Here is a 57,671-nt window from a genome sequence, read left to right on the forward strand (position 1 = left end):
TGGTTAGAAGCACAATCTCTTAATTATCTTAATGCCTTAATGGTTCAAAAAAAAAGACATACCCATACAATAATCAGTTAAAGAGCATTAAAAAATAAATTTGCCCCTTGAGCTTTCTAATTTCAATTTCAATTTCAACATCAATTTCAATTGGAAGCCTCTTACTTCAATATCAAAAACTCACAACGTCTGTTAATCGAATGTTCTACTTCGCTACAATTATCTTTACAATCCACTAACGGCACCCGTTCGCCATAACCTCTGGAACGAAGACGTTTTCTGTCAATCCCGTTTTCAACCATATACTCAAGGGTGGCGGCAGCGCGTTGGTGCGATAAATGAAGATTGTACAAATCAGAAGATCTATTGTCAGTATGTGCCCCCAACTGGATTTCCATGCGTGGATATTTGTTCAGTAAATCGACCAAAACATCCAAAGTGCTTGCAGCTTCTGGCTTGATGTCCCACTTGCCATAATCAAAATAAATGTTTTCCAATTCAATATAGGTATAGCCGTCATCCTTGGTTACCACAATGTCTTCGGCATCATCATAAGATTCAATGGAAAGCTCAATATTAAAGGTAATATTGCCATCATCATTGGTGGCGAAAATTTCTGTTGTGGGGATATAGAAATCGCGATGCCCTTCAATACTATAAACTTTATTAGGTTCAGTATTGAAGACATATTGCGCGTCTTCGCCTACAACCATCTGACCCACCAAAAAGTCGTTTTCGTCATATAAGGTGATGGTCGTTCCAGGAAGTAAATTCTTTGAATTTTTATCCCGAACATTCCCTTCAACGGTAAATTGACGTTCGTTTTCCTTACGGGTAAAGGCGTATAAGTTGTCATATCCGGTGCGGTTGGATGACAAGTAACCCGTGTCGTCATCTTCATTGACGATGAATCCAAAATCGTCCATTTCTGAATTGATGGTTTCTCCTAGATTAAGAGGTTTGGAATAGACACCATCATAAATTTTGCTCACGAAAATATCCAATCCACCCAGGCCTTGGTGTCCGTCAGAAGAAAAATAAAGCGTGCCTTCATAACCTACAAACGGGAACTGCTCTCGATGTATGGTATTAATGGTGCTGCCTAAATTTACTGGATCGCCATAGCTTTCTTCTACATAGCCTTCAAAATGATCATTAATATCAACATAATAAATATCGAAAGAACCTAAACTGCCTGGCATATCACTCGAAAAATAAAGGCGGCTGTTATCTTTGTTCAATACCGGATGTTGGGTAGAGTAGAGGTCACTGCTAAAGGGTAGTGCGGTAATATTAGTCCAGACGTTGTCAACTAATTTTGCTTTATAAATCTTGACCGTCGCCACCAATTCTTCGCCAATAGGCACGCGGTTTTCATTGGTTCTGGAAAAATACATCGTTAGGCCATCATTGGAAAAGGTGGCATTGCTTTCATGTGTTCTGGTATTGATTTCGTCGGAAAACGGCTGGATATTGACCAGTCTTTTGTCCTTGGAAACGTCCGCTTGATAGAGATCCAAATACGGTTGGTTATTCCAGCTGTAGATGGCGTTTTTATTATTTCTGAAAGATGAAAAAACGACTTTATCTCCAAAATAAGCGATGCCAAAATCGCCGGTGCGCGAGCTTTGGTTCATCTGTTTGATATCATAGGTAAAAGGCACGAGTCTGTTGAGGTTGGTACTGAACTTTTTGGTATCTACAACATAGCCAAGATATGCGCTCATTATTTTATCGGCGTTTTCATAATCTTTGACACCTTGTAGCACTTTAGCATATCTGAAATAAACCTCAGGTTTTAAACTGTCTTTATAATTGGTGAACAAGCCTGCGTAAGGGGTTCGCGCCAATTTCATTTGAGAATTGAAGTAATAGGAATCTCCCAGGTTTTGAAGAACTTCCTGGTTTTTATCTAGCGATTGGTAAATTTTTGCAGCCTCAACGTACGATTTTTGTGCGAAGAGTTGGTTGGCCTTTTTTAAGCTCGGTCGTTGCGCATGGACCGTCCATGAGGCAACAAGTAAAAATAGGAGTAGGCAAACGTTTTTCATGTGTTTATATTTATTGTTTTTCAATGGTCACATGCTGTTCGCAGATAATCTTTCCCTTGTATGTTAAAATCTTTAGCATGCTCTTGTCACATCTCTTTTTTTAGAAAAATCTTGGTGATTTATCATATCCTTTTGGCTTACCTAATTTATTGATATCAAATAAAATCATAATTTCATGGGTGCCAGAATTGAATCTGCCCAAATTGGACAAGGTATAATCATAGGCATAACCAATCCGCATGGATGGACTTATCCTGAAATTAGCCAATCCCGAGACCGCATCATCAAAGCGATAGCCTGCGCCAACTTCAAGCATATTATTGATCAGTAAATTGGCAGTTAAATCAAGCGATAATGGTGCTCCAGAAACTGCTTTGGTCATAAATGCAGGTTTTAATTTCAATTGTTCATTGAGTTCAAACACATAGCCACCCGTAAGAAAAAAGTGAATTTCTTCAACGCCATTTGCCACAATCCCACTTTCTCTCTCGAGGTGCTTTGAATTTAGCAGGTTAGGAGCAGAGAAGCCAACATAATAATTGGATCCAAAAAGATAGGCACCTGCACCAATATTTGGAAATGTTTTACTCAGGTTATTGGCAAATGCCGGATCTGGCAATACATCCGAATAGATAAAGCCATTGAAATTGGTGTTGAAAAAACTGGCTCCTGCTTTAACGCCGAGCGACAGTTTAGTTTCTGCTCCCAAAGATAAAATGTATGCAAAATCGGCATAGACATTGGTTTCGTTGACCACATTCCCAATTTGATCGTTAATGATGGATAGTCCAACCTGTATTTTTTCTTGTAAAGGTACATGCACAAAAAGCGACCCTGTATTTGGAGCGCCCACTGTGCCGACCCATTGGGTACGGTATAAGGCACCTATATTGATATCTTCACCTTCAGTGGCGTAGGCAGGATTGATGACCCTCATATTATACATGTATTGAGTGTATTGTGGATCCTGTTGCGCCACACTGAATAATCCCGTCAGAAGCAAGAAACCAAGAAATGTATATTTTAAATTTTTAATTATCATAGATAACTTTATTCAGATTACCTGTTAAGGTACACGCTACCTTGTATCGTTTTATTGTTAGTGTCCTTGAGTTCCAAAATATAATAGTAAACGCCTACAGGCAAAACGCCATTGCCGAGAGCTCTTCCATGGTTTGAAGTCCCATCCCAATTAGGGGTATTAATATCGCCTTTATAAAGAATGTTTCCGTATCGGTTATAAATTTGCAATTTGAAATTAGGGTATAATTCCCTAAGGTTTTTAATAAAGAAATCGTCATTGATATTATCGCCATTCGGACTAAAACCATCCGGAATGATAATTTCCAAAGGTTCGCATAAATCAATCGTAACCCTTACTGCCAATCGGACATCATTGCCACACCCGCTTAAAGTCATATTGGATGCAAAATAGGTGGTGCCATCTACTAAAGGCGTATCCCGAGTATATGCTGTACCATTTTCTATAGCATCATACCAAGTAATGATATCAGCGCCAATAAGCTGGCTTGTTAAGTCGGCAATGGTTGCGGATTCATCTTCACAAAAGATGTTACCTTCATTTACCAATTCTGGTGTTCCTGCATGTTCAATATTGAAATCTACCGTTGGAAGGGTGCCGGATGCAGTACCACAATTTGTGATAGGATTCAAAAGGTTTAAAATCGTAAAAGTCGTGGTTCCAATGGTTGTCAATTGAGAAGCGGGGATGTAAATATTACTGCTGCCATTGGTGATGTTGACCGTAATGGTTTGTTCAGTACTATTGGCTCCTGCAAGCGAATAGGTTAGATTATAGTTGCCGTCAGAAAGTTGTGTTGCTCCAGATAAATTAATAGTTATGTCATCGTCCAAACAGATGGCATTGGCGCTCAATGTGAGCCCCGTAAGATCTGGTTGTGGAATAAGCGCAACCGTAACGATTGCCGAATCCGTGCCGCAAGCATTAGTAACAGTATAGGTATAAGACCCACCATTATCTTGTGCAGGGTCAAAAATACCCGAGCCACTTGCTAAAGCAGGGGACCAGGTGCCTCCAGTTTCAGGTGTGCCGCCAAGACTGTCAAAAAGATCTTGTGGTGCATCATTAGTACAAATCGCAAATCGGCCATTTAAACCTGCCTGAGGCGCGGTATCAACGGTCACGGTTACTGTTGCTGTCGCCGTTCCACAAGGTGTTATTCCAGAAACCGTATAGGTATAAGTTCCAGCAGCATCTTGTTTAGGGTCAAACAGTCCAGTGCCACTTGCCAAAGCAGGCAACCAGATGCCTCCCGATTGAGGCGTGCCGCCTAAACGATTATATAAATCTTCTGGATTGCCATCAATACAAAGTGCGAGGTTCCCATTGATTCCTGGATCAGCTTGAGGATTCACGGTGACTTCAACGGTTGCCGAAGCTTGTTCACAATCTGTAGTAATGGTATAGGTATAAGTTCCTGCAGCATCTTGTGATGGATCAAAAACACCTGTGCCACTTGCCAAAGCAGGGAACCAAGTACCTCCAGCATCTGGAGTACCACCTAAACTATTAAATAAATCCTGTGATGGATCACTGCTACATAAAATCAGACTTCCGTTTGTACCAGCGTTAGCTAATGGATTAACGGTTACGGTTACTGTTGAGAAGGCATCCCCACAAGGTGCAATTCCAGAAATGGTATAGGTATAAGTACCAGGAGCGTCCTGTGACGGATCAAAAACGCCCGTACCGCTTACCAAGATAGGAGACCATGTGCCACCTGATTGTGGTGAACCGCCTAAGCTGTCAAATAAATTTACTGCGGCGCTATCCGAACAGAGGCTTATACTTCCGTTGGTTCCTGGTTGGGCCTTAGGGTTAACAGTGACGTTAACTATTGCCGAAGCCGCTCCACAAGGTGATACGCCGCTAATGGTATAAGTGTAAATACCAGGAGTATCCTTTGATGGATCAAAAAAACCTGTGCCACTTGCTAAGGCGGGTGACCAAGTTCCTCCAGTTTCTGGCGTACCGCCTAAACTATCATATAAATCCTCTAAACCATCAGTAATACATAAAGCCAAACTTCCGTTGGTTCCAGGATTAGGTAACTGGGTAATATTTACGGTTACTGTTGCCGAAGCGTCTCCACAAGGTGCGGTTCCAAAAACCGTATAGGTGTAAATTCCTGCAGCATCCTGAGAGGGATCAAAAACCCCAGTGCCACTTGCTAGTGCAGGGGTCCATGTGCCGCCCGATTGTGGTGAGCCACCCAAGCTGTTAAATAAATTTTCTGGAGCGCTATTAGAACACAGTGTCAAGTTGCCATTGGTGCCCGGTAGAGGCTCTGCACTGATAGTCACGGTAACTGTTGCTGAAGCTGGGCCACAAGGAGGAACGCCATAAACGGTATAGGTGTAAACGCCAGCAGAATCCTTTGAAACATCAAAAATTCCCGTGCCACTTGCTAAAGCAGGAGACCAAGTACCTCCAGGTTCTGGATTGCCTTGCAAACTGGCAAAAAGATCCTGTGCAGGACTATTAACACATAAGCTCAATGTGCCATCGGTACCTGGATTGCCACTTTCAGTAACCATAATACTTACGGTTGCTGTGGCGGTGGGACAAGAGGCAGAGCTGACAGCATAGGTAAACACATAAGGACTTCCCGCGACTGTCATGGTCGATACATCTACAGTGCCTATATTTCCGTGGGAAGTTGCTCTCGGCCCCGTCCAAGTTCCTGAAGTATCTGGTGAGCCTAAAAGGGCCTCAAATAAATTTACCGTGTTGGTGCTTGCAACGCCAGTTTCGCAAATCTCGATTTCCCCATTGTTGCCCGCATTGTTCAGCGGTACAATCTCAACTTTAACTTGAAAACGTTCAACGCTTTCACAAGGTGAATCAAAAGTGGTGGCATAATAAGTTTCGCCATGGACTAACGGTGTTGATAATGGTAAAATGGTACCTGATGAAATCGTGCCATACCATTTGTTTGTTCCCGATGCCACTAAATCGGCCACAGTGGGATTGGAGCCCTCACAAAATAACTGAACCGGATCGCCGGTGGGAACAGGAACCACACCAACCTTCACTAAAACGGAGAGTCGTGAAGTTCTACATCCTGTATCTGGATTGGATTGGTTCACATAATAAGTGGTCTCATTCGTTAAAACTGTTGAAACCAGTAAAGGGCTTCCTCCCGTGGCTACATCATACCATTGCACATCATTTCCAAAAGCAATTAAGTCAGAAATCGTCGCTTCTTCCGGATAATCCACGCAAACCCCTTGAAAAGGTAAGCTAAGTGGTACACCATATATAGTAACTAATACACTCTGCCGCGTACCACAAGTACCAGAGTTGTTGTCGGCGAAATATCTTTTACCATTTTCAAGACCTTGGGTAAGAGAGAGAGCAATTGTAGAATTGGCCGTTGCATACCATTTGATTCCACCGCCATTATTTGTTGCCGCAATGGAAAGGGTTGCCAGAGTAGGCGTTTCAACATCACAAAAACTTAGTGTCGGAATGGTCACGGTTGGACATTGAGCAAAACTATTCACGGTTGCACCCATCACAAATAGTAAGGCAACAATAAATTGATTATAAAAATGCGGTATAGTAGTTTTCTTCATAAATACAAAAGACGATTCATTAGGTGAAATCGTTTCTTTAAATTAGTTGGCGTCGCGTATCTGGGCATCAGGATCATATTGTAAGATGTAAATGCCTTCATTACTATAACCTCCTAGAGTGTTCTTTTCATAATCAAATTTCAGTTGGGTGTATTCCGTAATATAATTTATGGCTGAATTTTCAAAGCCTTGTTGTTGCATAAGCCTTAATAAGCTGTCAATTGTAATATCAAATCCTAACATAATATTTGTGGATGGTAGTATTTTGTGTTTTTTTTGATAGGCACTTAAAAATTGCTTTGAACTTTCGGTTGACTTAGCAGGAATTAAAGAAGGGAAAATCATCTTTAAAATTTGATATCTTTTTTGGGACACATTGCTATCATCAGGAATTAAAGACGCGTCCAAAACCGCTAATTGCAATTTGTAATTCGATAGTTCACTCAAAAGCGCGTTGGTAGTGTTTAAAAAAGTACTGTTTCGTTCGCTATCGATAATCACATAGTTGATTTGTCCTTTTTTTAGTTTAGACTTCAATTCCGCCTCACTAAAGGATCCATTTTTTTTGATGGTCACAAAGTCTGCATTTGGTACCTGGCCTGTAATAAAAGCTTTGCTTTCTATGCGATCGACATCATTAAGCACAATAATATGGCCTTGTTTTGCCATCATATAATTAAGCACCTTTAGCCTTTGTTGATTTATGGAAGGCAGCGCACTATATAAGTTGTTGGTGTTTTTTTTATTGTCAATTGTAGTAGTTGTTATCACCGGTGTATTGTTGTCCGCCGTAAACGCTGCAATTTCTTCCTCAATGGATTTGTAAAACGGTAAGATGATGGCGTCATAGTCTTTAATATTATGATCTTGCATTAAAGACATGGTTTTCGAGGTTTGGTTGACGCTTTGCGCTTCAACAATAGTCACATCTACATTGAGATTCATTTTTCTGATGGAATCGATAGCTATATTGGCGCCTTTGTAAAACTCCAAATGGCTGCGTTTAAAATCGTCAGACAGGTTTTTGAAGTTGGCGTCTATTCTTGCGTAATTTTGATAATCAGCTTCCGAAAAGGGCAGAAAAAACAATAGTTTTTTTGAAGTTGAGGTGTGTGCTGAAGTTCTTAAGTCGGCAAAGCCCGCAGTGATTTTCGGCAACATTAAAACTTCAGTGTTTAAAGCTATATTTGATACTGGGTTTGAAGCCGTGTTATCATTTGGCATTTTGATAAAAGTGCCTATTTGAACAGATTTATTTAACAGTGGATTAAGTTCTAAAAATTCAGGAACGGTCATCCCTGCCTTTTTAGCTAATCCATAAACGGTCTCGTTGGGTTGAATTTTATAAAGGTTATAATCACGGTCAGAACTATTTGTCGCATCGGCTATAGAAGATTCCTCGATTGCTTCTTCAGGATGTGTGTCGGTTGCTGCCAGTTCTTCATGCTTCTCTTTTTGAGTAATCGCTTTAGTTGGAACTACATTAGAAATAATCGTTTTTACTTCTTTTTCTTTTTGAACAATTTCTTTAGAAGGGAGGTCATGTTTAACAATTTTTTTCTCTTGTTTTTCTAAGACTTGAGCAGGTGCTTTGGATGGAGTTTGGTCAGAAGTCACGACTTTTTCTGCTTCTTTGACCTCTATTGTTGGCATTACTACAGCTAGAGTGGGTTTGGTTTCATTTTGAGCAATTGGTGTATTGGTAGGATTGGATTCAGTAGATGGCATGTTGATGGTCTGACCTACGATAAGCATCTTGGCTATATGTGGGTTTTTACGTTCCAATTCAAGTACGGAGGTGTTGAAACGTCTGGAGAGACTGAATTTAGTATCTCCATATTTTACGACATAATCCCCATTATGGCTGGCGTTGTCATCATCACTACCCGGAATCCATAAGATTTGTCCTATTTTTAAATCCCCGGAAATCGTTTTGGAATTCGCCTTGACCAATTCGTCAACGGTCAATCCGTTGGCACTCGAGATTGCAAAAAGGGTTTCGCCAGAGACCACCTGATGGGTTTTCCCTTTCTTGTTCATGGGTTTGGAAGGGGTTTCTTCACTGACGTAGGTTGGGGATGGAAATATTTCCAATACCTGACCTACATTCAACCCAGAGAGGATTTGTGGGTTTTGAGATTCAAGATCACTAACCGTCAGGCCAAATCGTTTTGAAATGCTGTATTTTGATTCGCCAGCCTTGACCGTATGACTTATGGAAGAGCTCACTTCAGAAGCTTTTAGGGGGTCGGATCCACTTTCGAGAGTTGGAGTTTTAATAGTGCTTTCAGGGATGACCAAAACGTCATCTATTTTAACGCCGTCAACGGCACTTGGGTTGGCTTTCTGAAGATCGAAAAGTGTAACATTGTATGTTTTAGAAATAGACAATAGCGTTTCTCCACTGCTAACGGTATGTTTTTTAACGCTTTCCTGGGCATTACCTATATAAAAGCTTAAGAATAATAGCGCTATAAACGTATAAAGTCTCTTCATTTTAATCACTGAGGGTTGGAATTTTTACTAAACATCAAAAAATAATCTGATAAAAATACCAAAAAATCAGTCAAGAGCGCTATTTACGTGCTTAATTAAATTCTTTTTTTAAACAATTATCTTAAACTGTGAAGTGCGACCTACGGCGTGTAACTGTCAAAAAATGAATAACTTAATAAAGGGTAAAGCAAGAAGAGTGGCGTATGAAGGTTTGTAGTTGATGTTTGTGTGGTGATTTACAAGTCTTTACGAGATAGCTACTTGTGATTTGATAAGAAATATCTGATTAATTTAAGGGTTTTTGAGCTTGATAAAACAGTTTTATTTAGACCCGACGTTATTATTAATTTATTTTCAAGGGGCAGCATAAGATTAAAAATCAGGTGTGTTTTCTGTTAAAACACCAAAAATCGTAATTAGTTTCTCTTTAATTCCATATCGAGTTGTGCTAAGAGGATTAATTCTGACTTTTTTTGGCCTGCAAACTCTGAGCGATGGCACCAGCGGTTTTCATGAACAGTTTTTTTACGTATTTATAAATAGATGTTTTTGCTCAATTTTATAAATTACAAAATCATTCTAACTCTTTGCTCGTGTTATATTTATTGAGCCAATAAAAAACAATTTCTATTTGACTTGTAGCGTCAGTTCCAAAAGCATCTTCAACGGCCTCAATGTCCAGTCAATGTTTCTTACAAACTCATTGAGTTTGTTTCTGCCGCATTCACTTCAAAGTCTATGGCAGCAATGGCATAAAATAACTTGCCGATATTTTGATAAAATGTTAAGTTCATGTTTTTTTATTTGTTCTCATGTTCGAAATCAATTGTGCACTGAAATTAACCTATTTAGAGTGCTTATTTGTGACATGTGTCTTATTGTTAGTTATTTACATTGTGATTTTTTCCTTGCTCATGATATGTTATCCTTACTTCCAGATTGTTAAATAATAACATATTAGAAGATGAGTTTTTCTAATTTCTTAAATAGTAACTATCTTCACGCTTCTAAAAAATCAACTTAGTGCAGCCTATGTTTAAAAACCGAGAGGATATTTTACAAGTACTTTCAGATGCCGTTTCTGAAGGTGTTGTGGTGGTAGATAAGGATCAAAAAATTGTGTCTACAAATGCGTCAGCAGATACAATGTTTGGATATGAAACCAATGAGCTTATCGGGCAGTCCTTAAATGTTTTAATACCAAACAACTACCATCCCAAGCATTCTGATCATTTCACGTCATTTTTCAATCATACTGAAAAACGAAAGATGGGCCGCGGACGTTACCTTTATGGCTTAAATAAGAACAACAAGGAATTTCCTGTTGAGGTAGGGCTGAATCCATTTAAGTTATATGGCGAAACTTATGTCATGGCGCTTGTTACCGATATTACGTTTCGCAAGGATATTGAAGAAAATCTTAATATAAAGAGTGAAGCTTTACAGGCGGCGGGAAATGGGATTATAATTTCTGATGCCTTACAAAAAGACAACCCGATTATCTATTTTAATCCTGCTTTTCAGGAATTGACGGGCTATTCATCAGAAGAGATTTTAGGAAAGAATTGTCGATTTTTACAATCGGATGATACAGATCAAGATGGCATCACTAAATTACGAAAAGCTGTAAAAAAGGGGAAGAGCTGCCAAGTAACCTTGCGTAACTATAAAAAGAATGGCACTTTATTCTGGAATGAACTTTATATCAATCCCATTAAAAATCGAGAGGGTTTGATAACTCATTATATTGGCATCCAAAATGATATAACCAAACGAAAGAATGCAGAGGAAGAGCGAAATTACCTTACCAAAATATTTGATAATTCGCTTAATGAGATATATGTTTTTGATTTCAAGACCTTAAAATTCATCAATGTCAATTATGGCGCTCAAAAAAACTTAGGTTATTCGATAGAAGAGCTCAGGAATATGACGGCCTTAGATATTAAGCCGAACTTTTCCCTTAAAAAATTCTATAGGATAAGTGCTCCTTTAAGAAGTCACATTGAGAATAAAGTGGAGTTTGAAGCGATTCATACACGAAAGGATGGCACTACCTATCCCGTTTATGTCAGTTTAGAAATGTCGATGTTAGGGGAGCGCAAGGTGTATATTGCCATTATTTTAGATATTACGGAGCAAAAAAACTACACTCAAAAGTTAGAAAAAACGGTGGACTTGAGGACCAAGCAGCTTAAAACGGCACTTGAAAATGAAAAGGAGCTTAATGATTTGAAAACTAAGTTTTTATCCTTGGTTTCCCATGAATTTAAAACACCGTTGAGCGGAATTTTAACATCCTCAATTCTCCTGAGCAAGTACATTCGTGGTGATCAGCAAGAAAACCGTGACAAGCATATTAAGATCATTTCCGATAAGGTTCATTATTTAAACTCCATTTTGAACGATTTTCTATCCATTGAGAAACTCGAAACCGGAAAAGTAAACTATAAATTCACTTCTTTTCGATTGAGTAAAGTGCTTAATGAAGTAGTTTATAATGCGAATATGTTGTTGAAAGAAGGTCAGCATGTTATATATCCGGATAATATTGAAGATCTCGTCTTGGTTCAGGATGAAAGAACTATTGAATTGGCCTTGACAAATTTGGTTCATAATGCCATTAAATATTCCCCAGAACATTCCGATGTCACTATAAAAATCGCACAAAACCTGAAGGATACAGTTTTTGAAATATCAGATTCTGGTATTGGGATTCCTGAAATGGATCAAAAAAATATTTTCAATCGTTATTTCAGGGCAGAAAATGCATTGACGACGCCGGGTACGGGGATCGGACTCAACATTGTAAAATCACATATCGAGAATCTGGGCGGTTCTATCCATTTTAGAAGTAAATTCCAAGAAGGTTCAACATTTATATTAAGCGTTCCAAACATAGCACACTAATGAAAAAAGTACTATTGATAGAAGATGATGCGGTATTAAGAGGAAATACGGCCGAATTATTAGAAATTTTAGATTACGAGGTCATCGTTGCCGCCAATGGAAAATTAGGCTTGGAAAAAGCAAGACATGAACATCCTGATGTTATTGTTTGTGATATTATGATGCCGGAACTAGACGGTTATGATGTATTGGAAGCACTTTCAAATAATGAACAAACAAAGCTTATACCTTTTATATTTTTGTCTGCAAAGACTGAACGCCAGGACGTTCGAAAAGGAATGAATTTGGGTGCAGACGATTATATTACGAAGCCCTTTAGTGAAGATGAACTTGTAAGTGCCATTGAAAGTCGATTGGCCAAGGCGTCTATTTTAAAGGAGTTTAAGGAAAACATGGAATCTCAAACAGTTGAAAAAAGCGCTGGGGAAATCAAGACGCTTAACGACTTACGTGTTTATTTTGAAACCCATGGCACCTCTTATAATTATCAGCAGGGCGATGTTATTTATAACGAAGGTCAAAATTCGAATTATATATATTTAATACATGAAGGGGTTGTAAAATGTCATCGTTTTGATGAACAGGGCAAAGAACTGACTACCGCGTTATATAAGGATGCTGACATGTTTGGATACACCTCCTTTATGCAAAACGTTCCTTATCAAGAAACTTCAACTGCTATCAGGGATGTGGTCCTTTTAGGGATTTCAAAAGAACAATTAAAACTAATTCTTGACGCCAATCAACATGTTACTTTAGAACTTATGCAATTGCTTACCGACGATCTTCAGGGTGTTAAGGATCAATTATTGCAAATGGCTTATAGTTCGGTCAAGAAGAAAACTGCAAGTACGATTCTGAAATTCGCTGAAAAACTGAACAACAAACCAGAAAATTCTATTAAAATTTCGCGTGGAGACTTGGCCAGTGTCGCTGGTATTGCGACTGAAACGCTGATTAGGTGCCTTTCTGATTTTAAGAAAGAAGGTATTATTGAGATTGATGGGCGCAACATAAGAATTATAGACCTTCATAAACTTCAGGATGTATATTAGTGAGACCCCCATTTCAATTTTTGGCGATGGCGAAAAATTGAAATGTGCTGGTCGAACTAACCCCACGTTTTAGCGGGGTCTCATCTTTAAAATAACATTCATCGTCGAAGTTGAAATGCGATGGTAAAACCAATTCTGTTTTTTGCGAAATCTATGTTTTAACAGTGTTGTTGATTTCTTTGCAAATAACCTCTATTTGCGCATTCATAAGTTTAAGGTTTTATTCGGATAACCAACTGTATGTCTTCTGTTTGGAGGTGTTTTGTTCTAAAATATATTTAGTAATTTTACTGGGATTCTTAAATAAAGTCAAACATGACTAATATCATTTCATTAATAAATTCATCACTATAACTTTGATTTGATTATAATAATGACGAATTGCCATGAAAAATATATTATTACCAACTGACTTTTCAGAGAATTCTTGGAATGCTATCGCTTATGCACTTAAGTTTTTCGAGAAAACATCTTGCACTTTTTACTTGCTGCACGTCAGTGTTTTAAGTTATATCGCTGCAAGTGATTCGCCATATATTACTGACAAGGATTTTGTTGAAAACACGTTTACAAAGCCGGCGAAAAAGCAATTAAAATCACTTTTGAAACGTATTGCCACAGAATTCCCTGAGTCTAAAAACCACCATTTTTTCACACTTACTGACTGTAATTTTTTCGTGGAATCTGTTCGAAGCCATGTATTAGAGAAAAAAATAGACATGATTGTTATGGGAACAAAGGGTGCTAGCGGCTTGAAAAAAGTGATTGTTGGCAGTAATGCAGCAGATGTCATAAAAAAGGTGAAATGTCCTACATTGGTCGTTCCCGAAGATGCTCAGTTTGTTGATTTGGATGAGATTGCTTTTCCAATAGATTATTTATTGACCTATGGTGTGCGTCTATTAAAGCCACTTCATAATATTTTAGACGTGCATAAGTCTAGTTTGCAGGTGGTTCATATTACTAACAAAGCCGCAGAGTTGAGTATCGAGCAACAGGATAACAAGGATTTGTTGAACGAGTATTTCAGTAAATTTAGAATCAAATTTTATAATCTTTCCAATAAAAATGTTGAAGATGCCATTGAATGTTTTGTACAGAGTCGAAATGTGAAAATGATGGCCATGGTTGCAAAAAACATCAATTACTTTCAGCGAATTTTATTTCATAACAAGATTGAAGAGATTACTTATCACACCCGCATTCCGTTTTTGGTAATGCACGATAAGATGCATTAGGTGTGGTGTACTAGGCATTAAGTACAAAGTATTAAGTACAAAGTATTAGAAATTAAGTACAAGTATCTAGTAATATTTGGCAATCGTAGGGTTTTAAATAATGCAATTAGAATAAATTACAACGTGTTCTGATGCTTTTTAATTTCATAATGAATCCAGATTTCACCATTTGTCGTCTATTGCGCTATCCAAATTTTGGTTTTAAAGCGATAAATATTTCTGAAAACATCGATTCTTTGCCCATAATATTCAATGATTAACTATTCAGAGCATTGAAATGATATTTAACATGGTTTTATACGATTTAAATCTTTAAATTTATTATCTAATAAAATACTGTACTATGGTTTCTATTCTTTTTCCAACAGATTTTTCTGAAAACTCAATGAATGCCATTCGGTATGCTTTGGAGTTTTTTAAGTATGAAAACGCTCAGTTTTACTTTATGCACGTTTATCAAAAGGAATTCTATGATCATGAGGATTTAGTGTCGCGTGAGGTATATGACGAGGTTTTGGAACGTGTTAAAAACGAGTCGGAAGCCAAATTGGAAAACCTGTTGAAAACGGTTAAGGAAATTTCGCCAAACCCAAGATTCCAATACCATAGCATTTCGGCCTACAATTCCTTGGTTGAGGAAGCCAGTCGCATTGTGAATGAGAAAGATATTGATTTGATCGTTATGGGCACGAAAGGCAAATCGGATGATCGAAAAATTGTCTTTGGAAGCCAAACCTTTCAGGTTTTAAAATATGTTCAATGTCCTGTTTTGGCCATTCCAGCCAATTATACCAATACTCAGCCAAAGCGTATTTTGTTTCCTACCGATTATCTCATTCCTTATAAACGCAGAGAGTTGAAGCTGGTATGTGATTTGGCTGGATCCTACAGAAGTGTGGTTGATGTGGTCTATGTTTCAAAAAGCGATAAATTATCCATGCGTCAAGAGGATAATCAGAAGTTTATAAAAGATACCATTTGTAAGACCGAATTAAATTTCTATACCATAAATGAAAAGGATGTCGCCAAAGCCATAAGAAATTACATAAAAGAGCACCAAGTGGATATGTTGGTCATGGTAAATTCCCAATATTCGTTTTTGGAAAATGTTTTATTTCCGTCAACCATAGACAAAGTCAGTTTGGATTTGAAGATTCCACTTTTGGCGATGCAAAATTCGACGCGTTCTATATAAATAGAATTAGCCTAAAGATCATGAAAAATATCTTACTGCCCACTGATTTTTCTAATAACTCATGGAACGCCCTTAGGTATGCGATCAAGCTTTTTGAAAATGACCATTGTACTTTTCATTTGTTCACTGCTTATACCCCGGTGGTTTATGATTTGACCTAGGTGCTATTGGCCAGTGCTGCACAATTTGGTCTGCGTGATCCTATTAGAGATGTTTCAAGAGAACATTTAAATGAGCTGGAAACGCGGATTTTAGACGAATTCGGCAAGGGAGAGTGATATGGTGGCCTTCATCAATAGAAAGCATAAGTTTTTTGCAGGTATCCTTAATCAGCCATTGGTTAAAGGAATTGCTTATAATTCGAAAGTGCCAGTTTTGGTCATGCATGATGTGAAGGATTAGTTTTGAAGAGCAAGGACTTGAATTGTAAAGTGTGAGCGATTTGTTTTTATAATTAAATAGGATCTGTTTTAATCAATAAGATGTCTTTACCATATGACATAATTATCATTTAAGCAATGAAGAAAAGAGTTATAGAAGCCATAAAGAATTTTGATAGCGATGCCCTCGATGCACTACTCGACAACGAAAAGTCTTATATGGAAGTTTCAAAATCGCTCTTTATTAGTACCTTAAAAAGCACCTTTGAATCTGTGAAAGAGGACGGATGCCAAGCTTTTGATGATGTTTTTTTCGGTATATGTGGAAGCTGCAATAAGGGATGTGAAGGCATGACTTTTTTATCAAACAGTGGACATTATTTGGATATTTTTATCGAAAGTAAAGATGATTATTCTGTGGATGATATCTATGTATGCAATGATTTATCCAATCTTACTGGTCTCGAAAAGCTACATGATCTAAGCTTTGATTTCGACGAAGATGAGAAAGTGCTCTTCACGCCAAATAATGAATATCTTTTAATCAAGGAACAGTATGAACTATTGCTATCTGAATTGCGCAATTTAGAGGATGGCATTACATTGGATGAGTTTGTCGCGTGGTACGATGGATTTATTTACCTGAGAGATTTTATAAACGACTTAGATCCGTTTTCAAATTTCCCCTTTAAACTCTTCAATTTAATTTATGTTTCACTTTGGAAACTTGACAATATTGTAGAAATCAAGACAAAATCCGAACATGTCCTAGAAGCGCTCATCGATTTTGAGGTAGCTAAAACTGAACGAGATCAACTGATCTGGTTTTTCGAAAACGAAGAAGATCAATTTATAAGTACTTTTGATATGGATGTTGAAGGCTTGGACAGCAATTCTCATATCGCTTTTCGCTTGGATGAAATAAACCTTATCATTGATATTTCTGGTTACGAATATGTCTTGGATTATTTTTTAAAGCTGGAAAATTTTCATGACCATATGATGGAAAAATATGAGCCACTTCCCCAACATTATCAGAAATCCGAAACCGGAGAAATAATACCGTTATTGCATAACTATTTACGTCTCCACAATAAGTTTTTGGATCTTTTGGAAAGATATCGACCGGACATTTAGATCTGTTTAAGAATTACAATTTAGCGACCATTTCCATAAGGTTAGCTATATATAATACCCAGCTTAACGTCGGTAAGTTTATCTAAAAGTCTGCAAATCACTAATTCTGAGCTGGAGGAGTAATCATAATATGCGAACGGTGGGTGTTTGCATCCATCAACCATGGCATCCCTGGTGCTTGAGGCTTGGTTGGTAATCCGGTTTCGAGAGAGGTCATATAAGGTTTGTAAAATACATAGCGAATTCTACTGTTTTTTAGCTCGCCGGTTCCCATATCATAATCCTCTTTTTTAGCCGTAACAACATATAAAGCCGCTGGTGTTTTAGGCATTTCCAAGGTTCCTGCATCGATTTCAGTTTTGCGAATATCACGCTTTTCGGCTTCGGTTTTTCCTTCGGCAACCAGTTCACGACCTCGGCTCATATAAGGTTCTAATTTGTCACTATAACAGGAAACGCTAATTCCATTTCGTTCTGGATCATTGGCTAAACAAATCATTTCGTTGGTGCCTTCGCGCAACGTTATAAGTTCGCCTTTTTGATTGTAGCCCAAAATTTTGGCGCCATCTTGATACATTTCAGGACAGGCATAGAGCGCTGTTTTGATCTGACTTTCTGCCGATGGAATTTGAGATTGGCCAATAGCTGATGAAAAACAAATGAGCGCTGATAATAGAAACAGATTTTTCATAATGAAGGGTTTTTAAATGGACGGATTAAGTTACGAAAGTTATTGGGAATGAGGGATGTGTTTGAAATTGTTTTTTTTTTTAGTCTCAGAATAAGTTAAAACCACGCTAGAATGTTCGTCGGGCTGGTTTGGAACTTTTGTTCATAGAATTGTCTAGTATTGATGTCGTGCAAAAACACTTCTAAAATAAAAGTAAGATTCCTAATTTTTTGTGTATCCCAACAAGACCTTCAAAATTCAATTAAACCAAACCGCATACCCTTCGCGACGTAGTTCCAATGAAATTTGTTCTTCGGCCTTTAAGGCTTCAGCTCTGTTTAAAAAAGGATCAATATGCGTGTAGAGACTTGGCCGTAAATACAATCCGTATTTCTCAACGATATTGGCGGAGAGTTTATGTCCCTTTTTATTGATATAGCCCGTTTTATGCTGAAGGAAACGTTCTTGTGGGGTTTTACTGGTCATGCCAACATAAACACATTGCAGGACACCATTAAACTGAGGATTTGCATTCCTGAATTTTGTGTTTTCGGTAAAAACCCGTTTTGAAAGTTCAATCACATAAATGGTATAAAACGTTTTTGCCATTTGTCTAATTTAGTGTTATTGGGATGAAATCAAAACATTATTCATTCTATACTATTCTTGATTATGACGTTAATGGTGTTTTTTGGCGCCATTGTTGGTGTTTTTCACCAACAATTCTATCTTTCAAAGAATGATTCGTCCCAAAGCACTTCTTAATAGTCAAATATCTATCTAAAATAAAACAGTGCTTTATCGCTTACTTCGGCATAACCAATTCCAATGTATGCTTATATTTTTCAGGATAAAGTGCTTTTTTGCTCTTCAATTCTTGAGATAAAACTGTCATCATCATCTTGAGTTGTTCAGGATTGGTATCCGATAGATCAAGAGCTTCAAATGGATCTTCTTTTAGGTTGAAAAGTTCATAGCGCGGCTCACTTTCTGGTTGATAGTGATAAACGATTTTCCAGTCTGATTTAACCAAGCTTGTAAAATAGTTACTGCGGTGCGCATGAGGGAAATGATTTAAGAAAATCTCATCACGATTCTTGTTTTCCTTGCCATTCAACTGATCCTGCAAGTCATAACCATCCATGATATAATCTTTTGGAGTCGACACATTCGTAAGATGGCTTAGAGTTGGGAAAATATCCAAAATAGAGCCCAACTGTTCTTGAATCGCATTTTGTGCGATAGGTAATTTTTTTTGATTGCTTGCTTGATCATTTGGCGAAACCCAGGCTGCAATAAAGGGCACGCGCATGCCGCCTTCCCAGTGATTTCCTTTTTTACCTTTTAAAGGAGAAGAGCTGCTATAATCGTTTTCAATTGGCAACGGTGCATCTGATCCGTTATCTCCCAAGAATAAGATGATCGTATTTGCTCCTAGTCCCAAATCTTTAACATGTTGCAGGATATCGCCAAGAGATTTGTCCATGCCCTCAATTAACGTCGCATAGGCTTGAGCATCCTTTGATTTCCCTGAATTCACATAATGCTGTGCAAAACGCTGATCTGAATAAAATGGCGAGTGAACAGCGTAATGAGACATATTAAGAAAAAACGGTTTTCCTTCTTCTTTAGCTTGCGAAATGGCCAGATTGGCCTCTAAAGTCAAAGCTTCGGTTAAAAATATATCTTGGCCGTGGTATTTTTCCAAGCCAGGCACTGCTCTTGGTTTATCGCCGCCTGTATGTCCAAAACCTTCCGTGCCCAAATAACTCCCGGGTTGTCCAATCGAGCTGCCGCCGATATTAACATCAAAACCTATATTAAGCGGATTTTCGCCATCACTATCCATCGGCCCAAAATGTGCTTTCCCGACATGGATTGTTTTATAGCCGTTTTGCTGCAATAGTTTCGGAAGCGTTACTGAGGCTTTAGTAAGTCCTTTCCAATTCCAGTTCGTTGGGCCAAATTCTGTACGATTATTGCTTTCAGGATGTACCCAATTCGTTACTCCGTGGCGCGCAGAATTTTGTCCTGTCATAATGGAGGTTCGCGAAGGTGAACAAACCGAATGTGCATAAAAATTTGTAAATCGAGTGCCTTGTTCTGCTAGTTTCTCCATGTTAGGCGTGATGTAAAAGTCATTCAGCGGAAATTTTTCTGGATGGCCCTTCGCGTCGGTTATAAATGGTACTGATGTATCCATAAGGCCCATGTCATCAATCAGAAAGACGATGATGTTTGGTGGGGTAGGTTCTTTTTTTGTGGTAGCACAGGAGGATGTACAAAGCAATATTAACATTGCAACGGCTGAAAAAGGGATTCTTAAATTCATCTTGATCTTTACTTTCTAATTATAATAGTTGTTTAACGAGCGGAACTCACAAAAATACCAATGTTCTTTTTGGGAATTTGAATTAGCTGATTTCTTATTTGTTCTAAATAAAGGACTAAGTGATATTTTTTCAATTTTCTATGGAAATCAGTTTCAATTCCAGTTTACAAAAAATCATCAACATTTACAAGTATAATCACTCATCACTAAATGAAATATGGTCAAAGAAACAATTCTAATCAGTTTCAACATAATCGTAAAAAAAACAAAAATATTGAAGATTCCGAATCCAATAACTGGGCAGTTTTATTAACATTTCCTTCTTTTTAAACTTTTTTAAACCCTAAAAAACCGGTTTTTTCACTCAGAAATACTTGTTGGTTTCCTATCTTTTTCATAGCGTAAACATTAAATTTTTCAAACCTTCTAACTCTCAGTAATTTCGAAATTTCTTCCAATTGTTATCAATTGTTGATAACCATTTAACAACCTTTTGAGGACGCATTCAAAAGTCATTAATAAATTTGACATCTTTACACCTCGTTTATTTTATTAATTCTTAGTCCTTATTCTCATGGAAATTACCCACGTCATTAAAAGAGATTTTCGCACGAAACTCTTTCATTTACAAAAAATTACAGATGCGATATTAAAAGCGATGACCGCTGCAAATCACGGCGGACCTGAAGATGCACAGCGCATATCTGAGATGGTTTATGGAGCACTTCTTGAAAGAAAAACATTGGATGCGAATTATATTCCTACCGTGGAGGAGGTTCAGGATTTTGTTGAAACCAAATTGATGGAAACTGGATTTTTTGATGTCGCTAAAGGATACATTCTTTACAGAAATCAGCAAACCCAAAAACGCAAATTGAACATCTTTGAAAAGCGGATCAATTTAAAGCCTTATGAATATCCTGCACTCTACGAATATGTCCCGGCGATTCGTCATTCGTATTGGATTCATACTGAATTTAACTTTACAAGTGACATCCAGGATTTTAAAACCCGTCTCACAGAAGTAGAGCAAACTGCAATTAAAAACACGATGCTTGCCATTTCACAAATAGAAGTGGCAGTAAAAAGTTTTTGGGGCGATATTTATCACAGAATGCCAAAGCCAGAGATCGGTTCAGTGGGTGCCACCTTTGCTGAAAGTGAAGTGCGCCATCATGACGCCTATTCGCATTTGCTGGAAATATTAGGATTGAATGAAGAATTTCAGGATCTAAAGAAAAAACCAGCCATTATGATGCGGGTTCAATATTTGGAAACCGCTCTTAAAAATGCGAAAAGTGAAGATAACAAAGACTATGCAGAATCAATTTTGCTATTCTCGCTCTTTATCGAACACGTTTCGTTATTCTCCCAGTTTTTGATTATTATGGCCTTTAACAAGCATAAAAACATGCTTAAGGGTATTTCAAATGTGGTGGAAGCTACTTCAAAAGAAGAGCAAATTCATGGCGACTTTGGAATTGATCTTATCAAAATCATCAAAGACGAAAATCCAGATTGGTTCGATGCGGAATATAATGTCATGATTCAAGCCATGTGTAAAGAAGCCTATGCCGCTGAAAGCAGAATTGTGGATTGGATTTTTGAAGATGGCGAACTTGATTTCCTACCTAAAGCAGTGGTTAATGAATTTATCAAAAACCGTTTCAATAATTCCCTTGAAAGCATCGGTATTTCAAAAATATTTGACATCGACGAAAGTCTGATCGCACAAACCGAATGGTTTGATGATGAGATTATCGGTACCAAACACGGCGATTTCTTCGTGAAACGCTCAATCAACTACAGTAAAAGAACGCAAAGTATAACCAGTGATGACCTTTTTTAAATGAACAATCAAAACCAAACCCTCGACACTCAGACTTCAAAAACAATTTCAGAAACTGACAACCTTTTAAACGCTCGAAAGGAAGCGCTCCATCTTACGGGAGAAAATGAACCGAAAGGCTTTGAATGGCTTAATGAATACAGCCGCAGCTTTTTAGGATCAGGTTATTTAAGCCCAGGCGTCACTGCTGAGGAACGCATTCGCGAGATTGCGGACAGAGCTGAGCAAATATTGGGTATCCCAGGTTATTCAGACAAGTTTTATGGCTATATGTCTGAAGGATTTTTCTCTTTGGCATCACCGGTGTGGTCTAATTTCGGTCAGAAAAGAGGCCTGCCTATCAGCTGTTTTGGATCACATATTGGCGACGATATGGGGAACATTCTATACACGCAGTCTGAAGTGGGGATGATGTCTAAACTTGGCGGAGGAACTTCAGGATATTTTGGAAAAATACGTCATCGTGGTGCTGAGGTCAAAAATAACGGACAAGCGTCTGGTGCAGTTCACATCATGCAGTTGTTTGAGTCGATGGTGGATGTCGTGAGCCAAGGTTCCGTAAGACGTGGCCGTTTTTCACCGTATTTGCCAGTGGAACATGCTGACATTATGGAGTTCTTGGAAATCGGTACCGAAGGAAATCCTATTCAGGAATTAACCCACGGGGTCACTGTGACCAATGAATGGATGCAGGAAATGGTGGATGGCGATGAGAAAAAGCGTGCGATCTGGGCAAAAGTATTGCAACGTAGAGGCGAAATGGGCTATCCATATATCTTCTTTAAGGACAATGCCAATAACGCTGCCGCAGATGTTTATAAGGATAAGGACCTTCCTATTTACGCCAGTAACTTGTGTACTGAAATCATGTTGCCTTCCAATGACGATTGGTCGTTTGTATGCGTACTTTCTTCAGTCAATTTATTGCATTATGACAAGTGGAAAGATACAGATGCGGTTGAGACGATGGTCTATTTCCTAGACGCCGTGATCACTGAGTTTGTTGATAAATTGGAAGCTTATCGCGATTCAGAAAGTAGAGAGGACAGACAAACGTTCTTGTTTATGGAGCGCGCTTACAATTTTGCCAAAGATAATCGTGCTTTAGGACTTGGGGTTTTAGGCTGGCACTCCTTATTACAATCGAGAATGCTACCTTTAAATAGCGAAAAGGCTTATAATTTGAACAATGAGATCTTTAAGGTCATCAAAGAAAAATCTTATAAAGCTTCAGAAGAATTAGCGGTAATGTTTGGCGAGCCAGAAGTTTTAAAAGGTTACGGACGACGTAATGCGACGTTGAACGCTATTGCGCCAACTACGTCATCAGCTTTCATTTTAGGACAAGTGTCACAAGGTATCGAACCAATTTGGTCGAATGTGTATGTGAAGGATATCGCTAAAATTAAAACCACCATCAAAAATTCTTATTTAGAGGAATTATTGGAGGAGAAAGGCCAAAACACGCAAGAAGTTTGGAGAGACATCCGTAATAACGACGGCTCTGTACAGCATCTTGATTTCCTAACGGAAAACGAAAAAGATGTGTTTAAAACCTATTCAGAAATTGATCAATTAGATTTGATTTACCAAGCGGCTCACCGTCAGAATTATATTGACCAAGGACAGTCGTTAAATATCATCGTGCATCCAGAAATGCCGGTTAAAGAGATTAACAAAATCCACGTTACCGCTTGGAAATTAGGCTTGAAATCACTTTACTACCAACACAGTATGAATGCCGCTCAAAAATTTGCACAGAAAAAAGACTGCGCAAGTTGCGAGGCATAAGCTTCCTTATTGAGCAGTTGCTTTGAACACTGCAAAATGAAGATTAAAAAGAACAGGTTCACTATTAGTTGAGCCTGTTTTTTTTATTTCATAGACTTTTACACCGCCTTGAGAGCTCTTATTTAGTAAATATATCTTCAACCCTTTCCGTTTTAAGTCTTGGTTCTTGATTCTTTTAGCGAAGCGGTCTTAATTCTTTTTTTTATCACTTGTTAAAAAATTGCAAAACCCCAGTTTCGTTCTTTGTCATTATAAATAAGCCTTATTTTCGCTTGTTGAATTATGTTTAATATGTCACAGCAGATAAATCATGATAATGTTGGAGGTGAAGCTCTTGTTTTAGAGGCTCGAGAAGCAAGGTTGATTTCTGATACTAAAGTAAAAGAAGCTGAACTTAAGCAACTTTTGGAAATCTCTGCTTTGAACAAAAAGTCTTTTTCCGAACGGATGAAAGCCAATCGATTTTGGCTGGTACGCGGTGTTTATTATGCATTCTATTCGGTTTGGATGATCGTAATGACGATCGGCATCGCTATTGCGTGGTTAATTGCGATGTTATTTATATGAAACCTCGACTTCCTTTAAAACTGCTACATGTATATGGATTCTTGTCCTTGGCGGTGTTTTTAGTTGTGCAAAGTCTGAAATTATGTTCTGTTTCAAATCCCAATTGGATTTTCCATCATCTCAATGATTTTTTAGTGATTCCGATGGTGGCAATTGTGGCCTTACATGGCGTTTGGTGGATTAAAAAAGACCATACTATTCGCTTAGATAAGTTTACAGTCTTAAGTCTGGTCGCGCTTTTTTCGATTGTTTTTGAATACTTTCTTCCACAGCAATCGTATCGATATACTGGCGATATTTGGGATGTGGTTTGTTATTTCATGGGAGGACTGATGTTTTATATCTTACAGAAAATCGAATAGAACAGGTTTCAATTTCAATTTCACTTTCAATTTCGATTTCAATTTCAAATTCCGGCCTCCGCAAATGCTTCGGATGGGCAGGCAATTTCACTTTCATTTTCATTACAATGCTCTCTGTGGAACTCTGTGTCTACTTTTATGTAACCCTGTGCAATAATCATTTATGGAACGCTGATTTCTGCTGAATTTCGCTGTTTTTTTTCACACGGATTTTACTGGTAAACACAGATTATTATAAGCGATTGTATATAAACACTTAATAGTTTCACGGAGAGTCAGGAATTTTATGAAATCCTGATTTATTCAAAACTCCCTTTGTGGATCTTTGTGTGGCCTTTGTGCAACTTTAAGTTATAGCTTGTAGAACAATTCTCTCAATAAGATTCCCGCAAATTTCCACAGATAATTGATGCTAACTATTTTATGTTCCATCGTTCCTCAAACCTAACTCCTAATTCCTCATCCCTAATAAATCCTCTTTTATCTTCTTCTATAAAGCAGACTTTCTGTAACTTTAGAGCTCAAAAAAAACACTATTTATGACAGCCCAAGAAAAAGTAGCTTCTCTTAGAGAGGAGATGAAGAAAAATAACATTGATGCCTTTATCGTTTATTCCGCCGATCCACACATGAGCGAATACCTTCCCGCCGAATGGCAAGAACGCACTTGGCTTTCAGGATTTACAGGCTCAGCTGGATTCGTCGTGATTACCTCTGATAAAGCTGGACTTTGGACAGACGGACGTTACTTTACCCAAGCGCCCCTAGAGCTTAAAGGTTCAGGTATCGATTTGTTTAAGGATGGGATAGAAGGAACCCCCAATTATATCGATTGGATTATTTCTGAAACTTCCGAAGGTGCAACGATCGCTGTAAATGGTATCGCTACGTCACATGCCAATTGGGTGGCTTTAGAGGATAAATTGACCAAGCATAAACGTTTTCTGAAAGATTTGCCTTTACTGAAAAATGTATGGACGAAGCGACCTGCACCGAGTAAAAATGCTGTTTTTGTGCACCCAATAGAACTTGCTGGACAATCGGTAACCGATAAAATTGCCGCTATCCGAGAGAAAATGAAGGAAGAAGGCGCTACAGCACACGTGATTTCCAGTTTGGATGATGTGGCTTGGACCCTAAATCTACGTGGAAGTGATGTCAATTGCAATCCTGTGTTTTTAGGCTATATCTTGATGACGATGGAGGAGTGTTTTCTTTTTGTTGATTTATTTAAATTAGATGACGACACCGAACTTCTCATGAAAAAATTAGGAGTGTTCACAAAACCCTACCATAATTTTTTCGATCATCTTGGAATGCTGAAAAACCAATCCATTCTGATTGCGCCCAACAGTAACCAATCTATTTTTGAAACGGTTAAAAATAACAATACAATCATTGAAAAGCCAGTGCCTGGAAATTTGATGAAGGCCGTTAAAAACGAAACCGAGCAGGAAGGATTCAGAACGGTGATGGTTCGCGATGGCGTTGCGATGGTTAAGTTTCTTCATTGGTTGACACATACGGTGGGCAAAGAAGAAATGGACGAATATAGCATCGGTAAAAAACTACTCGAGTTTCGTGCAGAAGGAAAGAATTTTATAGGCAATAGTTTTGGCAGCATTGTCGGCTATAAAGACAATGGTGCGATTATGCATTATTCTGCGGCTTCTGAAGGAAGTAAAAAGATAGTAGATCACGGCAGTATTTTGGTAGATTCGGGTGGTCAATATTTAGAAGGCACCACTGATATTACCCGAACCTTTCCGCTAGGTGAAGTTTCTGATGAATTTAAGAAAGATGCTACCATAGTGCTTCAAGGTTTGATTCATTTGTCCCTGGCGAAATTTCCTAGAGGCACCAAAGGTGTTCAACTCGACGCTTTGGCCCGAATGCCCTTATGGAAAGAGGGGAAAGATTTTAATCATGGCACTGGGCATGGCGTGGGCAGTTTTTTAAATGTGCATGAAGGACCACAAAGTATTCGCAAAGAACTTAATCCAGTGGACTTGCAAGCAGGAATGGTGCTGTCCAATGAACCTGGCTATTATGTAGAAGGTCAATACGGCATCCGTCATGAGAATTTGATTCTGATCAAAACTTGGAAGAAAACTGAATGGAATACCTTTTACGAATTTGAAACCTTGACCTTGTGTCCGTTCTTTAAAAGTATCATTGTGAAAGACTTACTTTCTCAAGAAGAAATTGATTGGATTAATGCCTACCACAAGATAGTTCAAGAAAAACTTGCTCCCTATTTGGATGGCGAAGTCAAGGCATGGTTTGAAAATTTGGTAGCACCGTTATAAGAAAGCGATCATATATAATCTATAGAACTACCCGAAGCGGTGTTTCGGGTAGTTAAATTATGGACCTGTGGTTTTAGGAAACACGTTTTACCTCAGTTGTTTGCGTCCTCTTTCATAAAACGTTTTCCTTTCATACCCTGGAACTAACATACCTCCCGTCGCCCAAACGATATGTGTCGCGTTTTTCATGTTGAGATGATGCATTTTTGCATATTCGGTTTTTTGTGTCCGTTGAGGCCCGATAAATCCTGCCGTTGCTGAAGGTTCTAGAAAGATATTCTCGGAATCTTTTAATTGGGCTAAAAGTTTAAAAAGTTGCTCATCTTCAATAGTGAAAATTCCACTGATCAAATGTTTGCTGATTTCTGTAGCAAAATGCGATGCCCGCCCCACAGCTAAACCGTCGGCTTCTGTTTTATTATCAAGTCCGATATCTTGTACACTGATATGGCTCATTTCGCCGGTAACCAAACCTATTAATACAGCAGGACAATGTGTGGGCTCTACAAAGAAACAGTGCACATGATCCCCATAAATTTGTTTGAGACCAAAAGCGGTACCGCCTGGAGAACCACCAACACCACAAGGTGAATATACGAATAGCGGATGTTCCGCATCGACCTGAATATATTGTTCTTTTAACTGTTCAGCAATCCGGAGTGCGCCAACCGTATAGCCTAAAAATAAATCTTGAGAATCTTCATCATCCACAAAGTGTGCCTTCGGATCGGCTTTGGTTTGTTGTCGTCCGGCGAGAATGGCTTCGCTAAAATCGCCAGCAAACTCGATGATAATGGCGCCCTTTTCACGCAATAAGTCTTTTTTCCATTGTTTAGCATCAGCCGATACGTAAACAGTGACTTGAAAACCTAATTTTGCACTGATGATGCCTATACTTAGTCCGAGATTACCAGTGGAGCCCACACCAATTTTATATTGACTAAAAAACTCATTGAATTTAGGGGAGGTCAAAATACTATAATCATCTTCCATTTTCAATAGTCCTGCTTCAAGCGCTAATTCTTCCGCATATTTCATGATTTCAAAAAAACCACCGCGGGCTTTAATAGAACCAGAAATAGGAAGTTCATTATCACATTTCAGGAATAATCGGCCCTCAATAGCGCCGTTATGCTCATTTAAAAGCGATTTCATCTTTGAAATTTCTCGAAGAGGCGACTCTAGCACGCCATGACTTTTTTCAGTTTCCGGAAAAGCTTTCACAAAAAAGGGAGCAAACCGTGTCCATAATTGTTCGGCAGCTCTCATATCTTCCATAGATATGGAAAATTTAGGTGCAGTTTGCATGGATTCTAATTCCGGATTTAACCAAGAAACAGGTTTTGCCGCTATGATTTCTTGAAGAATAGGAGCGGATTTTATAAAGGCCTCTATTTTATTTATTGGATACATATCGTTGGAATTTTATCAGTAAAATAACTTCCTATTTAGAAAACTTAAAATACGTGATTTTATTCGATTTGTATTCAAATTGAAGCGCATTTTATCAGTTATGAACACTTATGAATTTTTCGGTTTTCATCAACACATCAATAATAACTATCGCTTATTAGGAAACGTTTTACAATTTAAAGTCTAGGTGCTTCTTAATTCTAAAAGCGAAGTGGTGCTAGCTGAGCCTGTCGAAGCTTCTTGCTTCTTTTTTCTGCAATCTTTTCATCACTTGGTCTAAAATGACTTTATAAAGGGGAAGGAAAAACAGCGCGTTGATGACCATTTTAAAAATATAATCGACCGTGGCGATTTCAAACAGATTTTCGGAGAGGTAAGCGTCTGAGCTTTTATAGAATGCAATGATAAAAAACACAAAAGTGTCCATGAAATTTCCAAAAATTGCCGAAGCCGTTGGTGCGTGCCACCACTGCTTGTGCTGTCTGAGTTTATTAAACACATACACATCTAAAATCTGCCCGACCACATAAGCCGAGAAACTGGCAATGGCAATACGAGCCACAAAAAGATCAAAGTGTAAGAACGATTCAAAGCCCAACCATGTGCCGTGACGAAAGCCGACCGTAATTAAATAGGAAACCACCAAGGCCGGAAACATCGCATAAAAAATAATCCGTCGTCCTAATCGTGCACCAAAAAGACGTACCGTTAAATCGGTAGCCAAAAAGATGAACGGAAATGTGAACGCCCCCCAAGTGGCCTTAAAGCCAAATACGGTAATAGGGAATTGGACTAAATAGTTGCTTGAGGCAACAATAACAATATGAAATACGGCCAATAATAAGGCAAGCCGCTGTATTTTTTTGGAAGGCATAAGTGTTTCTTAGTTTTTTAACGTGGGAGAATTTCGAACCACGTGTTCCATTTTGATGACCAATTTGGGGTGCAAAGGTACCTCCTTTTTTAGCCTTTTTGAGTATAATAAGATTTAAATTTCACGATACGACGTCCTATGAATTCTATAGATATTTAGTTCAGGATTTGTTCAGCATAGTCTTTTCAATGCGTTGATTGGTAATTTTGTAAGTGATAAAAATAGCGATCAACAAGCCAGCTTGTGCTAGGATTGTTTCCAAGGTAGGATAAAAGCCTAACCAATCAATGCGGAATAGTGAAGGGATACCGGTTACCGAAATCCAACCACTTTCCTGGAGCGAATGGAAACCTTTGCCCATAAGAATGATCGCTAAGAACACCACAATCCATGAGGAGTATTGAAACAATTGCCGTACAGGAATGCGTTTAGAATATTTTTGAAATAGATAAACCATCGCTGCAATACAAGCCACTGCCGCCAAAACGCCCAAAGCTATAGCTGACTTATTCTCTGGTTCAGATTCTAGATTGATGGCCTGAAGGAAGAGGATGACTTCAAATGCCTCGCGGAAGACCACCATAAAGGAAAACGCCGCCAAGCCGAACATTTTATCTTTCTGAAGATAGCGTCCAATTTTGTTTTCGATGAATTCTTTCCATTTTTTGGCATGGGAATGGTTGTGAAGCCAAAAGCCCACGTAAACCAAGATCACTACGGCAAACAAGGCAATTAAGCCTTCCATGATTTCTCGGTTTTTAGCGCCAAACTGAATGATGTAATCTGAAAGAAACCAACCCGCAATTCCCAAAATAACCGCCGTAATCCAACCACCGTGAAGCCACGGGAGCGCTTTTTTAACGCCCGAAGTACGTATTAATGCCAAAACGACCGCTAATATGAGAAAAGCTTCTAAGCCTTCCCGCAACATAATGGAAGCTGCTAACACAAAAGTCAACCAGTAGTTTAATTTATGGTTTTGTAATATTTGGGAGGCATCATCAATGAGTGTTAATGCTTTATAGGTTTCTTCTTTGAGAGTTTCTACGCCTAAATCTTGTTCAATTGCTTGCCTGACTTTGAGCATTTGCTGCTCAATTTTCAGGGTAAAGGCTGGATTGTTTGCGTTTAATCGGGCTTCTACAGGCTCAATACCTTCCAAATAGGCGGTTAATGCGCTGGTGCGTGCCAAGGTTTTGTTACCGTCGGTATAATTTTTTAATGCAGCATTCAAATGCTCTTTCGCGATACTCAAACTGCTATTGGATTCTTCGCCCGTCGGTACCAATAAGCGTAAGGCTTTTAATTGCAGGGTAGCCTTGCCGGATTTTTCAGAAAGTCTAGCCAGTAATTCATCATCTGAATAGGTTGCCACATCTTTTAAATTCACCTCAGGATATATCTTTTCGAAATGCGCTCTTAAGGCAGTCGTATCCGTTTGATCATCTTGAAACCGTATTGCTTTGATGTAAAATGCCAAATCCCAAAGTTGGTCCTCGGTCAATTCAGAAAAGGCACGCATGCTGGTACCGTTGACACCTAGTTTTATAGTATTGTACGCCTGAAAAGGCGACACCTGGCGCATTAAATCCGAATGGTTAAAGTCGCTAGGAGCAGGGTCAAGACCTTCTGCCCATGGCCCATCGCCATTGCCTTTTGTACCGTGACATGAAGCACAGTTGATCGCGTAGAGTGCTTTTCCTTTTGAGGCATCTGGCCAAAGTGCAGGAGCCGTTTGAATGCCAGTGATTTCAATAAGGCTGTTTCTTATGCGTCGGGATAATTCGCCCACCTCGGTGGCAGATTTTTTTTCTTGAACAAAAATCTTCAGCTGTTCCAAAGCTTCAAGCACGTTTTTGTCCTTTTCTGAAAGAAAGGAACCTTCCTTGGTCAGATCGTAGGCCTGTGCTGAAAACTCGAGCATCTCCTCGTATTCATCGGCATCGACAATTTCCCCGTTTTGAACAGCTTCAGGATAATCTCTTGCAATATAATCCAAGAGATGAATCACGGTTTCGGTGGTCTGGTCATTGGATTGTGAAAAGACGTTGGATGTGGTTATGGAAACTAATATGAAGGCCATCAAAAACCTGATGGAGGACAGGCTATGCATTATTCGCTATTTATAATTAGACTTAATAAGTACAAATATAAACTTTATGAGGATGAAGTAAACTGTTTTTGTAAGGATTTGTTGCGTTGCTTAGGAAGTTTGAGGGAAATGCGCTGCTATTATTTATTTTTCAAGATGAGCATTACGAACAACATTTGGCAACTTAAAAAAATAACTTATTGCTCCAAGATTCAGGATAAGCTTGTTGAATTTAATGTGCATATCAATTAATAAAGAAATAATGGCTTTTCCAAAAAAAAGCCTGTCATTTCAGATCAGATCCAATTTTTGAATAAGGTTACATTTGTGTTTTTTTGACACTAATTTCACGAATTCCGTTGTCTGAAAATACAGGCTTAAATTATTTACTCAAAATTTCACCAATGTAAAAGACATTTCGTCTGTTTGATTTATAGGTTTCAGAGCGGTATATAATTTCCCTTTAATTGCATCTTTTGAATAAGGATACATTTGTGGTTTTTGACACTGATTTCACGGATTTTCACAAATTTGTTCACCCTTTTAATTAGAGACATAAATTTTTTGCTATAAATATGACGAAAGGAATAGACCTTTAGTCTATTTTGATTTATTATATTGTTGCTTGTTTTTTCAGTTTCAGAGCTCCATAGGAGCGGTATGTTAATAGATGGAAATGATGGGATTAGAAAATGAGCTCCCATAGGAGCGGCATATTATTTCACGTCGATTATAAGTTATGAATTAATAACCTATCAAAATATAATCTTCAAAATCAAAATTTGTCGATTTTAGCAAAGTGTTTTGGTGTGAGTACCAATACAATCAGGGTGAGAAGTCCTACGGTAACCAATCCGATATAAACCGTGTGGGTCGAATCAAAAAAAGCGTGTTGCAAATAGGTTTGGACTGTGGGGTCGTGATGGGAAGATTGTAAAACCTCAACCACTTCATTCACTTTTGGTAAAGCATTTTGCAAATTGGCGGGTGCCTCCGTTAATTTATCCAATAACACCGAATTGAAAACAGCGGCAAAAATTGCCGCGCCCAAACTTTGTCCGAAATATCTTGAAAACATGCTTGCGCCCGTTACAACACCTCTTTGTCCCCAATCGACTGTGGATTGGACGCCGACCATCAACGGTGTAGAGATCAAACCGAAACCGGCACCCATGAATAATTGCAGGGCAACCAACGTCGCCACAGAGCCTGGATAAGGAATAAACAAGAAGGCTACAATGGCGATGATGACAATTGAAATGCCACAAAGAGCGGTATTTCTAAATCCAATCCGAAGATACAATTTACCGGAAAGTGCGGATGAAAGTGGCCATGTGATGCTCATGCTCGCCAAAATAAAACCTGCAGTTATCGCGCCAACACCAATGACTGATTGTGCAAAAACCGGTAAAAACATACTTGGGCCCATGGTCAAACACCCCATGCCAATGGTAGCAAGATTAGCGCCGACCAAGACGCGTTTTCGCCATACCCATCTTGGTAAGATCGGACTTTCGGCGCGCGCTTCTATCTTCATAGTTGCTAAAATCAAGAACACCGAAATAACCGCAAAAATGAGGGTTTCATAAGAAATCCAATCCCATGACTGTCCACCTTGCATCAATCCGAACATTATAAAAGCGCCAGTAAGTAGTAATGCTAAAGCACCCAACCAATCAATTTTGGCTTGTTTGATGGGTTTATTTTCTTGAAGAAACATGCTGATCATGATGATCGCACCAATCGCAACGGGGATATTGATTAAAAAGATCCAACGCCAGGAGGCATAATCGGCGAGCGCGCCACCAATAGTTGGTCCTAAAATAGCAGACACTCCCCAAACACTAGAGAGATATCCTTGAATTTTAGCGCGTTCTTCCAGCGTATAAATATCGGCAGCAATAGTGTTGACCGTCGCCATAATAGCACCAGCACCGATGGCTTGAAGCCCTCTAAATCCTATCAAACTGACCATGTTCCAAGCACCGGCACACGTAGCCGAGCCTAAAAGAAAAACAATGATGCCAAAAATGAGAATGGGTTTACGACCATAAATATCGGCTAGTTTTCCATAAATGGGAATGGTAATGGTTTGAATGAGAAGATATATGGAAAATAACCAACTGAATAATGAAAAGCCACCTAAGTCGCCTACAATCTGTGGAATTGCGGTGGCTACAATTGTACCATCCATTGCAGCTAAGGCCATGGTTACCATGATTGCCGCTAAAATCCAGCCTCTATTTGGTTGGCTAGGGGTATTGTGCTTCATAAAATTAATTCCTATTATTTTAATCCGTGCAAAGTTAAAGCTTAATGGAATAATGGATAGTTCTTAGGGATGTTTTGTTTATAAATAAAAACAGATCATTTGTTTTTTGCCGCGCACTCAAATATATGTTTTGATAGTGGTGCACAGCGTAGTGTGCAGTACTTCAAGTAATATCGTAATGATGTTTTTATAAGGATTTTTCTTTCCTATAAAAGTCAAAATATTTCCGTGTGATTATGTACAACAGCACTATTTTTATTGGTAATTTAGGTCATCTTAATTAAATGATTTTTTATTATGGTTGTAACTATTTTAAAAACAGATAGTATAAATTCTGATTTTTATCATAGTTTCTGGGTGTTACAATTTATAATTTTATCATCACTAATATTAACATCGTCATGATATCCATTCTTCTTCCTACCGATTTTTCTGAGAATTCCAAGAATGCCATAACCTATGCCACGGAGTTTTTTAAACATCAAACCGTAGCGTTTTTTTTCATGCACGCTTATTATAATGAAGCTCATAGTTATGATGAAATGGTTTCGCGAGGCGTATTTTATGAGATTGTGGATAGTGTAAGGAATAGATCTGAAAGAAATCTTGAAAACATGGTTGCTGAAATTAAAAAAAGCACGCCTAATCCAAGACACACCTATCAGGTTATTTCATCATATAAAACTTTAGTGGAAGCGGCCAATCTGATTTCTGAAGCAAAAAACATCGACCTCATCGTCATGGGAACCACTGGAAAATCAAATCAACGTCGTTTGAAATTTGGAAGCAATACCTTTCAAGTTTTGAAGTCTGTAAAATGTCCGGTTTTGGCAATCCCTTCTCACTATAAGATGACGGAATTGAAAAATATATTGTTTCCTACAGATTATAGGGTACTGTATAAGGAACGAGAATTAAAGCTGTTGAACACTTTGGCAGAGTCTTACAGAAGTCTTATTACGGTTCTCCATATTTCCAAAAACAAAAAATTGACGGTTAAGCAAGGAGAAAACCAAGCTTTTATTAATAATACCGTAAAGAGTACAGAAGTTGATTTTTGTATCGAAAATAATAAAGATATCGCTTTAAGCATTCAGGAATATATAAAAAACAAAGAGATAGAACTTTTGGTTATGGTCAATACCCGTCACTCATTTTGGGAAAAAATTCTGCTTGAGTCTACTATAGATCACATCGGCATCGATCTCAAAATTCCGTTGTTGGTCCTACAAAATGCTACACGTTCCTTAAAGTGAATTAAAATTTAGAACTTATGAAAAACATTCTTTTGCCCACCGATTTTTCAGATAATTCTTGGAATGCCATAAAATATGCCATAAAACTATATAAGAATGAACCGTGCACCTTTCATTTATTTCATGCCTATACACCGATTATCTACAATATAGATTATATGCTTATGGCACCCGCTCAATTTGGTTTGAGTGATCCCATAGAAGATGCTGCAAAGGAAAGTTTGAGTAAACTGTTAGCGCAGATTTCAAATGAATTTGGTGCCAATTCAAACCATACATTTAAAACTATAGCGCGCTTTGATACCTTGGTTTCTGGAGTCATGGATCTCATTCAAGAGCTTAAAATTGATCTTATTGTCATGGGGACGAAAGCGGACACAGGAGCAAAAGAGGTGCTGTTCGGGTCTAACACTGTGCAGGTTTTTAACACTATTACCTGTCCTATTCTCGCTGTCCCATCTGATTTTGAATATGACACACCTCACGAAATATTGTTCCCAACGGACTTAGAAATCAATTTCGAAAACGTACATTTAGAGGTTCTTAAGGCCTTGGCAACCACCAATAATTCAAGAATAAATGTGTTGCATGTGTCTAGCGGCAATGAATTAACAATGGCGCAAATTGAAAACCAAAATCATCTAGCGACTTTATTTGAGGGCACAGCCTATTTGTTTCATGACGTTGGTACTATGGAACTCACTGATGCCATAAATGAATTTCAGGTGAAACACAAAATTAATCTATTGGCCATGGTCAATAATAAACACTCGATTTTCGAGAATCTATTTTTTAAAAATACAATTCGTCAGATTGGTTTTCATTTAAACATTCCATTTCTGGTCATACCAAACATAAAAACAAAGAACTCATGACATCTAAAAAATTAAATATTTTAGTACCAACGGACTTTTCAGACAACGCAGCTAATGCGCTGCATTATGCTTTAAAATTATATGCCAATCAACAGTGCGTATTTTATGTGTTGCACAGTACTTATGTGGATGAAGCAGTGACCAGGGCCTTTGGCGCAGCCTATGTTGACGACAATGAGAATAAGGCCGCTACGAACACAATGAATGCTTTGATAGCCCAAACGGGACTGGCGAATGCCAATGCTAAACACGAATTTATAGCGCTGCAGAGTAAAAAAGAGATAAAAACTGCCGTCAAAAAAGCAGTGAAGAAAAATGCTATTGACATGGTGGTCATGGGAACTAAAGGCACGACTGGCGCCGTTGAATATCTTATGGGCAGCAATACCATAAAAGTCATACGAAACATTGGAGGTTGTCCGGTTTTAATTCTTCCCGATGGATTTGCTTATGTGCAACCCAATCAAATTGCTTTTCCAACGGATTTTAAAAGGAACTATGAAATAAAAGAATTACAGGCACTGAAAGATTTGTCAGATTTATACGGTTCGAAAATTAGAATTGTCCATGTAAAAGTCAACAATAATTTATCAGAAACTCAAGAGATCCATATGAACATCCTAAAGAATTATCTTGAGGATTATGAGCATAGTTTTGATTGGTTGCCGGACACCTCCACAAAATCCAAAGCCATTGCAGCATTTATTGAGGATCAGAAGATAGATATGCTAGCCATGGTAAATTACAAGCATGGGATGTTAGAAAACATCCTGAAGGAGCCGGTTATTAAGAAACTAGCTTTTCATCCCACCATTCCAATTTTGGTAATTCCGAAGTAAAACAAAAACCACATCTACTATTGTGATTTTAAAACGGCGACCTTGAGAGAGTGTCGCCGTTTTTTAATTCATTTAGAACAGAAATAATTTTTATTGCGTTAATGATTTCATTTTCAAAGTGTGACATTTAGATTCCTAATTTTTTCTTTCAGAAATTTTTGAAAAATATTTAATAGATCTAAAACACATTGCTATGGCCGAGAAGAAAAAAAAACCCTCTGAATCCAAGAAGATCACGGATTTAAAAAGTTTCGAAAAAGAAACCAAGGATACAACGATGACCACTAATCAAGGTCTCAAGGTGAATGATACCAATAACTCCTTAAAATCAGGTGAGCGCGGTTCAACCTTGCTCGAAGATTTTTTATTAAGAGAAAAAATAACCAGTTTTGATCACGAACGCATTCCAGAACGAATTGTTCATGCCAGAGGAAGTGGGGCGCACGGGGTATTTGAACTCTATGAAAGTATACCGCAATATAGTAAAGCGGGAATTTTTAACGATACCTCCAGAAAAACGCCAGTATTTGTACGCTTTTCAACGGTGGCTGGCTCTAAAGGTTCGTCTGATTTGGCAAGAGACGTCCGTGGATTTGCCGTGAAATTCTATACCGAAGAAGGCACTTGGGATTTGGTGGGAAATAATATGCCCATTTTTTTCATTCAGGATGCGATGAAGTTCCCAGACTTGGTTCATGCCGTGAAGCCTGAGCCTAATAGGGAAATTCCGCAGGCAGCGTCTGCGCATGATACCTTTTATGATTTTGTTTCGCATGCTACCGAAACACTGCACAATCAAATTTGGGCCATGAGCGACCGCGCCATTCCGCGAAGTTTTAGAATGATGGAAGGTTTTGGGATTCATACCTTCCGATTGATTAATGCCAATGGCGCATCTCATTTTGTGAAATTCCACTGGAAACCAAAATTGGGCGTCCATTCGGTTACTTGGGAGGAAGCGGTTAAAATCAGTGGTGCCGATTCCGACTTTCATCGTCGGGATTTATGGGATGCTATTGAGGCAGGACATTTCCCAGAATGGGAATTCGGAATTCAAATCGTAGCTCAAGAAGACGAGCATAAATTCGATTTCGATCTTTTGGATCCTACCAAGTTGATTCCTGAGGAAATGGTTCCCGTCAAAATTATCGGTAAAATGACCTTGAATAAAAATCCAGAAAACTTTTTTGCAGAAACCGAACAAGTGGCATTTCTACCTGGTCATATTGTTCCAGGGATTGATTTTTCAAATGATCCACTTTTACAAGGACGCCTCTTTTCATACCGAGACACGCAACTTTCCAGATTAGGATCACCTAATTTCCATCAAATTCCGATCAATAGGCCTGTGGTGCCAACGCATAACAATCAAAGGGATGGGCACATGCAAATGGATATTCCGAAAGGACAAACAGCCTATTTTCCGAATACTTTAAGTGGCGGCTGTCCGCACCTTTCAAAAATGTCAGAAGGCGCGTTTACATCTTATGAAGAACGGATCGATGCTCGGAAAGTTAGAACCCGAAGTGCAAGTTTCAGTGATCACTTTTCTCAACCTGCTTTGTTTTACAGAAGTCTTGCTGATTGGGAACAACAGCATGTGACCGATGCTTATATTTTTGAATTAGGAAAATGTACGCTCAAACATATCCAAGAGCGGATGTTGTATGTGTTAGCACAAATTGATTCTAGTCTGGCTAAGAAAGTTGCCGACGGCCTAGGGCTGAAAGTGCCCGAAACTGTTGAGCAGCCTCTAAACCAATCCATTGGTGCCGATGCCGATGTGGCGAAGTTTCAGCCGACTAAAAAGAAGGTTTATTTGGAGGAATCGCCTGCATTAAGTCAGGCCAATACAAAATTTGATTCGATTGCTACACGCCAAATTGCTGTATTAATGGCAGACGGATTTTCACTAACCGATTTTAAGAAGATGACCGACGCTCTGAAAAAAGAAGGAGCAATGATTAAAGTGATCGCGCCTCATGGCGGCACTGTAAAAAGTAATGAAGTCGCCGAGCAGAAAGTGGACGCGTCCATTGTAACCACGGAAAGCGTGCTTTATGATGCCGTTTATATTCCAGGAGGAGAAGATTCGATTAAAGCATTACAGCAAAATGCAAAATTCACGAAGTTTGTCAATGAAGCCTTAAAACACTGTAAAGCCATTGCGGCGGATCATGAGGGCGTAGATTTCTTAGAAACGACCTATGCAACCGATTTTAAAGACGACAAAGCGATTTGCTTGAATAAAGAGCCTTCAAAATTTATCAAAGCGATCGCCCAACATCGCAATTGGAAACGCCGAAAAGAGGCTGAAAAGATTCCGGTTTAAGCAGGTCTTGGGAATAAATTTGAAATTGTTTCTGATTAAAAAGAGATAACGAAAAATTAGGATTAAAAACCAAGCGTTGAGATAAATAATTCTCGAGGCTTGGTTTTTTATTGTTTTCAAATTAAGGTGTGATAATCCCTTCTCAAATTCCATCTAAAATCAAGACTTGATCGAGGGCAATAGTTTTATCTAAGCCACTCACAATTCGTGAGGTGTCATAATTGTTGGTCTGACGTGTTAAATGGCCAAGAAGATCATTGACATTCGAAATAGTTTCATTTTTATCAATAAAGCCGTAACCTTCATAAATCCCGTTGACCAGATAGATAAAGGCATCTTCATGTTTATGCCGACCTTTAAGTTTATAAATCTTGCGATCTTTTCTGTTTTTGAACTGATACAAAGCAATGTCAAAACGCTTATTATAATTGGCAATTGATTCTTTACCTGAGCAAACGCAATCTTTATGTTGAACCGTAACCTTACTGCAAGGTCCTTTTACTTTTTCCAGACCACAATGTTTTCTGCATAAATCATAATCGGTACAAAAAATTCCCAAAGCTTGCCTTACCGATAAACGGTTGAAATATTGTTCAGGCATCGCATCTTTTACAGGCTTGCGCACGATTTGCAACTTATGAATGCCATTGGCAGTTTTGCCTTGATTAATCAAATAGGGCGCAGGATCCGTCACTTGTTGGGTATTGTAAATCGGTTGTAAAGCTTTGATATTCGCCGATTCTATGAGCTGTGCCAAAATATCATTCCCCGAATATTCCACAGTAATCCGCTCAACTTTGCTATAATCAATCGCGCTGGCGGTCGTTTGCTTGGAAAAATGACTTTGCAAACGCTTTCTTATGTTTTTCGCCTTTCCCACATAAATCACTTCATCCAACGCATTCAAAAAGTAATAGACCCTAGGCGCCATCTGGTATTGTGAAAGGTCAAAGTTTTTTGAAGCGTCTGATGTTGGAGTTATGGATTTTCTGGGATCTGCAATGCCAATTGCATAGTGGTGCATGAGTTCTACGAAAGCTTCTGCATATTCTATGCTATGTCCGTCAAACATACCGTGATCTTCCAGGTAGATTTCAATGGCATTTGATTGCTCAGTTCCAGTTTTATAAAAAAGTGTTTTAGGACGCACGTTGAAATTATAGCCAATGGATCTGAATTGCGATTGGAGCAATTGAAATTGTTTGAGTTCGGAAAAAGTGAGGGTGTTGTTTTGAAAAATCTCAATCAACTCATCCGCAATATCTGAGAACGGTGGCGCTGACAAAATCGCCTCCGGATCCAAACCGTTCAACTTGTACGTTTTTTTAGAAATGTCTGTTTCAGGTCGAAAGTTGAAGCTCACGGATTCTGAATTCTCACTCCTTTTTAAAGTTAAGCGATACGGAAATTCCCCTTGTTTTCCTGTCGATATGGTTTGAAGATAGATACATAACATTGGTGCAAAAATAAGAGTTTTTACAATAATCAAGGATTTTAGCTCGAGGCTATTTATAATCGAATGAATTGATTTCATGTGGAATCCTTTATAATAGCTAATTCCACATTGCTAATTTTATGTAACGCTAATTTTTAATGGTTTTTTGCCTATATTTTGGTGAGTATATATCTTATAATAAAACTTTCCGAATCCCTCAAACTTCAATCTCATCCCCAATACATCATTCTTAAATCCTCATTCTTTATTTCATAGTACGCTGATGACGCTGAATGTGATGATTTTCAATGATTTCAGTATTTAGTCTTTATTAACTCATTAAGTAAGCTTTCTATAAAACAAACTCAAAATTGTAGTTTTATAAATTGCTGAGTATTTAGATAGTGATCAACTTTAAATGACCAAAAAAAAACAGCGCCAATCAAAGTGGTTTCTTAAATGGATTATTTGCTGATGGACTTTATTTGAAATCGCGTAACACTTTATAAAATATTTTTATATTTAGCGATTCAAAATATTCTAAATGTTTATCATTTAGAAATGGAAGTTTTTACACCCACACATAGACTTTTGAAAAATTACATGACTTATCAAATCATGCAGCAAAAATCAGGGAACAGCTCAAAAAGAGAGCGCTTACCAAAGTGTAATTCCGAATTGGAATGATTTGTTTGAGGAGTTATAATGTAGTTGCGCCACACCAAAACCAACACGGATGTCATTGATGAACTGCCAAAATCTCTCAATGACATAAAATAAAAGTACCAATGGAACTCATCTTCAAAGAAATTATTAAAAAGTGGCATGAAATACACCATAAAAATAATGCTTACAATGAAAAGCAACTTACAAACTTGTTGTTTCGCCAAAACATCGACATTGAATCCGTAGAGCAGGCGCTTGATTATTACAATTCCTATTTTACTCGGGTAAGGCGGTATTTGTATCTTCCAAAATGGTACGAGCTCAATAGAGATTTCCCGGCGTGGTTTGATTTGGCTGTCGATGATGATCAGGAAGTTATTAAAGCTTTTATGGATGAGGAGAATGCCATAGAAGATGATAATTCTAAATTATGGATTCTTGCTAAAGTGTCTAAAGCCATCCGGAATCCTGGTTATGGCTTTTTATATGAAGCACAAATATCACTTCCTGACGGGATTGCAACGCCTGGCCAAGAGGGAATTCCGATAAGTTTATGGTGGCGAGAAGCTTCTGAAAACAATAATCTGCAAGGCGTATTTCTGGCCTATTATCGCCAAAGGTCGATCATTATTTTTAGAGTTTCCCAGGAGCTATCTGACGAACACATCAAAACAATATTCCGATTTAAGCCAAAACCGATCAGTTTTTTAAAACATATTAAGGAGCGGTTTAATAACATTAAAGATGACGAGTTGAGTTTGACCCATCAACTCTTATACAAAGATGGATTTTTAAAAAAGGAGCAACAGCAACTCGATTTAAATTATAACGGGTTTAATACCAGTCAAAAGCTTGCTTTAGAACGTGTGTTTTCTCAAAATGTCACATTTATTTGGGGACCACCTGGCACCGGAAAAACCTATACCTTATCAAAAATTATAACCCAAGCGTGCGCTTTGGGAATGCGGGTGCTTGCTGTTGGAATTTCAAATGTTTCTGTTGATATTTTGGGTCAGGAAATCATTAAAGACTTTGAGAATTTTAGTGATGCTTCACGACGGTTATTAAATGAAAGAAAGCTTTTGCGATTTGGGTATCCCGTGCTGCCCGAAATTGTTAATGATGATCGCTTATATCCCGATAAGGAAATTGTGGATCAGCTAAGGAAAGATTATGGAGACGTCTTAAAACTTCTTAGAAATAGTAACGAATTAGATGTTGAAGAAAAAGCAATCCTTAGAAACAGACAAGTTCTACTTCAAAAAGAGATTAAGCAGAGCAATCAAAAGCGAATTTCAGCATCGAGTTTGGTTTTCACAACGGCAGCACAATGTTTTTTGGGTGGTAATTTTGACAATGAGAAATTTGATCTCGTAGTGGTTGACGAAGTAGGGATGATGCCTCTGATACAAACTTTGACTATGTCCAGTTTTACGTCAGATAAATTTTTAGTGGCCGGCGATTTTAAACAACTTGGACCGATAAGTATCGGAAAAACAGAAGCTGTCAATAATTGGTTTAATAGAGATGTTTTTGAGTATTTTAAGGACGTTGACGGTTTTGAAGACAAGGTCATGGTCATGTTAACCGAACAAAGGCGGATGCATCCAAATATTTGTGAGTTTATCAACGACCGATTTTATAACGGAAAATTGACATCATTCTATTCTGAACAGTATAATGAGATTAAAATTGAAAAAGGAAAAATAGAGGGTCCCTATTGTTTTATCCCAATCGAACCCAAAGATGGCTCCATGGTTAAATCTACACAAGGCAAATCTCGAGTCAATACTAAAACGGCACAGGTCGTTATTGATCTGGTGGAAAGCATTCTGAAGCAAAACGAAATTTTAGAAATAGGCATAATTACGCCCTATAATGGGCAAGTCATACATCTGCGGAAGCAATTGTTTAGTAAGGCACTTACGAATGAGCAATTGGATCGGGTGAAAGTTGGAACGATTCATTCCTTTCAAGGCTCTGGATTTGATGTCATTATTTATGATATCGTTGATAACTCTGAAAAGAATATTGGAAATCTGTACAAGGGAATCAACGGTGAACGGTTGGTAAATGTAGCGCTTTCAAGAGCAAAGCATAAATTAATAATTATTGGAGATCCTAAAGTTTTTTCAGCTGCAGATGAACACGAGCAAGTGTCCAAAAAACTAAGATCGTTAATGGTAGACTTAAGATTGTCAGGATTTCAGTTAAACTTGGTGGGCGGTCGTTGAACTTATCACTTCACGAGCTGTTTAATGAAAATTGGGATTAATACCGGTTAAAATGCAGTGTAACAATTTTGGCGGAGTTCTTATAAATAAAATTGGTTATTAGCTGTATTTTAACGTGTTTATGTATTATAATCACCTGCATTTCGATTAACTTTATAAGTTATTAATTTCTAGTGATTTGCTTTATGGGACTCAAAGTGCAACGAAACAGTTTGAAGTTTATGCCGGATATTAAACGAGTAGTAACACGTTTTTTTGATATGGGTGATGAACGTACAAAACTATTGATTTCAAGAATCATGGATTTTTCTGATGAGAAAGTGGCCAGACAATTGTCAAAAACGCTTATAGATTTTAAGGGAAGGCATCGTAACCTGAAGAAAATATTTCTTTTACACTGTGGTAATTTTAAAGAGTTGATCAATCACATGGGAATAGACTTTGATGGTTTGACAGAAAATCAAAAGATGTTAATTGGGGCCTACAGTACCATGGAGTATTCTCTTGAATCTGCTGCACTTTTTAATCCCTCCATTGTTGAGGATTTTGACCAATCGTTTCTCAAAGAAGGAGAAAAACGGGTCATCATATCTTTTAGGGCCACAGGGGAAGGGCATTTGTCCTCCATTGTTTTTAGAAGAGGCATTTTGGATAAAGACAATAATCTAAACATCCTAAAGGTTAAAAACCATCTCGATTTGCCTAAAGTCGGCGCTAAGATGTCCTATGATAAAGGTCGGTTTGTGGAAAAAATGCATGAGATAAAAATTCCTAACAATTATATTTCTGAAATTATGGATCCTTTGCCAGATCACTTTGAATATTATGCTCTCAAACATGCACTTCACGATCTGTTATTGGATGAAAACATCGAAGAAACAAAAAGAGTGGCATTGACTGAAATGACTTGGTTGGTCGATTCTTATTATGATTTGCAGTTTGATGAGGTAAGCGATATTTCGGAACGTGTCATTTTTCCTAATTCTCCTGCCGAAAGTAGAGGTATTGAAGATGCGCGGTTTGTAAGATTTCAGGATGATGATGGGAAGGAGATGATTTATGCGACTTATACTGCATTTAATGGACATACCATTATTCCGAAATTATTAAGTACCTGCGATTTTTTAAATTTTAGAATTATGCCAATGCATGGCAATGCGGTACAAAATAAAAATTTCGCCTTGTTCCCAAGAAAAATCAAAGGCAAATATGCGATGCTCGCCAGAGTGGATGGTTATAACAATTATATCATGTTTTCAGACCGGATAACTTTGTGGAATAACCCCATTTTATTAGAAGAACCAAAGTTTCCTTGGGATCTTACCCAGATAGGAAATTGTGGCTCTCCAATTTATACTGAGGACGGTTGGCTTATTTTGACCCATGGAGTTGGCCCGATGAGAACGTATTGTATTGGTGCGTCTTTACTCGATTTAGATGATCCTACCAAGGTTATTGGCCGTTTAAAAAGACCGCTATTGTCACCTCGCAAGGAGGAACGTGAGGGCTATGTACCCAATGTGGTCTATTCTTGTGGAGGTATTATCCATAATGATCATCTTATCATTCCTTATGCTGTATCCGATTATTCGTCCGCTTATGCTACCGTTGAACTCGCCGTGCTTTTAAAAAAATTGAAACAGTCCATGAACGAAGTTGAAACCGTCTTTTAAAAGGATTTTTCAAATGCCATTCGCGCCATTAAATAGCTGACCGTGGATTCTGAGCCCTGATTCAAATTGACGTTTTCGAGCTCCAATCCGTCATGACACCCTGTAGTACAAGGGTTATAGATGATTTGATTGAGATGGTTATTGCCCATAAACCAACTAAAAGCCAATTCCATTTTGTCTTTATAACCTTCTTTTGGATAAATGTCATGAAACTTTTTAAGGGCCAATATGGTGTAGGCAACATCAATCGGTTGCTGACCGCCCAGAGAGCAATTTTCGATCGCATCGCCCTTCGCAAACCACGTTTGGTTTGAAATGACTTTAAATTCATCCTTTACAAATAAATGCTGAAGCAAAAAGTTGAATGATTCATAAGCGATGACATTATAGTCTTCAATCTTTGTCACACTATAAACATCCAGCATCGCTTCTGGCAATACGCTATTTCCATAAGTGAAATAAGATTCAAACCATTTCCATTGACCTTGTGATTCATGTTTGTACATTTTAAGCAGTTTAGTACCCAATTTGACCACAGTGGAATAATAAAATGAGTCTTGTTGGGCCAATCCTGATTTCGTCAGCCCTTTAATAATAAAAGCCATGGCTCTAGGCGAATTAAAATGGATGGCATTGGGAAGGAATTCATCCAAGCATTCTTTGGCCCTGTGAAAAATATAGGCATACTTTACCGGAAGAAGATCTTCAATTTCTAGCAAGTGACCGAGCGCCCAGATACCGCGTCCATTAGAGTCTTCAAGATTTACGCTTTCATTTTGTTTGGTAAATTCCTTATGTTCATTAACATAATTTAAAAAACCGCCATCATAGCGTAAACAATTTAGGACAAAACGAAAATATATAATGAGGGACGGGATCAGGCTTTCATTCCCGGTAAGCTTATAGTATTCACAAATCACGATTAACGCTCTTGCATTATCATCCAGTGTGTAACCAGAGGTAATATCGGGTTGATTTAATTTTGAAAACTGAATTATTCCAACCGGAGTGGTCATCTTAAGTAAATGCTCCAGTTTTATTTCAGGTTTTTGATATTTTAGCTTAATGTTGGAAGCGAATTCCTGAAACATTTGTCCATGGGCCAATGCTGAATTTTCCCATGAGGTAGCTACAGAAGAATGAAGTGCGTTAAGTCCTAATATTTTTCTGTATTGTGGATCGTTCAAAAGAACTTTTAACTGTTTGGCCAACTTTTTACTATTTCCAAAATCGAATAACAGCCCTTTATTTTCTGTTAAGAATTCTTTGGCATGTGGAATTGGTGTGGAGATGATTGGACAGCCGCAGCTCATGGCGTAAGCAAATGTGCCACTTACCGCTTGATTGGGATTCATGGAAGTAAACAGATAAATGTCGGTAAGTTGAAGATATTCCAATAAGGCGTTTAAAGGTAAAAACTCGTTGATAAATTTGACATGCTGCTCTAATTTTAAATCCTTTATTTTTTTTGTTAAGAAGTTGCGATAGGTTTCTCCTTCGTTATTGACCAGCGTCGGATGGGTTGATCCCATGATCAAAAACATGACGTCCGGATAGTCCTTAACGATTTCAGGAAGCGCATCTAACGTGGTTTCTATGCTTTTGCCAGGTCCTAAAAGTCCAAAAGTTGACAAAACCGTTTTTCCGTCCAATCCATACTTTGATTTTAATTTTTCTTGACTTCGGTGTTTTATTAAATGGGTGCCGTGGGTAATGACTTTAATTTTTGATGGCAATATACCATAAGAATCTATGAGCAAGGATTTTGATGATTTTGTCATGACCGTAACACATTTTGCTGAAGACACAATGGCGGCGACATGTTTCAGCATGGTTTGGTCCGGATTTGGAAGGACCGTATGTAAGGCTACAATCAAAGGCTTATGTAAAGATTGTAAGAATTCAATAAACGTATCCGAACAGCCATTGAACAATCCAAATTCATGTTGAATCATGACAAGTTCAATAGACTCATCAATGTTTATTCTTGAGGATAAATCCTGATAACTCTCGGGAAGATCGGTATTTAGGCTGTAGGTGTAGTTTTCAGAAGACTTTAGAGGCTGTTGATTGTTATGTAAGGCACATATCTCAATTGAACAGGAACTTCCATACGCTTTATGGATATGATTTACCAAGTCTTTGGAATAGGCTGCAATGCCACATTGGCGAGGCGGGAAAGTGGTGAGCATCAAAATGGAACTGGTAAGCTTGGTGGAGGCTTTAGGTTTTTTGGTTTTTAAACTTTTCGAACGAAGATTCGTTCTTTTGGATGCCGTCGACTTTTTGAGGGATAGATTTGCCATGATCGGAAGTTTTTATAAGATTTAAAAGGAATTGTTTAAGGGGAAACGCATTAAATACTAAGCGGAGATGATTCTAAAGATAGTCATATGAAAGACTCCGAAGGACTTATTTCTGTTAAAATAAAGCTTGAAATTTTTATGTACTTCTTTTCGGACAAATGCGATAAGCTGTTGATTTACAGATTGTAGTTTTTCTTGTAGAAAATATCCTACCTGTGATTCGTTCTGTTTTCGCGCCACAAAAAGTGTGAATATAAATAGAGGACTTTGAACCTAAAACGCACAGTATGGTGGCCAGAATTGTTATCGACTTGTTTACATGCGAAAAAATAATGCGACAACCTCATCCTGAAAATAGCGGGACCTGTTTTTGAGAAATTAATAGATATTCAGTTCAACCTTAAATATAATTATATGTATTGAACACTTTTTAATTTTTTCCGTTGCACTTGAATATTGACTTCTCATTGGTATTGAAAGTCAATCTTTGGTGGATTTGATTACTTGGATTTCGTCTTAATTTCTAAAGATTTTTTACACGGACCTTCCCGGCTTTACAATTACCGTGTGAAATGTTATGAAAGGACAGGCGGATTACACGGATTACATTGATTACACGGAGTACTCGGATTTCTGAAGGAAATTAAATAGTCCAATTAAGATGTCAAATGCACGAAAAATCAAAAAAACCTAAAGTTTGGGGAATCCATAGGTTTTATAATAAATGTCGTGTTATTTAGGGCATGTTCAGGAGGCGGTGGATCAAAAATAACTACTGAATCCCATATACCAAGTAGCGGCTCTTTCAGCAGGATTGTTCAGGATATCGATTTTCCATTCATAACGGTAGTTGATCCTAAACACCGTTTTAGGAGTAGGCCTAAAGCTGATTCCAGGAGTAACGGCAAGAATTTGATCGCCAATTTTGGTATCGGTTTCTGCAAATCGTCCCACGTTCCAGTCCACATAATCAAATCGGGCTGCAAAATTGAACGTGGCATCTTCCCATTCAAAAATTTTGTTTTTATAAACGGGTTGAACGATATCCATAAAAATACCGCGCTGTTTATTTCCGTATTGTTGGGTATAAGTATCTGGTGTTTCCGCCCAAATCCAAGCGGCTTCTCCAACAATATAAGTGCCGGTAGCCTTGATCGTGGTGTTCCAATCGATGGCGAAAACGTCTAGTTTCGCTTGGTCTTCCACTTCTTCGCCTGCATCTTCAAACTTGTTGTAAGTACCTCCCATATAAGAAATACCTATTTCTCCAATCTTTCTATTTTTTATGGCCAGCTTTCCAGAAAACATCGCTTTTCCGCTAAAGTTATCCTCAAAGAGATTTTCGCCATTCTTGTGCGCTGGCAAATAGGTTTTATCCTCTTCGTTGGAAATGATTCGGCTACTAAATCCGTTGGTCAAATACGCCTCATAGCCAAAAATCCAATTCCCAGAATAGGTTTTTCCGTACATTCCAAAGCCAGTATTGGATAGGGTAGCTCCCAACATATTAACTGCCACATCGGGACGTTCGACAAATTCCCATTTTGGGCCGTCATGGCTTTCGTTAAAAGCACCAATTGGATTCATGACAATCCCTCCTCTAAAGTTGAACAGGGGATGAAATGCCACATCTAAAGCCGCAAACTCAATCGCCACTTCCTTACCACCATCTTCGAATTCTATTTCGGTTAAAAACTTAATGCGTTCCGAAATGGAGGCGGCCATAAATATCGTTAATCTTCGCGCTTGAAAAGATAGGCCATCCGTAATGCCTTCCTCAATTCTGTGTATTGTATTAGCTTCCAGATAGCCGCCGAGTGTTACAGGGACTTTGTCAAAGCTTAGGGTGGGTCTATTAAATACCGCATCCATATTTAATTCAAGACCCTCGTCTTTTTTATCCTTTTTGGTGTTCTCTTCTTGCCCCATGACGGAACCAAAGTAGAGTAGGCCGAGAACTAGGAGAATGTTTTTAAGAGAGTTCAATGTAAATAGTTTCATTTTGAATGGTTGTTTTGAATGTTTTTAAATCTTGATCGGCTGGGCCTTCTAAAACGCCACCTTTGGTATCGAACTCACTGCCATGACATGGGCATGTGTAAATGCCACCGCCCACATTGAGCTCACAACCGCGATGCGTACATCTCATTAGCGAGGCTTTGTATTCGCTGTCACCCGTTTTATAAAGGCAGATAGGAAAATCTTCCTTTGAAGTTTTGACTAAAACAAAACTCCTATAGGTCATGGTATTCTTTTTGGGAATCTCAAACTCAGAAAGCGGCACCATAAGAGTATTTTTTTTAATACTGCTGGTGGCATAATAGATACTTTCGCAAGACGTCAAGAGCGCAGCGGCAAAGGGAAGGCCTACCAAGCCTATTCCACAGGTTTTTAAGAATTTTTTCCGATCCATAAGTGTTGTTTTATAAGGATTCAATGAATTTTATGACTTGGTCCTTTTCTTTTTGACTTAAGCCTAGATATTTGTTTTTAGAGTTTTCAGCTTCTCCACCGTGATATAAAATCGCTTCTTCAATGCTTCTGGCTCTTCCGTCGTGAAGTAAAAAGTACTGACCACCTTGAGAATATTTTGATAATCCAATGCCCCATAAGGCTGGTGTTTTCCATTCGTAAGAATAGGCGTATCCTTCCGTATAACCATCGTCCAAATCTGGGCCCATATCATGTAATAACAAATCGGTGTAGGGATGAAATTCCTTGAAAGAAAGAGCCTCAATTGGCGAATACCCCGTTTTTAAGGTCGGCTTGTGGCAAGCTGCACACTGAATATCGCCGAACAAGGCTTTTCCCGCCATGACGTCTGGATTGTTTTGGTTTCTAGGAATTGGTGCTTTCAAAGTTTTTAGGTAAAAAACGACATCACTGATGGTTTGTCGGTCTATTTCCGGCTGTAGTTTGTCGCCACTATAGGTATCATAAGGCTCAAAATAGGAGGTGATTCCAATGTCTTGATTATAGGCATCTGCAGTTTGATGTAAGAGATCGTACATTTTACCTTTTTTTCCAAAACGCGAAATATATTTCCCGTCCACACTAATGGTTTCTGGACGATCCTTCACATAATCTGGTCGGGTGTTCCAATGGACGCGTCCACGAATACCGTCGCCATCCAAATCGTCGGGATCGGACATCTCGATAAGATCTTGATCTCTAACCGCATCCAGAAATCCTAAACCAGTAACAATCGGAGCGATCAACTCAGTATGTGGTGCTCCCGATGGCAAGGTTTCAGGTGCATAACCTGGAATAGCACGGTTTTGAAGTTGAGGTCCTCCTTGTGCTAAATATTCATTAACGCCTGGAAAGGATTGTCCAAATCGGGTAAATTTCACGAAAGGATGCCCTTTTCCGTCGCCAGCATGACAGCTCACACAACTGGTTCCCGTAAAAATCGGACCCAAACCTGTTTCCACGTTAAAAATTTGGTCGTTGAATGCGACATCTCCCTTAATAAAACGCTTGGCCTCAGCCATGGTTAAATCTTCGACCGGGCCATCGAGTAATTCATATTCTTCAGGCTCTTGTGGACCAAGGATCTCACAAGAAAATAATAGTGGAAGTATAAACAAACTTCCCAATAGGTAACTTTTAATTCTCATTTATTTATCATTTTAGGCAAAACTAAACATTATACACGAATTAACAAATATATTTTTAGATAAAGCTAAAAATATATTTAGACAAGATGTTTTAGGGGAAATGATCTCTTACCACAAAATTGGGTTCTAAAAATCTTCACACTTATTTTATATAATACAGTATCCCTTGAAGAGAGTTGAAATCGCATTACTAGCCTTCTTTTATTACTAAGTTTTATCGATGCGCCATGCAAGGAAGAGCTAAAAAATTATCTGATTTAATAGCTGAGTTTTAAATTTATATGGTGTAGTAGGAAATTTTGAAATATATTATTTAGAGTCATAACTCCTGAAATTTGGCCCTTCCCCGCGATCATTAGCCTTTATTTAACAGCATCTTAACTTGATTTTGACTTATTTAGGAGCAGATTAATGTATCTTTAATTTCAACAGAAACACAACTAAGTTTAACCTTAAAACAAAATAACATTATGAGTTCTACAGGAGATAAATTAAAAGGTAATTGGAATATTGCCAAAGGAAAAATCAAACAACAATGAGCCGACCTCACTGATGATGATTTAACTTATGAAGAAGGAAAAGAAGATGAGTTAAAAGGTCGTATCCAAAAAAAGACTGGCCAAACTAAGGAGCAAGTCAATAAGTTTTTTGATAGTATGAAATTTGATTAATTTAAATCAGATTGATAAGAATAGAAAAAAATCCTGCCTATCGCGGGATTTTTTTTGTTCAAGCTAACACATTGCTTCAACCACTACTGTTGGGAATGAGAGAGGATAAAAACCCTGAATCTGTCCTAAAAGAATTATCAAATTAATAAAAAGACTTACATAGATTTTTATGAAAATTGACGGAATAGAAATAACCCATCCAGATAAAGTGATTTTTCCAAAGTCCAAAAATCACAAAAATCGAAATGATCAGTTATTATAGCGAAGTGGCAGAAAAAATGTTGCTCTATCAGAAAAACAGAATACTGAGCCTTAACCGATTTCCTGATGGCATTGAATCCAAAGGGTCAAAAAAAATGGTCTGACTATTATCCTGATTTTATAAAAAAATAATCAGGTGACAACTGAAGAAGAGGAAAATACACAAATTGTCTGTAATACAAAAAAGGCCCTCATCTATTTGGCAAATCAAGGGACTGTCGGTTTCCATCCCTGGTTGTCCAAAATCGATGACATAAACAAACCTGACAAAGTCGTATTTGGTCTGGATCCGGCATAAAATTCTTTTGAAATGGTAAAAGGGTGCATTTTCAAGAAAAAAGAATATAAAACCTTTATTAATGACCACAAGTCAGCATGGTTTTCATGTGTGGTACAACATACGCTGATCTAAAACCTTTGATGAAATTAAGCTACAATTGAAAGCAACGGCTCAGGAATTGGAAAGGCTTTATCCCTCCATATTTACAACTGCGGTCCGAATAAACCAAAGGGACGGCAAAGTTTTTGTCGCCTATCTTCGAAACGCCTATTCACAAACTTGGGTATGTCCTTATTCATTGCGACCGAATCCGTTAGCTGGTATTGCCAAGCCAATAACCTATGATGAATTATTGAAATTTAAATGTGCCGATCAGTTTTATCTTAAAAATCATTAAGGTTTGGAAAACTAAAGGGTTCGGTTAGATGAAAATTATTATTTGTCTTACTTTTTTTTGCAATCGAGTCAATTTTTAGGAAGTAATCAAACTAAATTTAGAAGAATAAATCAAAATGTTTTATTTTCTAAGCTCTCTTTCCCTAATGAGTTAGTTACGAGAAAATTAAACACCTCTTTCATTGTAGTAGGGAAAACTTCGTTTGAGTAATTATCTAATTTTAAAGAAATCCTATTTTACGGTTTTCCTCTATTTTTTAATTCGAGAATTTATAAGTTAAGTAAATTCTCTAAAACAGGTGATTCTTAAAACTATTATGAAAGAATATCATGAATTTCTAATCTTTAAAATTGAACAAAATGGCGAACACAAAATCAAAAGGGACTGCAGACAGCAAAGCTAGCAAGACCAGTTCAAAAGGAACATCAAAAAAGAGTTCCTCAACAACAATGAAATCATCTCAACTCATGAAATTATTTGTAGATGAATTAAAAGACATTTATTGGGCCGAAAAAGCTTTGACCAAGGCGATTCCCAAGATGATTAAAAACGCAACCTCAGAAAAGTTAATTGCTGCTTTAGAAAGTCACTTGGCGGAAACAGTACATCAAGTTAGTCGGGTGGAGGAAGTCTTTGAAGTAATCGGCAAAAAAGCCACTGCTATAAAATGTGAAGCAATGGCCGGATTAGTTAAAGAAGCCGAAGAAATAATGGAAGAATGTGAGGAAGGACCAATGCGTGACGCCGGCATTATTTCCGCAGGGCAGAAAGTTGAGCATTATGAAATTGCATCTTATGGTACCCTTCGTCAGTTTGCAGTAACACTTGGCTTGACAAAAGCAGCTCAATTATTGGAAGAAACCTTGAAGGAAGAAAAAGCAGCTGATAAAAAATTGACTCAAATTGCTGAATCAGAGGTGAATGTTGAGGCGGCGGAAGAAGAATCCAAGTAATTTATTGATTATACTGTGAAGTGCGGTAAATTATGTTTGCCGCACTTTTTTGTGAGCGGTATTAAATGAATCTTTTTATTTTCGTTTTAGAAAGTCGACAAATTTTGTCTTAGATTGATTAAAATCCCACAACTTTTTGACTTGATCCAATTTTTTGACTTGATCCGTTGTACCTACAATAAAAAAGGCAGTTACAAATCAATGTAACTGCCTTATTATCAAGTAGCGAGAAGGGGGCACGATCCCCTGACCTCCGGGTTATGAATCCGACGCTCTAACCAACTGAGCTACCTCGCCATTATGTTTTTTATGAAAGCCTCTGGATTTTAAATCCGACGCTCCCCGCCCGAACGTGCCTTTTCGGGACGGGCAGGTAACCAACTGAGCTACCTCGCCATTCTTAATTTTATCAGGAATTATAAGATTTTTCAATCCGTAGCTTCCTGCATTTATTTAAGGCTGCAAATATAAAAACAAATTCTATGTCTGCAAGCATTAATCCCAATAAAATCTAGATTAAATTATTTTCAAGCAATTTGTCTTTAAACTAAACAATTAATTATATATTGACCACGCTAACAAAAAATTTTATGGAAGACAAAATTAAAATTGAGATGGAATTTCCCATTCATTCATCTCCTCAGCTTTTATATCAATATATATCGACACCTTCTGGCCTTTCAGAGTGGTTTGCTGATAACGTAAACTCTCGTGGCGAAATGTTTACGTTTATCTGGAATGACAGTGAAGAGAAGGCTAAACTATTGAGTAAAAAAAGCGACGAACGTATTAAATTCAGATGGTTAGCAGATGAAGAAGAAGGGGATTCCTATTATTTTGAGATCAGAATCCAAGTGGATGAAATTACCAAAGACGTATCTATTATCGTTACTGATTTTATTGAGGAGGATGAGGTCGATGAAGCTAAGATGCTTTGGGAAAATCAAATTTCAGATTTGAAACAGGTTTTAGGATCTGCTTAGGCGGACTCTTTTTAAAATAGTATATTTGTCTCGATTTTTTAAAAACTTCGAGACTTTTTTTTATGGTTAATTTTAACGGAACCCTTCACGATACTTCTTCAAATTTATTATCATTGGAAAACAGGGGCTATACCTATGGCGATGCACTGTTTGAAACCCTAAAGGTGGTGCACGGAAAGGTGCTATTTTGGGAAGATCATTATTTTAGGTTAATGTCCTCTATGCGCATTTTACGCATGGAAATCCCAATGAATTTTACCATGGAATTTCTTGAAAGTGAAATTTTAAAGACGGTTGAAGCCAATGCACTGATGGCCGCTTCGGCGAGGGTACGTATTAATGTGCATCGCGAGGCCGAAGGAAAGTATACGCCTTCAACTAACACTATTGGTTATAATATGGTAACCGAAAGATTGGCTTCTGATTTTTATGTATTAAGCCAAGATTCTTATACAGTTGAATTGTTCAAGGATTTTTATGTGGCTCCTGGATTATTGTCAACTTTGAAGACGAATAATAAAAGTATTAATGTGTTGGGAAGTATTTTCGCCAAGGAAAATAATTTTCACAACTGCTTTTTATTAAATACGGATAAAACAGTTGTTGAAGCATTAAATGGAAATCTGTTTTTGGTGAAGGACCGCGTGATTAAAACGCCGCCTTTATCGGAAGGCTGTCTTAAAGGCATTATGAGAAAACAAATTATGGAACTTGTAGAGAAACTTGAAGGATATGTCTTAGAGGAGGCTCCGATTTCTCCCTTTGAACTTCAAAAAGCCGATGAATTATTTATAACGAATATCATCGTTGGCATTCAACCGATAACCAAGTATAGGAAAAAGGAATATACAGCAGACGTGTCAAAATTGATTTTGGAAAAGCTGAATATTAAAATAAGACTTTCTTAATTGTAGCTTGGATTTTCTGGTGCATTGGACCAGATGCTGTATTCGCCACCTAATTCGAGCATTTTTTCTTTCCAGAAACTGCTGTCTTTTTTTTCGATGATGGATTTTTTATAGATGTTTTCAGTGACAATCCAAGAGTTTGTTTCGAGTTCAGTATCCAGTTGAGTCGGTTCCCATCCCGAATACCCAAGGAAAAAACGAATATCACAAGCTTTTATCTCACCACTATTGATCAGGGCCAAAGCGATATCGAAATTTCCTCCCCAATAAATGCCCAATGAAATCTCAATGCTTTCAGGGATTAAATCGGGAACCTTATGTATAAAATAAAGATTGTCCTGTTCAACAGGACCTCCGTTATAGACTTTGAAGGACGCTTTAGTATGTGGCACTAAATCCTTTAAGGTATATTTTAAAGGTTTATTCAATATAAAACCTATAGAGCCCTCATCTGAATGATCTGCCAATAAAATAACAGAACGGTTAAAAGAAGTATCGTCGATAATGGAAGGTTCAGCTATTAAAAGATGTCCTTTTTTGGGCTTAATTGTAATCATAAGTCATGATTTTGAAATTAAAGCTAAAACATATTATTTGAAAAAGCAATTTTTTTGTTAAAAAAGGACACAAAAAAAATCCACCCTAGCGAGTGGATTCTTTAATATATCTAATATGATATTAGTTTACTGCGTTGCTTAAATCTGAACCAGCTTTAAACTTTACTACGTTTTTAGCTTCGATTTGAATAGTTTTTCCCGTTTGTGGGTTTCTTCCTTCTCTTGCTGATCTGTTAGAAACTGACCAAGATCCGAATCCTACTAAAGAAACTCTGTTACCTTTTTGTAAAGAGCTTTCGATATCATTTAATAAAGAATCCAATGCTTTTTTAGCTGCTGCTTTCGTAATGCCAGCATTTTCAGCCATTCCATTGATTAAATCTGTTTTGTTCATAAAGTTATTTTTTTAATTATTAAAAATAGTTGGGTTAAACATTTTGTCAAATCCTTCTACAAATTTATACGGATTATTCATTCACGCAAGTAATGGCGAGGGAAATGCGAGTATTTGTTAATAACTTTGAGTAATTGTTAATAAACGCAATCGGTTTTTTGCTTTTTTATGTTATATCAGTATTCATGAGGGTTTAGAGCATTTTATCGTCTTCAGAAAAATTAAAACCATTCAAAAGTGATCGAATGTCCATTTTTCGCTTCCCAGGGAGCTGCATTTCCTTAATAATTAAGTAACCGCCTTGGACTGATACTTTTAGGTCAGTTTTTGTAGTTATGATCGTTCCTACGGCATCTGAATGTGCTATTTCTTCTTTATCAACCGCAAACAATTTGACCATTAATGTTTCGTCTTTGGTTTTAAGATTCGTCCAAGCTGCAGGAAATGGATTCAAGCCTCTTATTTTGTTGTAAATAGCGTTCAAACTTTGATTCCAGTCAATTTGACAATTTCCCTTATTGAGTTTATAAGCGGTTTTTGGTTGCTCAATTTTAGATTGTACGGTGGTTGTAACTTTATCAGCTTCGATCAATTGTAAAGTTTCAATGACCAATTCGCTTCCTATATGCTGCAACTCGTCGTGTAAAGTGCCGACGGTCTCGTCCTCTTTAATGGTAACTTCCTTTTGTAAGATGATAGCGCCGGTATCAATTTTTTCATCGATAAAAAATGTGGTCACGCCTGTTTTTTCTTCACCATTAATGATGGCCCAATGTATAGGTGCCGCGCCTCTGTAGTCGGGTAGAAGGGAGGCATGCAAATTGAAGGTGCCATATTCGGGCATGCTCCAAACAACTTCAGGCAACATCCGGAAGGCCACGACAATTTGCACATTGGCATTTAGGGACTTTAATTCGTTTAAGAATTCGTCGTCTTTTAAATTTGTCGGTTGTAAGAGTCTTAAATTTTGAGATAGCGCATATTTTTTCACATCCGATTGGTGCAGTTTCTGCCCGCGGCCCGCTGGTTTATCAGGAGCAGTAATAACTCCAACGATTTGGTACTGGTTTTCAACCAACAGTTTTAAGGTGCCTACCGCAAACTCTGGTGTGCCCATAAATACAATTCTCAAATCTCTCTTTTTCATGTGTTCAAATTTATTATTTTTTAAAGGTCATACTTCCATTTCGCTCAGTACAGGCTTACTATTCACAATAAATAAAAATCATTCATCTGATGCTAAAATTAAGTACGCTCGATTTATGTGTGTCTTATTTTGTATGAATTGTTCGTCGTGATTTCTAAAATATTATTGGCGAGCATTAACTTGAGGGTTTCCAAAATCTCATTTTCTGAATGTTCCATTTGTTCTACAAGGGCTCTTGAAGTTAAGGGCTGATTTTCCAAAAGGACAATAA

The 57,671-nt window shown here is 37.9% G+C and carries 43 protein-coding genes, 1 tRNA gene and 1 riboswitch (1 of these 45 running past the window's edge); of the genes, 23 read left to right on the forward strand and 21 right to left on the reverse strand.

Features of this window, described 5'->3' with window-relative positions:
* Nucleotides 1-161: 161 nt before the first annotated feature.
* The 4 genes from ACOH2D_RS07840 to ACOH2D_RS07855 all read right to left on the reverse strand — a co-directional run bounded on the left by ACOH2D_RS07840 (nt 162) and on the right by ACOH2D_RS07855 (nt 9,167).
* Entirely contained in the window at nt 162-2,051 is a 1,890-nt protein-coding gene (locus ACOH2D_RS07840; RefSeq protein WP_348038141.1) for an OmpA family protein, read from the reverse strand.
* A 100-nt stretch (nt 2,052-2,151) separates the two neighbouring features.
* Nucleotides 2,152-3,093: a PorP/SprF family type IX secretion system membrane protein gene (locus ACOH2D_RS07845; RefSeq protein ID WP_348038139.1), complete on the reverse strand. Its 942-nt coding sequence runs from the start codon at nt 3,091-3,093 to the stop codon at nt 2,152-2,154.
* A 17-nt stretch (nt 3,094-3,110) separates the two neighbouring features.
* Nucleotides 3,111-6,671, reverse strand: coding sequence for a T9SS type B sorting domain-containing protein (locus tag ACOH2D_RS07850; RefSeq protein WP_449534897.1), 3,561 nt, complete (start codon nt 6,669-6,671; stop codon nt 3,111-3,113).
* Between the two features lie 42 nt (nt 6,672-6,713).
* The gene (locus ACOH2D_RS07855) at nt 6,714-9,167 is read right to left on the reverse strand and encodes a PBP1 and LysM peptidoglycan-binding domain-containing protein (RefSeq protein WP_449534898.1); all 2,454 of its coding nucleotides are present in this window, start codon (nt 9,165-9,167) and stop codon (nt 6,714-6,716) included.
* 1,032 nt (nt 9,168-10,199) lie between these two features.
* On the opposite strand from ACOH2D_RS07855, the gene ACOH2D_RS07860 reads away from it, so the two are divergent.
* From ACOH2D_RS07860 to ACOH2D_RS07885, 6 genes are all read left to right on the forward strand, one after another.
* Entirely contained in the window at nt 10,200-12,077 is a 1,878-nt protein-coding gene (locus ACOH2D_RS07860; protein WP_348038605.1) for a sensor histidine kinase, read from the forward strand.
* Nucleotides 12,077-13,132: a response regulator gene (locus ACOH2D_RS07865; RefSeq protein ID WP_348038607.1), complete on the forward strand. Its 1,056-nt coding sequence runs from the start codon at nt 12,077-12,079 to the stop codon at nt 13,130-13,132. The genes ACOH2D_RS07860 and ACOH2D_RS07865 overlap by 1 nt, the downstream gene beginning before the upstream one ends.
* A gap of 386 nt (nt 13,133-13,518) precedes the next feature.
* Nucleotides 13,519-14,370: a universal stress protein gene (locus ACOH2D_RS07870; RefSeq protein WP_348038609.1), complete on the forward strand. Its 852-nt coding sequence runs from the start codon at nt 13,519-13,521 to the stop codon at nt 14,368-14,370.
* 343 nt (nt 14,371-14,713) lie between these two features.
* Nucleotides 14,714-15,565 carry a universal stress protein gene (locus ACOH2D_RS07875; RefSeq protein WP_348038611.1) on the forward strand — a complete coding sequence of 284 codons (852 nt, stop codon included), beginning with the start codon at nt 14,714-14,716 and terminating at the stop codon, nt 15,563-15,565.
* Nucleotides 15,566-15,585: 20 nt separating this feature from the next.
* Nucleotides 15,586-15,726: a universal stress protein gene (locus ACOH2D_RS07880; RefSeq protein WP_348038612.1), complete on the forward strand. Its 141-nt coding sequence runs from the start codon at nt 15,586-15,588 to the stop codon at nt 15,724-15,726.
* A gap of 357 nt (nt 15,727-16,083) precedes the next feature.
* Nucleotides 16,084-17,082, forward strand: coding sequence for a hypothetical protein (locus ACOH2D_RS07885; RefSeq protein WP_449534899.1), 999 nt, complete (start codon nt 16,084-16,086; stop codon nt 17,080-17,082).
* A 100-nt stretch (nt 17,083-17,182) separates the two neighbouring features.
* Here the strand turns inward: ACOH2D_RS07885 and ACOH2D_RS07890 are convergent, their stop codons facing one another.
* From ACOH2D_RS07890 to ACOH2D_RS07900, 3 genes are all read right to left on the reverse strand, one after another.
* Complete coding sequence (locus tag ACOH2D_RS07890) at nt 17,183-17,773, reverse strand: hypothetical protein (RefSeq protein ID WP_348038617.1); 591 nt, start codon at nt 17,771-17,773, stop codon at nt 17,183-17,185.
* A 237-nt stretch (nt 17,774-18,010) separates the two neighbouring features.
* On the reverse strand, nt 18,011-18,361 hold the full coding sequence (locus ACOH2D_RS07895; protein ID WP_348038619.1) for a ribose-5-phosphate isomerase: 351 nt from the start codon (nt 18,359-18,361) through the stop codon (nt 18,011-18,013).
* Between the two features lie 196 nt (nt 18,362-18,557).
* On the reverse strand, nt 18,558-20,084 hold the full coding sequence (locus ACOH2D_RS07900) for a sulfatase-like hydrolase/transferase (RefSeq protein WP_449534900.1): 1,527 nt from the start codon (nt 20,082-20,084) through the stop codon (nt 18,558-18,560).
* A gap of 574 nt (nt 20,085-20,658) precedes the next feature.
* On the opposite strand from ACOH2D_RS07900, the gene ACOH2D_RS07905 reads away from it, so the two are divergent.
* The 5 genes from ACOH2D_RS07905 (at nt 20,659) to ACOH2D_RS07925 (ending at nt 26,962) form a co-directional block, all read left to right on the forward strand.
* A complete protein-coding gene (locus tag ACOH2D_RS07905) occupies nt 20,659-21,933 on the forward strand; it encodes a ribonucleotide-diphosphate reductase subunit beta (protein WP_348038625.1) in 1,275 nt (424 codons plus the stop codon).
* Entirely contained in the window at nt 21,934-23,724 is a 1,791-nt protein-coding gene (locus ACOH2D_RS07910) for a ribonucleoside-diphosphate reductase subunit alpha (protein WP_449534901.1), read from the forward strand.
* A gap of 291 nt (nt 23,725-24,015) precedes the next feature.
* Nucleotides 24,016-24,291, forward strand: a complete 276-nt coding sequence (locus ACOH2D_RS07915; protein ID WP_348035603.1) for a hypothetical protein — start codon at nt 24,016-24,018, stop codon at nt 24,289-24,291.
* Complete coding sequence (locus ACOH2D_RS07920) at nt 24,288-24,653, forward strand: hypothetical protein (protein ID WP_348035605.1); 366 nt, start codon at nt 24,288-24,290, stop codon at nt 24,651-24,653. Before ACOH2D_RS07915 ends, ACOH2D_RS07920 begins: the two co-directional genes overlap by 4 nt.
* 539 nt (nt 24,654-25,192) lie before the next feature.
* Nucleotides 25,193-26,962, forward strand: coding sequence for an aminopeptidase P family protein (locus ACOH2D_RS07925; RefSeq protein ID WP_449534902.1), 1,770 nt, complete (start codon nt 25,193-25,195; stop codon nt 26,960-26,962).
* An 87-nt stretch (nt 26,963-27,049) separates the two neighbouring features.
* Here the strand turns inward: ACOH2D_RS07925 and dsdA are convergent, their stop codons facing one another.
* From dsdA to ACOH2D_RS07945, 4 genes are all read right to left on the reverse strand, one after another.
* Nucleotides 27,050-28,375: a D-serine ammonia-lyase gene (dsdA, locus tag ACOH2D_RS07930; RefSeq protein ID WP_348035609.1), complete on the reverse strand. Its 1,326-nt coding sequence runs from the start codon at nt 28,373-28,375 to the stop codon at nt 27,050-27,052.
* Nucleotides 28,376-28,592: 217 nt separating this feature from the next.
* The gene (locus ACOH2D_RS07935) at nt 28,593-29,249 is read right to left on the reverse strand and encodes a 7-cyano-7-deazaguanine/7-aminomethyl-7-deazaguanine transporter (RefSeq protein ID WP_348035611.1); all 657 of its coding nucleotides are present in this window, start codon (nt 29,247-29,249) and stop codon (nt 28,593-28,595) included.
* A 3-nt stretch (nt 29,250-29,252) separates the two neighbouring features.
* Nucleotides 29,253-29,297: riboswitch (PreQ1 riboswitch) on the reverse strand.
* Nucleotides 29,298-29,409: 112 nt separating this feature from the next.
* Nucleotides 29,410-31,362, reverse strand: coding sequence for an FTR1 family protein (locus ACOH2D_RS07940; protein ID WP_449534903.1), 1,953 nt, complete (start codon nt 31,360-31,362; stop codon nt 29,410-29,412).
* A gap of 754 nt (nt 31,363-32,116) precedes the next feature.
* Complete coding sequence (locus ACOH2D_RS07945) at nt 32,117-33,613, reverse strand: MDR family MFS transporter (RefSeq protein ID WP_348035615.1); 1,497 nt, start codon at nt 33,611-33,613, stop codon at nt 32,117-32,119.
* A gap of 401 nt (nt 33,614-34,014) precedes the next feature.
* Here ACOH2D_RS07945 and ACOH2D_RS07950 point away from each other — a divergent pair, with 401 nt between their 5' ends.
* From ACOH2D_RS07950 to ACOH2D_RS07965, 4 genes are all read left to right on the forward strand, one after another.
* Nucleotides 34,015-34,869 carry a universal stress protein gene (locus ACOH2D_RS07950; RefSeq protein ID WP_348035617.1) on the forward strand — a complete coding sequence of 285 codons (855 nt, stop codon included), beginning with the start codon at nt 34,015-34,017 and terminating at the stop codon, nt 34,867-34,869.
* Between the two features lie 17 nt (nt 34,870-34,886).
* Entirely contained in the window at nt 34,887-35,744 is an 858-nt protein-coding gene (locus ACOH2D_RS07955) for a universal stress protein (protein WP_449534904.1), read from the forward strand.
* On the forward strand, nt 35,741-36,583 hold the full coding sequence (locus ACOH2D_RS07960; protein ID WP_348035621.1) for a universal stress protein: 843 nt from the start codon (nt 35,741-35,743) through the stop codon (nt 36,581-36,583). Before ACOH2D_RS07955 ends, ACOH2D_RS07960 begins: the two co-directional genes overlap by 4 nt.
* Nucleotides 36,584-36,776: 193 nt before the next feature.
* The gene (locus tag ACOH2D_RS07965) at nt 36,777-38,915 is read left to right on the forward strand and encodes a catalase (RefSeq protein ID WP_348035623.1); all 2,139 of its coding nucleotides are present in this window, start codon (nt 36,777-36,779) and stop codon (nt 38,913-38,915) included.
* Nucleotides 38,916-39,057: 142 nt separating this feature from the next.
* Here the strand turns inward: ACOH2D_RS07965 and ACOH2D_RS07970 are convergent, their stop codons facing one another.
* Nucleotides 39,058-40,449, reverse strand: coding sequence for a GIY-YIG nuclease family protein (locus tag ACOH2D_RS07970; RefSeq protein WP_449534905.1), 1,392 nt, complete (start codon nt 40,447-40,449; stop codon nt 39,058-39,060).
* Between the two features lie 689 nt (nt 40,450-41,138).
* Between ACOH2D_RS07970 and ACOH2D_RS07975 the strand changes: the two genes are divergently transcribed.
* Both ACOH2D_RS07975 and ACOH2D_RS07980 read left to right on the forward strand, forming a co-directional pair.
* Nucleotides 41,139-43,250, forward strand: coding sequence for a DEAD/DEAH box helicase (locus ACOH2D_RS07975; protein WP_449534906.1), 2,112 nt, complete (start codon nt 41,139-41,141; stop codon nt 43,248-43,250).
* Nucleotides 43,251-43,471: 221 nt separating this feature from the next.
* On the forward strand, nt 43,472-44,923 hold the full coding sequence (locus tag ACOH2D_RS07980; protein ID WP_348035629.1) for a glycoside hydrolase family 130 protein: 1,452 nt from the start codon (nt 43,472-43,474) through the stop codon (nt 44,921-44,923).
* Here ACOH2D_RS07980 and ACOH2D_RS07985 read toward each other — a convergent pair.
* The 4 genes from ACOH2D_RS07985 to ACOH2D_RS08000 all read right to left on the reverse strand — a co-directional run bounded on the left by ACOH2D_RS07985 (nt 44,920) and on the right by ACOH2D_RS08000 (nt 50,849).
* Nucleotides 44,920-47,229, reverse strand: a complete 2,310-nt coding sequence (locus ACOH2D_RS07985) for a glycosyltransferase (RefSeq protein ID WP_348035631.1) — start codon at nt 47,227-47,229, stop codon at nt 44,920-44,922. The genes ACOH2D_RS07980 and ACOH2D_RS07985 overlap by 4 nt on opposite strands.
* Nucleotides 47,230-47,991: 762 nt before the next feature.
* Complete coding sequence (locus ACOH2D_RS07990) at nt 47,992-49,230, reverse strand: hypothetical protein (RefSeq protein ID WP_348035633.1); 1,239 nt, start codon at nt 49,228-49,230, stop codon at nt 47,992-47,994.
* Nucleotides 49,202-49,642, reverse strand: coding sequence for a QcrA and Rieske domain-containing protein (locus ACOH2D_RS07995; protein WP_449534907.1), 441 nt, complete (start codon nt 49,640-49,642; stop codon nt 49,202-49,204). Before ACOH2D_RS07995 ends, ACOH2D_RS07990 begins: the two co-directional genes overlap by 29 nt.
* A gap of 10 nt (nt 49,643-49,652) precedes the next feature.
* Nucleotides 49,653-50,849 carry a di-heme oxidoredictase family protein gene (locus tag ACOH2D_RS08000; RefSeq protein WP_449534908.1) on the reverse strand — a complete coding sequence of 399 codons (1,197 nt, stop codon included), beginning with the start codon at nt 50,847-50,849 and terminating at the stop codon, nt 49,653-49,655.
* A gap of 916 nt (nt 50,850-51,765) precedes the next feature.
* Between ACOH2D_RS08000 and ligD (ACOH2D_RS08005) the strand changes: the two genes are divergently transcribed.
* The 4 genes from ligD (ACOH2D_RS08005) (at nt 51,766) to ACOH2D_RS08020 (ending at nt 53,411) form a co-directional block, all read left to right on the forward strand.
* On the forward strand, nt 51,766-51,885 hold the full coding sequence (gene ligD, locus ACOH2D_RS08005; RefSeq protein WP_449534909.1) for a non-homologous end-joining DNA ligase LigD: 120 nt from the start codon (nt 51,766-51,768) through the stop codon (nt 51,883-51,885).
* A gap of 32 nt (nt 51,886-51,917) precedes the next feature.
* Nucleotides 51,918-52,079, forward strand: coding sequence for a non-homologous end-joining DNA ligase LigD (gene ligD, locus ACOH2D_RS08010; protein WP_449534910.1), 162 nt, complete (start codon nt 51,918-51,920; stop codon nt 52,077-52,079).
* Nucleotides 52,080-52,206: 127 nt separating this feature from the next.
* Nucleotides 52,207-52,458 (forward strand): non-homologous end-joining DNA ligase LigD, encoded by a 252-nt coding sequence (gene ligD / locus ACOH2D_RS08015; protein WP_348035640.1) that lies wholly within the window; start codon nt 52,207-52,209, stop codon nt 52,456-52,458.
* Between the two features lie 359 nt (nt 52,459-52,817).
* Entirely contained in the window at nt 52,818-53,411 is a 594-nt protein-coding gene (locus tag ACOH2D_RS08020) for a YciE/YciF ferroxidase family protein (protein ID WP_348035703.1), read from the forward strand.
* Nucleotides 53,412-53,634: 223 nt separating this feature from the next.
* Here the strand turns inward: ACOH2D_RS08020 and ACOH2D_RS08025 are convergent.
* Nucleotides 53,635-53,708, reverse strand: a tRNA-Met gene (locus ACOH2D_RS08025).
* Between the two features lie 293 nt (nt 53,709-54,001).
* On the opposite strand from ACOH2D_RS08025, the gene ACOH2D_RS08030 reads away from it, so the two are divergent.
* The gene (locus ACOH2D_RS08030) at nt 54,002-54,394 is read left to right on the forward strand and encodes an START-like domain-containing protein (RefSeq protein WP_348035702.1); all 393 of its coding nucleotides are present in this window, start codon (nt 54,002-54,004) and stop codon (nt 54,392-54,394) included.
* Between the two features lie 62 nt (nt 54,395-54,456).
* Nucleotides 54,457-55,302 (forward strand): aminotransferase class IV, encoded by an 846-nt coding sequence (locus ACOH2D_RS08035; protein ID WP_449534911.1) that lies wholly within the window; start codon nt 54,457-54,459, stop codon nt 55,300-55,302.
* On the opposite strand, the gene ACOH2D_RS08040 is transcribed toward ACOH2D_RS08035, so the two are convergent.
* From ACOH2D_RS08040 to ACOH2D_RS08055, 4 genes are all read right to left on the reverse strand, one after another.
* Nucleotides 55,299-55,859 carry a YqgE/AlgH family protein gene (locus ACOH2D_RS08040; RefSeq protein WP_449534912.1) on the reverse strand — a complete coding sequence of 187 codons (561 nt, stop codon included), beginning with the start codon at nt 55,857-55,859 and terminating at the stop codon, nt 55,299-55,301. The genes ACOH2D_RS08035 and ACOH2D_RS08040 overlap by 4 nt on opposite strands.
* A gap of 121 nt (nt 55,860-55,980) precedes the next feature.
* Nucleotides 55,981-56,253, reverse strand: coding sequence for an HU family DNA-binding protein (locus tag ACOH2D_RS08045; protein WP_348035699.1), 273 nt, complete (start codon nt 56,251-56,253; stop codon nt 55,981-55,983).
* A 193-nt stretch (nt 56,254-56,446) separates the two neighbouring features.
* A complete protein-coding gene (gene fmt, locus ACOH2D_RS08050; protein WP_449534913.1) occupies nt 56,447-57,400 on the reverse strand; it encodes a methionyl-tRNA formyltransferase in 954 nt (317 codons plus the stop codon).
* Nucleotides 57,401-57,513: 113 nt separating this feature from the next.
* On the reverse strand, nt 57,514-57,671 hold the end of the coding sequence (locus ACOH2D_RS08055; protein WP_449534914.1) for a RecQ family ATP-dependent DNA helicase. The gene runs 1,747 nt beyond the window's last position; only the last 158 of its 1,905 coding nucleotides appear in the window; its start codon lies off the right edge, out of view; it ends in the stop codon at nt 57,514-57,516.

It is taken from the genome of Gelidibacter sp. (assembly GCF_053579655.1).

Bases quoted from the DNA above. Each gene is read 5' to 3' on its own strand.
- dsdA (WP_348035609.1), bottom strand. From the start codon at position 28,375: ATGTATCCAATAAATAAAATAGAGGCCTTTATAAAATCCGCTCCTATT.
- ACOH2D_RS07980 (WP_348035629.1), top strand. From the start codon at position 43,472: ATGCCGGATATTAAACGAGTAGTAACACGTTTTTTTGATATGGGTGAT.
- ACOH2D_RS07955 (WP_449534904.1), top strand. From the start codon at position 34,887: ATGAAAAACATTCTTTTGCCCACCGATTTTTCAGATAATTCTTGGAAT.
- ACOH2D_RS07965 (WP_348035623.1), top strand. From the start codon at position 36,777: ATGGCCGAGAAGAAAAAAAAACCCTCTGAATCCAAGAAGATCACGGAT.
- ACOH2D_RS07935 (WP_348035611.1), bottom strand. From the start codon at position 29,249: ATGCCTTCCAAAAAAATACAGCGGCTTGCCTTATTATTGGCCGTATTT.
- ACOH2D_RS07870 (WP_348038609.1), top strand. From the start codon at position 13,519: ATGAAAAATATATTATTACCAACTGACTTTTCAGAGAATTCTTGGAAT.
- ACOH2D_RS07990 (WP_348035633.1), bottom strand. From the start codon at position 49,230: ATGAAACTATTTACATTGAACTCTCTTAAAAACATTCTCCTAGTTCTC.
- ACOH2D_RS07910 (WP_449534901.1), top strand. From the start codon at position 21,934: ATGAACAATCAAAACCAAACCCTCGACACTCAGACTTCAAAAACAATT.
- ACOH2D_RS07895 (WP_348038619.1), bottom strand. From the start codon at position 18,361: ATGGCAAAAACGTTTTATACCATTTATGTGATTGAACTTTCAAAACGG.
- ACOH2D_RS07915 (WP_348035603.1), top strand. From the start codon at position 24,016: ATGTCACAGCAGATAAATCATGATAATGTTGGAGGTGAAGCTCTTGTT.
- ACOH2D_RS07970 (WP_449534905.1), bottom strand. From the start codon at position 40,449: ATGAAATCAATTCATTCGATTATAAATAGCCTCGAGCTAAAATCCTTG.
- ACOH2D_RS07940 (WP_449534903.1), bottom strand. From the start codon at position 31,362: ATGCATAGCCTGTCCTCCATCAGGTTTTTGATGGCCTTCATATTAGTT.
- ACOH2D_RS07880 (WP_348038612.1), top strand. From the start codon at position 15,586: ATGAAAAATATCTTACTGCCCACTGATTTTTCTAATAACTCATGGAAC.
- ACOH2D_RS07845 (WP_348038139.1), bottom strand. From the start codon at position 3,093: ATGATAATTAAAAATTTAAAATATACATTTCTTGGTTTCTTGCTTCTG.
- ACOH2D_RS07950 (WP_348035617.1), top strand. From the start codon at position 34,015: ATGATATCCATTCTTCTTCCTACCGATTTTTCTGAGAATTCCAAGAAT.
- ACOH2D_RS07985 (WP_348035631.1), bottom strand. From the start codon at position 47,229: ATGGCAAATCTATCCCTCAAAAAGTCGACGGCATCCAAAAGAACGAAT.
- ACOH2D_RS07885 (WP_449534899.1), top strand. From the start codon at position 16,084: ATGAAGAAAAGAGTTATAGAAGCCATAAAGAATTTTGATAGCGATGCC.
- ACOH2D_RS07875 (WP_348038611.1), top strand. From the start codon at position 14,714: ATGGTTTCTATTCTTTTTCCAACAGATTTTTCTGAAAACTCAATGAAT.
- ACOH2D_RS07855 (WP_449534898.1), bottom strand. From the start codon at position 9,167: ATGAAGAGACTTTATACGTTTATAGCGCTATTATTCTTAAGCTTTTAT.
- ACOH2D_RS07995 (WP_449534907.1), bottom strand. From the start codon at position 49,642: ATGGATCGGAAAAAATTCTTAAAAACCTGTGGAATAGGCTTGGTAGGC.
- ACOH2D_RS07960 (WP_348035621.1), top strand. From the start codon at position 35,741: ATGACATCTAAAAAATTAAATATTTTAGTACCAACGGACTTTTCAGAC.
- ACOH2D_RS08045 (WP_348035699.1), bottom strand. From the start codon at position 56,253: ATGAACAAAACAGATTTAATCAATGGAATGGCTGAAAATGCTGGCATT.
- ACOH2D_RS07890 (WP_348038617.1), bottom strand. From the start codon at position 17,773: ATGAAAAATCTGTTTCTATTATCAGCGCTCATTTGTTTTTCATCAGCT.
- ACOH2D_RS07850 (WP_449534897.1), bottom strand. From the start codon at position 6,671: ATGAAGAAAACTACTATACCGCATTTTTATAATCAATTTATTGTTGCC.
- ACOH2D_RS07945 (WP_348035615.1), bottom strand. From the start codon at position 33,613: ATGAAGCACAATACCCCTAGCCAACCAAATAGAGGCTGGATTTTAGCG.
- ACOH2D_RS08035 (WP_449534911.1), top strand. From the start codon at position 54,457: ATGGTTAATTTTAACGGAACCCTTCACGATACTTCTTCAAATTTATTA.
- ACOH2D_RS07900 (WP_449534900.1), bottom strand. From the start codon at position 20,084: ATGAATTTAAGAATCCCTTTTTCAGCCGTTGCAATGTTAATATTGCTT.
- ACOH2D_RS07860 (WP_348038605.1), top strand. From the start codon at position 10,200: ATGTTTAAAAACCGAGAGGATATTTTACAAGTACTTTCAGATGCCGTT.
- ACOH2D_RS07925 (WP_449534902.1), top strand. From the start codon at position 25,193: ATGACAGCCCAAGAAAAAGTAGCTTCTCTTAGAGAGGAGATGAAGAAA.
- ACOH2D_RS08030 (WP_348035702.1), top strand. From the start codon at position 54,002: ATGGAAGACAAAATTAAAATTGAGATGGAATTTCCCATTCATTCATCT.
- ACOH2D_RS07920 (WP_348035605.1), top strand. From the start codon at position 24,288: ATGAAACCTCGACTTCCTTTAAAACTGCTACATGTATATGGATTCTTG.
- ACOH2D_RS07865 (WP_348038607.1), top strand. From the start codon at position 12,077: ATGAAAAAAGTACTATTGATAGAAGATGATGCGGTATTAAGAGGAAAT.
- ACOH2D_RS07905 (WP_348038625.1), top strand. From the start codon at position 20,659: ATGGAAATTACCCACGTCATTAAAAGAGATTTTCGCACGAAACTCTTT.
- ligD (WP_449534909.1), top strand. From the start codon at position 51,766: ATGATCAGTTATTATAGCGAAGTGGCAGAAAAAATGTTGCTCTATCAG.
- ACOH2D_RS07840 (WP_348038141.1), bottom strand. From the start codon at position 2,051: ATGAAAAACGTTTGCCTACTCCTATTTTTACTTGTTGCCTCATGGACG.
- ACOH2D_RS07975 (WP_449534906.1), top strand. From the start codon at position 41,139: ATGGAACTCATCTTCAAAGAAATTATTAAAAAGTGGCATGAAATACAC.
- ACOH2D_RS08000 (WP_449534908.1), bottom strand. From the start codon at position 50,849: ATGAGAATTAAAAGTTACCTATTGGGAAGTTTGTTTATACTTCCACTA.
- ACOH2D_RS08040 (WP_449534912.1), bottom strand. From the start codon at position 55,859: ATGATTACAATTAAGCCCAAAAAAGGACATCTTTTAATAGCTGAACCT.
- ACOH2D_RS08020 (WP_348035703.1), top strand. From the start codon at position 52,818: ATGGCGAACACAAAATCAAAAGGGACTGCAGACAGCAAAGCTAGCAAG.
- fmt (WP_449534913.1), bottom strand. From the start codon at position 57,400: ATGAAAAAGAGAGATTTGAGAATTGTATTTATGGGCACACCAGAGTTT.